This is a genomic window from Flavobacterium sp. ALD4, from assembly GCF_002836475.1.
GTDB lineage: Bacteria > Bacteroidota > Bacteroidia > Flavobacteriales > Flavobacteriaceae > Flavobacterium.
In genome coordinates, this window is sequence record NZ_PJBJ01000030.1 from 115,343 (window position 1) to 173,013 (window position 57,671).

Here is a 57,671-nt window from a genome sequence, read left to right on the forward strand (position 1 = left end):
AGACTCGACAGATACAAAAACCAACAGCGGCCATTTTATCAGTCTATTTGAAAAGAAGGACGGAAAATACATTTGCACCAGAGACATGGGAAGTTCAGATATGCCATTGGAAAAAAAATAAAGATTAATAAAGAAAGACACTCCAAACGAAGTGTCTTTCTTTATTTTACGCAACACCTTCGAATCTCTAATAAACAGCGTACTAACTCCAATCATTTGCTTACTTTTAGAGTACTAAAAAGAAAGCTATGTCAAAACTTCCAAATATTGGTACGAGCATTTTTACCGTAATGTCAAAAATGGCAGCAGAGCATGACGCCATTAATCTTTCGCAGGGATTCCCAAATTTTCCTGTTGATAGCGTCTTAACGGATATTGTCATTCGCTTGGCCAAAGAGAATGTGCACCAATACCTTCCTATGTCGGGCTACCCTCCTCTATTATCGAACATAGCGCTTCTGGTCAAGAGTTCATATAGGAGAATTATTTTACCAACAACCGAAATACTGGTAACCGCAGGTGCGACACAGGCAATTTTCACGACTATTCAAGCCTTGGTGCAGCGTGATGACGAGGTAATCATCCTGGATCCAAGTTACGACTGCTATGAAGCCCCTATCCTATTATGCAGTGCAAAGCCGGTACGTGTTTCGCTCAACGACGATTACACTCCCAATTGGAGTGCCATCAAAAAAGCTTGTACGGCCAATACTAAAATGATTATCATCAATAATCCGCATAATCCAACCGGGAAAATTCTAACCCAATCCGACTTTGAAGCCTTAGAATCCTTATTACAAAAATATCCAGAAATTATTGTACTCTCCGATGAAGTCTATGAGTACATCACTTTTGAAGAAAAACACATTTCGGCGCATACACGTATCAAACTGCTGAACCGCTGCGTGATGATTTCCTCGTTTGGAAAATCATTTCATGTCACCGGCTGGAAAGTAGGCTATCTCGTAGCTCCGGAACATTTAATGAAAGAAATCAAAAAAGTACATCAGTTTTTGGTTTTCAGCGTCAACAGCCTATGCCAAGTAGCTATAAGCGAGTACCTGGATGTAGTTTCGGTTGAAGGAATTGGAAGTTTATATCAGGAAAAAAGGGATTATTTTAGAAAACTGCTAAAAACAAGTCGGTTTGAACTCCTGCCTTCTGAAGGGACTTATTTTCAGGTGGCTTCCTACGCTGCAATTTCTTCTGAAAATGACGTAGCTTTTTGTGAAAGACTAATCACGGAACATGGCGTGGCTGCGATTCCCATTTCGACTTTCTATGAAAAAAGAAAAGACCTCCATTTAATCCGCTTTTGTTTTGCAAAAGACAATGCAACTCTAGAAGAAGCCGCAAAAAGGTTATGCAAAATCTAATCCCCATGAATTTTTGATTTTAATATGCATGCATACTATTTAATTTTTTTATATTTACAATACCAAAAAACAAAAACCACTATGAGTTATACAGATAAAATGTTACGCGACGATGCGTTAAAAGGAAAAGTAATCGTTGTTACCGGTGGCGGTAGCGGTTTAGGAAAAGCAATGACCCAGTATTTCCTGGAATTAGGAGCACAAGTTGCAATTACCTCCAGAGACTTAGAAAAACTAAAAAATACTGCTTCAGAACTCGAAACAGCAACCGGAGGAACGTGCTTGCCAATACAATGTGACGTACGCCATTACGAAGAGGTGGAAAATATGCTGCAAAGCGTATTAAAAGCTTTTGGAAAAGTGGATATTTTGTTGAATAATGCAGCGGGGAACTTCATTTCCCCAACAGAACGTTTGTCAGCTAATGCCTTTGACACTGTTATCGATATCGTTTTAAAAGGAACAAAAAACTGTACACTCGCTTTTGGTAAACATTGGATTGACAGCAAACAAACTTCTTCAACGGTTTTAAACATAGTAACCACTTATGCATGGACTGGTTCGGCTTATGTTGTACCAAGTGCTACTGCAAAAGCGGGCGTTCTTGCAATGACGCGAAGTCTTGCTGTAGAATGGGCAAAATACGGAATACGCACGAACGCCATTGCACCTGGACCTTTCCCTACCAAAGGAGCTTGGGACAGATTGATGCCCGGTGATCTTGCCGAAAAATTTGACATGGCAAAAAAAGTGCCGCTACAACGTGTGGGAGACCATCAGGAACTGGCCAATTTAGCCGCGTATATGGTTTCTGACTTCTCTGCTTATATAAACGGTGAAGTCGTGGTTATTGACGGTGGTGAATGGTTGAAAGGCGCCGGACAATTTAATATGTTAGAAGCAATTCCCGAAGAACTTTGGGATCAACTGGAAACACTGATTAAAGCAAAAAAGAGTAAGTAAGATCTGAATTCTTTTTAAAGAGGGAGAACTATTTGTTTGGTTCTCTCTCTTTGCTTTTAACTCTACCGCGTCTTCCCTATTAAAATTTAAATTTTGCCGATTTCCGCTGATTCCGCTGATTGCTCATTAGCCCGGATAGCAGTGAAAAGACTTGCAGCCAAAAACTGTGTTTTTACTGAGCTCAAAAAGCGACTAAAGGAAGCTCTTTTTAGCACATTGGGAGAACTTCTTCTGAGCAAAAAATTGCAACGGATAGCCGTAATAGCTCCCTAATTTAAAGCCTAATATTTTATACAAAAAACAAAAACCACTCCCGATTAAATTCCTATTTTTGCATCACAAATATATAACAAAACTATCTTATGCTCATTATAGGAATTGCAGGCGGAACAGGAAGCGGAAAGACTACCGTAGTTCATCAGATCATGAATGAATTGCCAGAAACAGAAGTAGGGATTATTTCACAGGATTCTTATTACAAAGAGAACCACAACTTGTCTTTTGACGAGCGTGCTTTACTTAATTTTGATCATCCTCGAGCCATAGATTTTGAATTATTAGTAGCCCATCTAAAAGAGCTTAGAGAAGAAAAAACAATACAGCAACCCGTCTATTCCTTTGTCACTCACAACAGAACGGAAGACACGATCACTACCCATCCCAGAAAAGTGATGATCGTTGAAGGCATTTTAATACTGGCAAATTCGGAGTTACGCGATTTGTTTGACGTGAAAATATATGTTCATGCCGACTCTGACGAAAGGCTGATTCGCCGTATGAAAAGGGATATTGCAGAACGGGGACGCGATATGGACGAAGTTCTGAGTCGATATCAAAACACTCTAAAGCCCATGCACCAGCAGTTCATAGAGCCTACAAAAGCATTTGCAGACATTATCATACCCAATGACAGATACAATACGGTTGCTATTGACGTAGTTCGTGCCGTAATAAATCAAAGAATTCTATAATTTTATTGTAATTTTATCATAAGACAATTTGAAGAAACAATCGCGATCGGGAATCGTTTTCTGTTTCAAACCAGGTCAATACTATTAAATTTTCACTGTACTCGGGGCTAAATAAATAAAACATGACAAATCCGCATAAAGACAAACCTTGGTTTAAATTTTTAAGCAATAAATATGTATGGGTGTTGTTGTTTTTTTCAACTTGGATGATTTTTCTTGATAACTATTCCTATTTTGACCATCGCGTTTTAGACAATCAGGTCGATGAACTGGAAGACAACAAAGAATACTACCAGCAAGAAATCAAAAAAGACGAAGACCAAATCAAGCAATTAAATAACCCGGAACAAATAGAAAAATATGCTCGTGAAAAGTACTACATGAAAAAGGACAGCGAGGATATTTACATCATAGAATTTGAAGGTGACAGCATAGAGAATAAATAATAAATCTTGAATTATTAAAAATCAAAATTAAAATGGCTACTAATCTATTCGACGATTTCGATCCTGTTTCTTCCAAGCAATGGAAACAAAAAATCCAGTTTGAACTCAAGGGAGCAGATTACAACGAAACCTTAATCTGGAATTCGCCAGAAGACATTAAGGTTAAACCTTTTTATCATAGAGATGAGTTTACAAAAGCAGCTCCCGTAAACACTAAAGCATCCGAATTTAAAATTTGTCAAAACATCTTTGTTTTCGACATTGAAAAATCAGTAGAAAGAGCCTTGGATACCTTAGAAAGAGGTGCAGACAGTCTTCGTTTTACCATAGAGAACGATACGATTGACGTCGCTAAGCTTTTGGAAAAACTGCCTTTAGAAAACGTTGCCCTTTACTTCAATTTTAAATTTTTCTCAATCGATTTCGTTAAAAAAATTGATGCAATCATCCACCAAAAAAAAGCCATTGCCTATTATAGCATAGATCCGATAGGACAGCTAGCCCGAGATGGAAATTGGTTTACAACTAAAGACAAAAACAATTTTGATTCGCTGAACTTACTTTCTACTGCGATTCCAAATAGTTCCATAATAAGCGTTGATACCGCTTTATATCAAAATGCGGGAGCAAACATGGTACAGCAACTTGCTTATAGCTTAGGGCACGTAAATGAATATTTCAATAGAATTCCGGTTATCGGTCAACAGATAGTTATCGAGGTTGCCGTGGGCACCAATTATTTTTTTGAAATTGCAAAACTACGGGCCCTGCGATTACTATTTAGTTTAGTCGCTAAAGAATACAACCATAACTTAGAATGCCATCTTTTGGTTTCTCCTACAAAACGGAATAAAACCCTTTACGATTATAACGTAAACATGTTGCGAACTACAACCGAATGTATGTCGGCAATCATAGGAGGAGCAGATGCAATCGCTAATCTACCTTACGATTCATTGTATCATAAAGACAATGAATTTGGGGATAGAATCGCCAGAAATCAATTGTTGGTTCTGAAAAACGAAAGCTATTTTGACAAAGTGAATAATCCCGCGGACGGAAGTTATTATATAGAAACATTGACCACCCAATTAGCAGAAAAAGCATTGGTTTTATTTAAAGATATCGAAGCCAACGGTGGTTTTCTAAAACAATTGAATGAAGGCGTGATCAAAAGAAAAATCCAGGAAAGTGCCGATAAAGAACAGGAACTTTTTGACTCAGGAAAAGAAGTCCTATTGGGAACCAATAAATACCCAAACAAAGACGACAGGATGAAACAGGATTTAGAATTATTTCCTTTTGTAAAAGTTAAGCCCAGAAAAACCTTGATTACTCCAATAATTGAAAAACGATTGGCAGAAAAAGTTGAACAAGAACGTCTGGATTTAGAATAATAGCATCGAACTGTAAACAGTCAATATAACGTGTAAATTAGTGTCACAAATGATAAGAAATGACCTCCAACATATTCAATTAGATAGTCAAAAGTCAAAAGAAGAACCGGCGTTGCACGAACAAGATGCATCGACTGCGGACTTTTTTACCGCTGAAGGCATTGAACTCAAGTCCACCTATTCTAAAAAAGACATTGAAAATCTCAAGCATCTTGATTTTGGTGCCGGTTTTGCTCCTTATTTAAGAGGACCCTATACCACTATGTATGTGCGTCGCCCCTGGACAATTCGCCAATATGCCGGATTTTCAACAGCAGAAGAAAGTAATGCTTTTTACAGACGAAATCTGGCCGCAGGACAAAAAGGACTATCCATCGCTTTCGATTTACCTACACACCGTGGTTATGATTCAGATCACGAACGCGTTGTGGGTGATGTAGGAAAAGCCGGGGTTGCCATTGACTCTGTAGAGGATATGAAAGTATTGTTCGATCAGATTCCCTTGTCAGAAATGTCAGTTTCGATGACGATGAACGGTGCTGTGTTGCCCATCATGGCTTTCTATATCGTCGCTGCCGAAGAGCAAGGGGTAAAGCCCGAGCAACTTTCAGGAACGATACAAAACGATATCCTAAAAGAGTTTATGGTGCGTAATACGTATATCTACCCCCCTGCACCATCTATGAAAATCATTGCCGATATTTTTGAATATACAAGCAAGAAAATGCCAAAATTCAATTCCATATCTATTTCTGGTTATCACATGCAAGAAGCAGGTGCAACCGCTGATATTGAATTAGCTTACACTCTGGCAGATGGGCTAGAATACATTAGAACAGGACTATCAACCGGAATGAAAATCGATGAGTTCGCTCCGCGCCTTTCTTTTTTCTGGGCTATTGGGATGAACCATTTTATGGAGATTGCCAAGATGCGTGCCGGAAGAATGATCTGGGCTAAACTTGTAAAACAGTTTAATCCTAAAGATGATAAATCATTAGCTTTAAGAACCCATTGCCAAACCAGCGGCTGGAGTTTAACAGAACAAGACCCCTTTAATAATGTAGCTCGTACTTGCATTGAAGCATCGGCGGCAGCTTTTGGAGGAACGCAATCGTTGCATACCAATGCATTGGACGAAGCCATCGCTTTACCAACTGACTTTTCAGCTCGAATTGCGAGAAACACACAGATTTATTTACAAGAAGAAACAAAAATCACTAAAACAGTCGACCCCTGGGCCGGAAGTTATTACGTAGAACGCCTGACTCATGAAATTGCCGAACATGCCTGGAAGCTCATTGAAGAAGTAGAAGAGCTTGGCGGGATGACTAAGGCTATCGAAGCAGGAATCCCAAAACTTAGAATTGAAGAAGCAGCTGCACGAAAGCAAGCGCGTATTGATAGCGGACAAGATATTATTGTAGGGGTAAATCAATACCGACTCGAAAAAGAAGATCCTTTAGTCATTCTCGATGTGGACAATCAAATGGTGCGCAAACAACAATTAGAACAATTAGATCGCATCAAAGCAAGCAGAGATACCGAAAAAGTACAGGAATTATTGCAGAAACTGATCGATTGCGCAAAGACCGGAAAGGGAAACTTACTAGAAATAGCCGTGGACGCTGCAAGAAACCGAACTACACTCGGCGAAATCAGCGACGCCTTAGAAACGGTTTTTGGAAGATATAAAGCCCAAATTAAATCCTTTAGTGGTGTATATAGTAAAGAAATAAAAGACGACAAAAGCTTTGAGAAGGCCAAACAAATAGCCGATGCCTTTGCAAAACAGGAAGGTCGTCGCCCTAGAATCATGATCGCAAAAATGGGGCAAGACGGCCATGATCGTGGAGCAAAAGTGGTTGCCACGGGATATGCAGATGTAGGCTTTGACGTGGATATTGGTCCTTTATTTCAAACTCCAGCCGAAGCAGCGAAACAGGCCATAGAAAATGATGTTCATATTCTTGGTGTTTCTTCGTTGGCCGCAGGACATAAAACCTTAGTACCTCAAGTGATTGAAGAACTAAAAAAATACGGTCGAGAGGACATTATGGTCGTTGTGGGAGGAGTAATTCCGTCACAGGATTATCAATTCTTGTTTGATGCCGGAGCGGTTGCCGTTTTTGGTCCTGGGACCAAAATTAGCGATGCCGCTATAAAGATATTAGAAATCCTTATCGGAGAGTAATCAATAATTCGAGTCCTTAAACAAATAGAAAAACACCAAACAAAAGTTGGTGTTTTTCTATTTAAACTCATTACGCAATGCGGAAATAACGATACAAAAAAACCATTATAGAAGAAAATAAACATTAGACCCACTATCCCATAAAAATGAATAATTAATTTAAGTGATGAATAAAGAAAAATAATAACAAATATTACAAGTATTACAAATAAATCGTTAATTAACAAAACATAAATACCTTATTTTCAGTTGATAACAGTTATAAAGTGTAGATTTATACTAATTACAATTTCATTTATAAAGCTGCAAAACGCAACTATTATTTTTTAAAAAAGAATTTAGACTAAATTAAAAAATGAAAAGGGGAAGTAAATTATAAGCCTTCAAATTTATTCTAACTTAAGTCATCACTAATTTAAAATCAACTATCATGAAAGCGTATATAAATGTATTAATATTATTTTTTGGATTAACAGCCCTGTCATACTCACAAGCAAAAAATGGCGGTAGCATGAATATGGAAAATTTGCCAGCTGTAGTAATCAAGAGTGCTGGCGATGACTTTTCGGTATATCTGCCCGACAGAAATGCAGATCCTAAAGTTAGAGCCTTAGAAGATAATTTCATCGCCTACGATTTAGGAAAAAACTATGAAGGTTACGAAACGTATCTAGTGTATATGGAAATAAAAGGGGGTTCTTTGTCCGCCACCTATAATGAAAACGGGAAATTAATTACTGTAGTCGAAAATTATAAGAATGTAGTTTTACCCAGTAAAGTAATCTATGAAATTTACAAAAAATTCCCTGGATGGAAAATCGTAAATGATAAGTATCTATATTCTCAAAAAGAAGGAGACATCTTAAAAAAACAGTATAATTTAAAAATTAAAAAAGGAAAGAAAAGCCAAAAATTAACAGTTCACCCTGATGGTGAAATTATAAATGAATGATAATAAAATAGAATTACTTTTAACTGCCCAATTAACACGGGGCAGTTTTTTTTTTGAAAAATCAGATTTCACCACATTGACACGATCACTACGTCACAAACCGTAGGCCTCCCTAAAAAATCCATTTTTTTAATTCTCACTTTTTTTCGTGTCAGTAATTTTTCTTAATAAAAAAAAAGCATGTTATTCTCATTTATTAACATGCCATAAAGAAACCATTAACACCTAGTATACAATAAAATGGCTAAATTTACTTTAAATTGCTAATATACAGACTATTAACTTTATATTAAAAAATAAAAGAAGTCCTTAAATTTTAACTATTTAACCGAAACTAGATATTAATTTAAAACTAACTATCATGAAAACATTTATTATTACTTTATTATTTTTAGGTATGACCGTTTCTTCTTATTCGCAAGAGAAGGTCATGAAAGAAGGAATTATGAAAGTGGAAGATTTACCTGCTGTCGTAATTAAAAGTGTCGGAGATGACTTTTCAGTGTATCTCCCCGACATGAATTCTGACCCAAAAGTCAGAAAACTAGAAGACAATTTCATCGCTTACGATCTTGGAAAAAACTATGAAGGCTATGAAACATACCTAGTCTATATGGAAATAAAAGGAGGGTCTTTGGCTGCCACTTATAATGAAAACGGAAAATTAATACGTGTTGTCGAAGAATATAAGGATGTTAAGTTACCCGCTCCTGTAATCTACTCTGTATATAAAGCTTATCCTGGATGGGAAATTGTAAAAGACAAGTATTTATATTCCCAAAAAGAAGGGGACATCGAAAAAAAACAATACAATTTAAAAATTAAAAATGGAAAAGATACCCATAAATTAACGGTTCACGCCGACGGTGAAATTCTTGCTGAAAGATAAGTACCACAAAAACGAGTTTACTCTTAGCTGCCCAATAATTTGGGCAGCTTTTTTTTGCGCATAAATAAAAGTCTTTTGAAATTACGACGAGAATCACTTATCATTATTGTTGGAAGTTCTTTAAAAGTGTGCCTATACATTTATTTTATAATTAACGAATAAACGAATCTTCGTATTAAAATAATATGGTTAAAACTTAATTAGATTAACAAAATATATAGATTACATTAACATAATAAAGACGCAAAAAGTACTAACTTTATATAAGAAGGATTTATCTTAAGTAAACTTACAGATACGAATAAATATTTAATTATTTGATTTTCAACACTTTAAATTTTAATTTAAAAATTATCATATTTTAATTACGAATATTAACTACACAATACCCATATTAATTTAAAACGAAATATTATGAAATCATTTATTATTACTTTGTTGTTTTTAGGCTTGGCCACTTCGTCTTATTCTCAGGACAAACAGACGAAACAGAATAGAGAAGAAGGCCTTATGAAGGTAGAAGAATTACCCGCTGTCGTAATTAAACGAATTGGCGCTGATTTTTCAGTCTATATCCCCGATAATAATCCTGACAAAGATGTCAGAAGATTAGAGGAAAAATTTATCGCTTACGATATTGGTACGGACTATGAAGGCGCCGAAAGTTATCTATTAATCATGCAAACCAAAAACGGTTCGCTCTCAGCAACATATAATGGAAAAGGGAAATTAATTCGCGTCGTGGAGAATTATAAAAATGTACGATTGCCTAACGAAGTGATTTTTTCCATTTACAGAACATATCCTGATTACACTATAGTTAACGACAAGTACTTATACACTCAAGAAGACGGTGATATCTTGAAAAAACAGTATAACCTTAAAATCAAAAAAGGAAAAGAAAAGCTCAGACTGACCGTTCGTCCAAACGGGGACATTTTAAAAGTCCGATAAAAACAAATCATAAAAAAGAGGCAGTCAAAAATTTTTTTTTTGCTGCCTCTTTTTTATATCGTCTTATAAGTTAATTCAAGCTCGCAACTGCATTTACATTTGCAACTATTAATGAAGTATCATATCCTCCAAATGCTTCCATATAACTTCGTATAGAAGTACCGTATGCATCCTTGATATATTTTTTTCCATTATTTTTGAAGTATCTCTTTACAGAACCTGCACCACCAAGATGCGCTGCTGCTAAAATTCCGGATTCTGTAACCAAAATTCCACTTACCACCTTACCATCGTATTTCTTGATGATATCCTGCAATATCCATTTATTTTTTGATAAAAGGGCCACAAAGGCTCTCTCTTGCATCTTAGGACTACGAAGGAATAAAGAAGTATCGTATATTCCGACAGATTTTAAAGTTGAGTTACCAAACTGGTATTTCCCTAAATAACCGAGGGAATTGATTTTTTTGTATTTGTTTTCAGATTCTCTATATCCTAGTGCCTCTTTGAAACCAATAAATAAATTTCCTGTGAAGGGAATATTCAAATTGGTGTAATCCTCCTGCTGTATTGATGGAAATAAGTATCTTATCCCATCTGTGTTTTTTATTAGAAACCATTGATTTGCTTCAATCTTAAGAGGTTTAAAACCTGAACTTAAAAAGGCTATAATAATAGCTAAACTTGTATAAAAATACCACTTCTTTACCATAAATTGTTTTTCTTCAAAACGCTGTCCCGTTAAGAAATTTCTGCCCGCAAAGGTACAACAAAATTCACAAAGCTGAAAATCAACCTGTTAAACTTACCTAAAAATAGGATAAGTGACCCCTAAACCCCTCGAGACGTGAGTATTCAATCGTTGGCGCTGGGATTTTTAAAGTGTTCAAAACAGAGAATATGGTCTTCAAAAAATGGGATTTTGTGTCGATTTTCGTCAGGTCAACGTCCAAACTCAAATAAAACCGTCTCGATCTCTCCGTTTTTGGCGTCAAAAACAGCCCGTTATTTTCCCTATTCCCGGTTATCATTCCGTCTGCTCCATAACCAATAGCCAAATTAAGCCATTTGGGTATTTTTGAGCCTTTGGAGAAGGAATGTAAATTGACGGAGAGCCAATAGGTTTGTCCATTGTAATCCTTTAGAATTTGTTCCGCAAGTGAGCTTCCTAAAACATTGGGTCTGTACTGGGCATATTGTGTGGTATGAAAAGAAAATTTCGGTGTGATGCGTTGCTCCTTCCACATCAATTCCTGCGAGACGTATAAAGCCGTCCCTGCAGCATTCGCAATTATATCTCCGGTTGAAGCACCCCATTCAGAAGAAAACCCATCTAAGGCCTCAACAGCGGTCAAAAACGCAAATCCTATACCTGCTCCATAGATCAATTGGTCTTTTTGGCTAGCTCCACTCCATTCCAGCATTTCTGCACTTAGTCTGCCTAAATGATAAGAGGAGTAGAAATGTCCGGCCTTATCCACTTGCAGCCACTCTGCATTATCATTGATAAAATGAAAATCAGACCTCGGATAATCGGCATACCAAAGTTGGTTTAAGCCTACCAACGCTCCGGTAGCTACTATTGCTTCCACAGCGATTACCCTATTTTTCCTGCTTTTATTTAACGTATCGGAAGGTTTCAGGAAACCTTCCATGCCGTTTTGTCCACAACTAAGTTGGAAACACAGCAATAAAAAAAGTAAAAAAAACGAATTGCTTTTACACTTCAAAATTATCTTTTTACGCCTTGGGCTGTAATCCAATCCGAATATTTTTTAGCATTTACATTGTGCTCTTTTAAAGTAGCCGCAAACTCATGGTAACCAAAACGGTTGACACTGGCACAGAAAAAGATAAAATCATTCTTTTCAGGATTGATTACGGCTTCCAAAGCTGTTATGTCCGGCATGGCAATCGGACCTGGAGGAAGTCCGGTATTCATATAGGTATTATAAGGCGATGCCATTGTCAAATCATTATAAAAGACTCTTTTGATGATTTGATCGAAGTCATTTGATTTCAATTTTAAGGCATATATCACCGTAGGATCTGCCTGAAGAGGCATTCCTAATCTCAATCGATTCAGATATACTCCAGCAATTCTTGGTCTTTCATCTTTTTTTACGGATTCTTTATGGACTATCGATGCCAAAATCGTTGCTTCAACTGGTGTTAATCCTTGCTGCTCTGCATTTGCAACACGTTTTTTATTCCAGAAATTACGGTATTCCTTGATCATCTTATCACGGAATTTATCGGCCGAAGTATTCCAATAGAATTCATAAGTATTAGGAATAAACATAACCAATATATTTTCTTCGGTAAAACCATTTTCCTTCAGAAAAACAGAATCTTTAAAAGAAGTCAGCAGCGACAAACTATCTGCTTCAATTTGAGAACCTACACGTCCGGCAAAATCTTCTACCCGTTCTTGATTGTTGAAAGCTAATTTTACGGGAACATTATATCGCATCGCTTTTACGAGATTATAGCTATTCATTCCTTTGGTGAATAAAAAACGTCCCGCTTTCACATTTTGAGGATAGCTCATTTTATTTGCCACCATTTCGAAACGATCCAAATCGTCCAGATAAGGAGTTATTATTTTCACGACCTCTCCATAATTGGCATCTGTCGGAACTTGAACGTATACTTCCTTTTCAGAAAATTTAGTGTTGCCTGCAAAAATTTGTTGTACCAGGATAAATCCGTAAATGATCAATCCAGAAATTACGACTACGGACAGAGTTGATATAATTTTTTTTAAGTTCAAAGCTAAAATTTTAAATTTGTTGATTAATTAATTGGAAAAACGCCTCGTCTTTATAACTGCCTTTAACTAGATTCCAATCTTTTTTTACACCGATACATTGAAAACCAAATTTAGTAAAAAGAGCTTTACTTGCTTCATTTTCGGTGCCAATATTTGCATACAATTGATGTAAATTAAGGTTGTGAAACGCATACTGTATTAACAGCCCTAAAGCTTCCGAACCAATATTTTGCTTTCGGTTCTCAAGTCCATGTATTACGATTCCTACTCCTGCCCTATTGTTTTTTGGATCAAAATCAAATAAATCAATTAATCCCACTGCAGGAAAGTCTTGATCCTGGCAAATCGCCAATCGCAATTGCTTGGCTTCATAAATATCCTGATGTGCATTCTCGAGATATTGTTTCACTAAAAACCGACTGTAAGGAGTATTAGTATTACTTACTTCCCACATGCTCTGTTCGTTTTCTATGGCGTAAATGAACTCCAAATCATTGGGCTCAAGAGCTCGTATGTATATGTTTTTTCCTTTTAAGGTTATCATTATTGAGGTTATAGGTTATAGGTTAGAAATTCGAGGTGGTTTAAACCTCGATTGTTCCTTCAAAAACAAATTCAGCGGGTCCTCTCAAGTATACATTCGTATATTTATCGTCTTTTTTATCAAAAGAAACGACGAGTTTTCCTCCCTCTACATTCAAATCTATGACAGTAGCGTCAGTTGTTCCGGTTGCATTCATCGCTATCGCAACAGCCGTCGCGCCCGTTCCACAAGCTAAAGTCTCATCTTCCACACCTCTTTCATAGGTACGCAACGAAAAAGTAGTGGCATCTATTTTCTTAACAAAATTGATATTGCTTCCTTGTTTTCCGTATAATTCACTGTATCGAATGGACGCACCTTTTTCCTTTACATTGTAATTTTCTAAATCATTCACTATTTGGACGTGATGCGGAGAGCCTGTATCCAGAAAGGTATAATACGATTCTTTTTTAATATTCAAAACATCAATCATTTGCAGTGATACGATGCCGTCTTCACTAACTGTGGCATGATGCAAGCCGTCCACAGCATTAAACGTAGTGCTATTTCCAATCACGTTTAATTTTTTGGCGAAAGCCACCAAACATCTCCCTCCATTACCACACATGGTACTCTGGCTTCCGTCTGAGTTGTAATACACCATTTTAAAATCAGATTCTGAATCGTTTTCCAATAAAATAAGGCCATCCCCTCCTATCCCAAAACGCCTGTTGCATAAATGGGCTACCAGAGCGGTATTTTCTTTTGGAAAAGTTACCAAGCGGTTGTCAATCATCACAAAATCGTTTCCGGTTCCTTGGTATTTATAAAATTCTACTTGCATTTTCTTTAAATTGTGTTTCACAAAAGTACGAACTATTAATGAAATGTTAATCCCTGTTAAAGAGCGTTAAACTGTTTATCATACAGCATATTTAACCCTATTTTTACCTTACAAATAACGTAAAACTAACTCTATTATGAATCGATTTTCGCAGCTATTTTTAGCATCTCTTTTAAGTGGCGCCGTAACATTAGGGGCTTACAAGTTATTATTTGACACTAATGGCTATTTTCCTTCAAACAAAAACCCCATAACAACCCAGTCCACCGATTCCTATGCTAAAAAAGTAGGGCTGTCTCCAGATGTAATTGACTTTACCGAAGCAGCCGAAAAAACAATCCATACGGTAGTCCACGTGAAAAACGTATCCTATAAAACAGTTTCTAACCCCATGCTGGAATACTACTACGGATACAAAGAGGGACAGACACAGGAGCAGGTTGGAACCGGTTCTGGAGTGATTATCTCTGCCGATGGGTACATCGTGACCAACAATCACGTGATAAAAGATGCCTCTGAAATTGAAATCACCTTAAACAATAAACAATCATACAAAGCAAAACTAATCGGTACCGATTCAAAAATGGATATCGCTTTACTAAAAATTGATGCCGACGAACCACTCCCATATACCACTTTTGGTAATTCTGATTCCGTGAAAATTGGCGAATGGGTTTTAGCGGTCGGGAATCCGTATAATTTAACCTCAACGGTAACGGCCGGTATTGTTTCGGCGAAAGCCAGAGACTTAGGGACCAACGGAATTCAATCTTTCATTCAAACAGATGCCGCGGTAAATCCGGGAAATAGCGGAGGCGCCTTAGTAAATACCCGTGGTGATTTAATAGGGATCAATACCATGATTTCCTCTATGACTGGTTCCTATGTGGGTTATTCTTTTGCCGTACCGTCCAATATTGCCCGAAAAATTATCGAAGATCTTATGGAGTACGGCAACGTGCAACGAGGAATATTGGGTGTCGAAGGCGGAGAATTGAATGCAAACGCTGCCAAGGCATTGGGAATTAACCAAACCGAAGGATTTTACGTCGGTGCCGTTACAAAAAATTCGGGTGCTGAAAGATCTGGACTTCAAAAAGGAGATATCATCATAAAAATGGACGGACAGAAAATTGCTACTTATGCAGACCTCTCCGGATACATCAACACCAAAAGACCCAATGATAAAATTCAGGTTACCTATACCAGAGACGGACAAAATCGCATCGTTCCTGTAGTACTGAGTAAAAACGAATTCTTTAGCACTGAATTCAAAGGAATCGAATTGGAAAATATTGATGCCGCAGACAAAAAGAGATTCAACATTAATTATGGAGTAAAAATAAAATCTATAACGAATGAGAATTTAATTCAATACAGCACTGAACTAAAAGGCAATATCATTCTGAGTATTGACAATGTAAAAGCGAAGGATATCGAAACGGTTTCCAAACTTTTAAATGCTAAAGAAGAAAGCCAAAGCGTTCGACTCGAAATGATCAATAAAAGTGGGGAAATTTTCAGAGTCATTATTTGATAATTCTCTCTTACATTAAAAATAAAGCCAGGCCGTAAAAATACGATGGCTTTTTTTGTTGGAAAAAAAAACATCAAAACAAGTTACGAAATCGATTGAAATAGGTATTTTTGCGGCAAATTTAATAAAACAACTTACTAAATTTTTTCAAATTTTCAATATGAGCAAGACACCTTTGTATCAAAAAGAAGTTTCATTTCAAGTCGACAGAAGACGTGCGGGAGTAGAATTAATTAAAATTGTCAGTGATTTATGGTATGATAAGTCCATAGAGCTGGTTTTGTTTAAAAATCAACTGCTGGATAAAAACGTAAGCGATATTATCAATTTACATATGTATGCCGGAGAATTTGTAGGTAAACCGATTACCATTTTTGATTCGGTAGAAATTGCCAAAGTTGTTTTATCATTGGATTTACCACCATCAAAATTAGATATTGGTAAACTGACTTACGAGTACGTATTAGAAAACGAAAAATATCCGGATGCAAGACATTTTGTATTGGACAAATTAAAAGAAGCCAAATCATCGAAAGAAATTAAGCCGAAAGATGTGGTTTTATACGGTTTCGGTAGAATTGGACGTTTATTGGCCAGAGAGCTGATGTCTAAAACCGGAAAAGGAACTCAATTACGATTGAAAGCCATAGTAACTAGAGATAAAAATGACGCTTCGACGCTTGAAAAAAGAGCTTCATTATTACGTTATGACTCAATCCATGGCGATTTTCAAGGTTCTGTAACGGCAGATGTTAAAAACAATGCGCTAATAATCAACGGTACTACTGTTCATGTTATTACAGCAAACGCTCCCGAAGAAATTGATTATACTTCTTATGGAATTGACCATGCCTTGGTTATTGATAACACCGGTGCTTTTACGAATAAAGAAGCTTTAAGCAGACATTTAGCTTCAAAAGGAGCGCATAAAGTACTATTGACTGCTCCTGGTAAAGGAGTTCCAAACATTGTTCATGGTGTAAACCAAAACGAATACAATCCAAACGATATCGATATTTTCTCTGCCGCTTCGTGTACAACAAATGCCATCACTCCGATACTGAAAGCAGTTGAAGACACTTTAGGCGTGGTAAAAGGACATTTAGAGACCATACACTCGTATACAAATGACCAAAACTTGGTAGACAACATGCACAAAAAATACCGTCGTGGTAGAGCTGCAGCCTTGAATATGGTAATTACTGAAACGGGAGCAGGTACTGCTGTCGCTAAAGCCTTACCGTCATTAGAAGGTAAATTGACCTCTAATGCGATTCGTGTTCCGGTTCCTAACGGATCATTGGTTGTTTTGAATCTTGAAGTATCAAAAGAAACTTCAATTGCAGAAATCAATGCCATCATGAAAAAATATGCATTGGAAGGCGAGTTAGTGGAACAAATCAAATATTCAACGAATAACGAATTGGTTTCTTCAGATATCGTTGGTACATCTGCGCCTTCGATTTATGATAGTAATGCCACAATTGTTTCTAATGACGGTAAAAATATCGTGTTATACATCTGGTATGATAATGAATATGGCTACAGTCACCAAGTAATCCGATTGGCAAAATATATCGCTAAAGTAAGACGATTCACTTACTACTAGCCTAAAGTTTACAGGTTTGGCAAAGCCGTTTCAATTTTTAGTTTTTAGTTCAAGTTTTAGATTAAAACTTATAGCAGCCCAACCTGGATTTAATATAAAATCCGTCCCGTCTCGTTCTTAAAAGCAAGACGAGACGGATTTTTTTAAACTTATTTTTATAGAAAACCACTGATTTTTTCTAAGTAGAAAAAGAAGCTTCACTTTAATCAAAGAGCAAACTATGTGAGAGATAATTTTCTTTGCGATTCCCAATTTACATAGTAAAGCTATGATTCGAAGTGGTTAGCATTTCTTTATCTCGAAGAATTAAAACACATAAGTCATCTCAGTTTTGAAAAAGCTTTCTACTGAATAAAACATCCGAATACACAAGTAGTACTTACATTAAATGAAAAATCCGTCCCGTTAGTAAAACGGGACGGATTTTTTTTTCTAGAAAACTATTATTTACTTATTATTCTCAAAGATCTAAAGTCTATTTTCTAAAATCTAGAAAAACAATAAATTACTCCTTAGTCTTCGTCAAATAATAAACGGGGATCCCAAGCAACATAATCACAACACCCCAGCCGCTGGTACTTGTTTTAGTGTAAAGCAAGGCAATACAAATTGCACTAGCGATAATAATGTATAATGCTGGTAAAAATGGATATCCAAAAGCTCTATATGGTCTTTCGGCATCTGGCATTTTTCTACGGAGTATAAATATCCCTAAAATCGTCAATATATAAAATATCAAAACGATAATCACCACAAAATCCAATAAGTCACCATACTTTCCGGTCAAGCATAAAGCCGAAGCCCAAAAACACTGTGCCCAGATCGACCATGCAGGAACACTCGCTTTATTCAGCTCAGCCGCCTTCTTGAAGAAAACACCATCTTGAGCCATTGTATAATACACTCTGGCACCGGCCATAATCAATCCATTGTTACAGGCAAAAGTCGAAATCATAATCATCACGGCAATAATCAAAGTCCCTATAGACCCAAAAATATATTGTGACGCCACCACTCCAATACGGTCTGATGGAGCAGTAGCAATTTCTTGTAACGGCACTACGGCCAAAAACATCAGATTTGCCAACACATAAATCACACATACAATTGAAGTTCCTAAAAACAAACTCAATCCCACATTACGTTTTGGATTTTTAATCTCCCCTGCGATAAACGTCACCCCTTCCCAAGCTACGCTCGAGAACATCGAACCCACCAAAGCAGCTGAAATGGCAGAAATCAATGTTATCCCGCTTATAGGCATCCAGGAACCGGTAGTCACATCAAGTGAGGACGAAACCCAGGCATTTGTCCAGTTGGCATCCCAAACCTCAGCCTTAGCAGCAAAAAAACCGAAAACGATTAAACCTGCCAACGACAAAATTTTAATCACCGTTAAAACCGTTTGTAGCGTTTTGGAGTTTTTAACACCGCGACTGTTTACATAACTCAGTAAAACAATGGTAAAGATGGAAACAATCTGGGCAGCATTCAAATTGAAATCGCCTATTTCATATAAGATATTCTTATCACTAACTACCGGAAACAAATACGCGGTAAACTTAGCGAACGCAACACCCACGGCAGCGATAGTTCCGGTTTGTATCACAGCAAAGAAACTCCATCCATAGAGAAAACCAATGAGCTTTCCGTAGGCTTCCTTAATGTATATATACTGTCCACCAGCTTTTGGAAACATTGAACTCAATTCCCCATAACTAACGGCGGCAATCACCGTAATAACCCCAGTAAGCACCCACATGGCGATGAGCCATCCGGCTGAACCCAATTGGCGCACCATATCTGAGCTCACTATAAATATACCCGAACCGATCATGGACCCGACCACTAGCATGGTCCCATCAAATAATCCGAGTTCTCTTTTAAAATTGTCTTGGTTTTCTTCTTGCATTATTTTTGTTTTTTGGTTGGCTAAAGATATACTTTTTTTAGAAACCTCCTAACCATTTCACCTGAATGAACGGAGTTGAAGCGTCAAGTCTCAAATCAAAAATCCTCATTCAATAAGCTAAAATCATCTGGTCATACCCCAGCTTCTATTGCGGTTACAGCCCGTTCAGGCTTCCCGATAGCTATCGAGACACTATATCTTTTATTCACCTCGTTAAAAAAAGCGAGGTACATAAAAGGATGCCGCAAGTACCCATCACACGATAAAACAGTACAGCCAATTATAAGCTGCGTTAAATTAAGATGATTCCGTTTGTGCTGAAATACAAACGTAACTATTACCGCCCTGCACTTCCTACTCATACTGCATAACAAACGGAGATTGCTCCTTTATCAATGTCAAGATGTAGAAGTAATAAGAACTCGTGCTTCAATGAATGCGCATTACTATTTTACTCTTTTTTAATAGGTCATTCGCTTTCTTGATCCAGATCAACGCGCTCACTACTAAATATTTGTAAATTTGAATAAAACGATTAAAGAAATAAATTACAACATTTATTTTTAAACAATCGAGTAAATATTAGAATTAACATAATAAAAAAATAAAGTTATGGTACAGAAAACAAAAGAAATTTCAGAAAACAACAAAACAGCACTGATAATTATAGACATACAGAACGATTACTTTCCTGGCGGAACGATGGAATTGGTATCGGCAGATGAAGCCGCGTCAAAAGCAGCCCATATGCTATCCTATTTTAGAAGGAAAGAAATGCCTGTTATCCACGTACAGCACATTGCCGTTCAAGAAGGAGCTACTTTCTTTTTGCCCACTACAAAAGGTGCTGAAATTCATAAAAGCGTAACACCTCTTAAAACGGAAAAAGTAATTACCAAGAACTTTCCCAATAGTTTTAGAGATACAGAATTATTGGATTATTTAAAGAAAAATAATATTTCTAAATTAATACTTTGTGGCATGATGACCGATGTTTGTATAGATTCCACAACCAGGGCTGCTATGGATTTTGGTTTTGAAAACACCATAATTATCGATGCCGTTACAACAAGAAACAGAGAGTTTAATGGAAAAGTAATCCCTGCGGAGCAAGTAACCGAATCTTATTTGTCAGGTCTTAACGCCTTAGGCGGTCTGTATGCTAAACTGGAATCGAGCGAAAAGTATATAAATTAAAAAGTCTCATGTGCGAACATTCTTCTTTCTAAAAAAACATTCTCAAACCTGATAATGCGGATTAGTGATCCGTGCCCGTAGCGAATAGCAAACAGCCATTCCTACTCTATCAAACTGACAAGATTAAGAAAACTAAAAAAGCTGCATTGATTAAAATGCAGCTTTTTTTATGGTGAAAATAGAAAACAGTATTCTTTATTTCGTTTTCATTGGTGGCAAATCAAATGCCTTAGATTCATGTTCAAAACTGCTGCGGTGTGAACCATCACAAAAAGGTTTGTTAGAAGACAATCCACAACGGCAAAGTCCCAAAGCTGTTCTTCCCTCCAGTCCATACACTATACCATCACAGTCGATTATTTCGAAATCACCCTCTATCTTAATAGATCCGTTGCTATTGATTATTAGTTTTGTTTTGCTCATAATGCTCTTTATTTTTTTGTGTTCAAAGATTGCAAAATATATTCTTACCATTTCACATTGCCGCGCCTTTTTTTGATATCAAAGCTCTAATTTATCCTAATTCTATTTTATGTCGTCGCTGTAATGCTGAGAAATTTTTTATTGATCACCACTAGTGAAGAAAGACAAATCGTCACAGGGGCCATTCATTAATTTTTTCGTAATTTTAGCTTATTCGCTAAAATGAAAGTTATCACTTGAAAAAAAACTACTTCGGTAGAACTAAAAAAGTTATTTAGGATTAAAAACGGTCAGCATACGAAAACCGAAATACGGATTCGACGTCAAAAATAACACCCTCATTTTTAGCGATGAGTTTGCAAACTACATTGGAGCATTAAAATGAATAGTTAATTAATAAATCGATATTATGGGAAATTTAAAAGACAAACCAAAAACTGATTTTAACTGGGAAGCACAGTGGCAACAATTATATCTATTGACGGAAGACCGTTACTCTGACTTACAATTCTACAAAGATGATTTGAAATTTTTATATCACCTTGTTGACAAATACTTTATGGGACTGACCCTTAATGCGAACTTGGATGAAATGCGGGAATTAGCAAAAGAGTTGTCTGACGAAAGCAAGGCTTGCGATACATTACTAGATAAAACCGTTATGCATTTGAAACATCTCGCCGACCTTATTGACGCTCCCTATAAATATGATTCCCATCAATTTAGAACCGAAAATGACAAATTAGAGAACGAGATCGACTCTTTTGTAAAAAAATTCAGAAAAAACAAAAAAGAAATATTTGCCATTACAGAAAAAGTGATGAAAAAAGAAATTCAAAAAAGGCTGATGCCATAGGGTAAGTTAATTCTGGAAATGTGCTCCGGAGACCATGTGGGGAAAGTTTGCAGTCCTTTTCGATCTTTATAGAGTTAGGAGAGAAGCATTAGATGAAAAAGAAAAAAAGTGTAATGGCGCTGTTCCTCCTCTCTTTTGACAATACAAAAATAAGTCACATTCCTATTCACGAAGCACAACCCCTTGTTACAATTGTACCGTGGAAAGAATTTCTTGACTAACCAAAAGGGACCTGATGTCCAGCAGCTCATCAGTATTACTTTCTCCACGCTTGCAGTAGTCCCAAATACTGAACACTAATTCTTGTGTCATAATAACTTACTATCCCGCCTCATTTTTTTTTGTCTGTACACAAAAAATAAACATTAATTTAGTGCCACCGCAAAGCAAGTCTGATAAAGCCTTAACACTATTTTTGAAAAGACTCCGCAACTACAAAAAAGAAACACAATAGTATCGTTATAAATTATGAAAACATTAAAATTAGGATGGATTGGCCTTGGAAACATGGGAAATCCGATGGCAAAGAACTTGTTAAAAGCAGGCTACGAAGTAGCCGTATTTAATCGCAGTAGAGACAAGGAAAAGGAATTAATCGACTTAGGCGCAACTTCGGCAGCCAGCATCCAAGACCTAATGCAAACCTGCGATGTGTTGATTACCATGTTATCCAATGATGAGGCCGTCAAAGAAGTTTTTGAAAGTGAGAATGGTTTGCTGACTCGAGACAATCCTGGAAAACTGATCATCAATATGAGTACCGTTTCTCCTGAGACTTCTCGCTATTTAACTAAAATCTGTACCGCTCGTCAGGTTCATTTCATGGATGCTCCAGTTTCCGGAAGTGTCAAGCCCGCTCAGGACGGCACCTTAGTCATTTTGATAGGCAGCACTGATGAAGATTATTTGCTTGCTAAACCTATTTTTGATGTTTTGGGAAAAGTTTCCATTCCTGTGGGCGAACCTGGTAAAGCGAGTTCCGCCAAATTAGCTATCAATTACTTGTTAGGGCTAAACCTGCAGGGATTAGCAGAGACGATTATGTTTGCAGAAAAAAACGGCGTTCGAAAAGAAGACATGCTCTCCATAATAAATGAAGGTGCTTGCGGAAATGGCATAACCAATATCAAAGCCAATTCCATTTTAAACAACTCATACCCTGCCGCTTTTGCACTCAAACACCTTGTTAAGGACTTGAGATTGGCCAAGGAAGCAGGATTAGATTCACCACTGATCAATCCTTTGTATGACAGTTATGCAGCTGCTCAAAAAGAAGGTTTGGGCGATGAAGACGTTATGGCGATCATAACGAGTCTGAGAAACAAATAAAAGTCCATTTCCTATCGTTAATCAAATCGAAGGACTGTAGGCAAGTATTAAAAATTCAATTAGTTACAGTAAATAAAAATAAAATACTATGGGAATATTCTCAGCACTTATTGGTAACGCAGGAACGGTATCTCTGGAACAATTAACAAAGCAGTACGGGCAACTTTTAATCGACGGAGAAGAGATTGAATTGGGTTTTAAACTGATTCGAGACACTTTTATATTTACCACCAAACGTTTAATTCTAGTAGACAAACAAGGCTTAACGGGAAGCAAAACAGAATACAAATCTATATCCTATAAAAGTATTTCCAGATTCAGCATTGAGACTGCGGGGACTTTTGACCTTGATGCTGAATTAAAAATTTGGGTATCCAGTGAATTACAACCCAGCATAAAAAAGCAATTTAATAAATCTATTAATGTATATGAGGTTCAAAAGGTGTTGGCACATCATGTATTAAAATAAATTCGGTCTAGCTCCATAAAAAAACTCCCAGGGAATCCTGGGAGTTTTTTTTTATGTGATTTTTAAAAAAATCTAACCTTGTCCTACTTACAGTACGCGATTAATTTGAGTTACTTTCTTTCTATAATACTTTTCTTTAACAGAAGAAATCATTACACCTCCACTTACCGAAGCATGAATAAATTTAATATCACCGTCGATTGCCTCGACCACCATACCCACATGGTTGATTTGTCTTCTACCGTTCGTTTTAAAGAAAATCAAATCTCCTTTTTGAGCATCTTCATTATCAATCTTCACTCCATATTGTGATTGTTCTATAGAAGTTCGCGGTAACTGAATATCAAAATTACTAAAAGTGGTACACATTAATCCGGAACAATCAAAACCATCCTTTGTGGTTCCTCCCATGCGATATCTTGTCCCGATATTTTCTGTAGCTGTAGAAACCAATTGGTCTAAGAAATCAGTACCGTGAAAAGATTTCATATTGTATTTTGAATCCGAATTCCCCATCTCATTAGTTGAACCAGAATTATTATTTACAGCGATCACCTCAACAGCTTTATTACTTCGAATGTTTAATTTATAACCTACTGGAAGACCCCTAACAATTTTCGGGTTTTGTCTTTCTAACTCTTTTACTGAAATTCCGTATTCTTTAGCGATTCCATATTTTGTTTCTTTTGCCAATACCTCACGTACCACTTCAGTTTCCAAAGCGCCAATATTAGCAACAGGTTCACCTATAGTTTGGATTTCAGTTTTCAACACTGCTTTATCTGCAACTACAACTTGTTCCGCTTTTATAATTATAGCTTCAGGGCGAGACTGCACAGCAGCTATAGATTCCTTTTTAATTTCTTTTTGAACAACTGCTACGGCCCCATTGCTCTCCTCTTTTGTTGGAATTATAATCTTCTGACCAATTTTTAAAGATTCTGTTTCAAGAATAGGATTAGCTTTATCTAAATCCGCTACCGTAATTCCGTATTCTCTTGAAATAGAGTACTTTGTTTCTTGTGCTACAATTTCACGTACAACTTCTTCAGATGGCATTTCTTTTGTCGCATTAGATTTTACAACAAAGTTCGCTTCTTCTTTTTGAGTTACTTTTCTTTCCGGAATAGTATTTTTTTGAATTTCTTTTATTGGTTCCGTAATACTTACGGCTGGACTTTGATTTAATTCTGTTCCTGGGACTCTAATTTTGTCTCCCTTTTTTAATCCTGATTTCTGAAGTGTAGGATTAATTTTGTTTAAATCTACAACGGTAACTCCGTATTGTTTCGCTATGCCGTAAAGTGTTTCTTTGGGAAGGACTGTATGCTTTTTTTCTGGATAGGTACTGGCAATATCTGATGCCGTATTCTTGCTTTTTGAAACTATCGTAGGAATTAATAAAACCGATTTAAATTTTATTCCTTTTTGGGCATCGGGATTGAGTTCGTAAATAGCGTTGGACTTAATATGGTAGTGTGCTGCAATCTGAGTAATAGTTTCACCCTTGGAAACAATGTGCTTTGTATAATTTTCTTGTGAAAAAGCACTTAAACCAGTAAAAAACACCATCCCTAAAATCCAACTATAACTCCTCATAAAGTCTATTTAAATATTAACTCCCATCACCTACTCAACTGAATTCCAAAACAATAATACGATTTTTTGTTCAAAAATTGAATGTTTGCTTTGATATAACGATGAAATAAATAAAAAAAGCATTTCGCTTTTGCGAATTTAGCCTAATAATATCTATATCATACAATTTTAACAACTCATTATATTTGTTTTAACATACCCCAAAACAAAAAAAAACGCTCTGTTTGCACAGAGCGTTTTTATATAATTTTAAACTTAAAATTATGCTTTTCCGGCAGCAATTAAATTTAATGCTGAACCAGCAACGAACCAACCAATTTGTCCTTCGTTATAGGTATGGTTTACCAAGATGATATCTTTGCTTCCATCCTCATGAACGAATTCTAATGTTAATGGTTTTCCCGGAGCAAAATCTACTAAATCAGTAAAGTTAATAGTATCGTTCTCTTGAATTTTATCATAATCAGCTTCAGTAGCAAATGTCAATCCTAACAATCCCTGTTTTTTAAGGTTTGTCTCGTGAATACGAGCAAATGATTTCACTAACACCGCTTTAACACCAAGGAAACGAGGCTCCATAGCAGCATGCTCACGTGAAGACCCTTCACCATAGTTATGATCACCTACCACAATTGAAGGTACACCGGCCGCTTTATAAGCACGAGCCACTGCAGGAACTGCATCGTACACCCCTGTCAATTGATTTTTAACTGAATTTGTTTTTTGGGTGAACGCATTGATAGCGCCAATTAACATATTATTTGAGATGTTATCTAAATGTCCACGGAAACGCAACCACGGTCCTGCCATAGAAATATGATCTGTAGTACATTTTCCAAATGCTTTGATAAGCAATTTCGCACCCACAATGTTTTTTCCATCCCATGGAGCAAACGGAGCCAATAATTGCAAACGCTCTGAAGTTTCACTTACGGTCACCTCAATATCTCTACCATCAACAGCTGGCGCTTGAAAACCTTTGTCTTCAGCATCAAATCCGTTTTTCGGCAATTCATCACCTGTTGGCGCCTCTAACATAACTTCTTCACCATCTTCGTTTATTAACGTATCAGTCAAAGGATTGAAACCTAAATCACCTGCAATGGCCATAGCGGTTACTAGTTCTGGTGAACCTACGAAAGCCATTGTATTTGGGTTTCCATCAGCACGTTTAGAAAAGTTACGGTTGAACGAGTGAACGATAGTGTTACGCTCTTCTTTTTCAGCCCCTTCTCTATCCCACATTCCGATACATGGTCCGCAGGCATTTGCAAATACCGTAGCACCAATTTTCTCGAAAGTGTCAATAAAACCGTCACGCTCGATTGTATATCGAACCACTTCAGAACCGGGAGTGATGGTAAATTCCGATTTTAATTTTAATTTTTTATCCGTCACTTGTTTGGCTATCGAAGCCGCACGCGCGATATCTTCATAAGAAGAGTTTGTACAAGAACCGATCAAACCTACTTCAATTTTCAATGGCCAGTTATTTTTGATCGCTTCTTCTTTCATTTTAGAAATTGGCGTAGCCAAATCTGGAGTGAAGGGACCATTTAAGTGTGGCTCCAATTCTGAAAGATTGATTTCGATGACCTGATCAAAATACAATTCAGGACTAGCATAAACTTCATCGTCACCTGTTAAATATGCAGCTACCTTATCAGCGGCATCGGCCACATCGGCTCTATCAGTAGAACGCAAGTAACGCCCCATAGAATCATCATACCCAAATGTAGAAGTGGTTGCGCCAATTTCAGCACCCATATTACAGATTGTTCCTTTTCCAGTACAAGACATGGAAGTGGCACCTTCACCGAAATATTCAACTATAGCTCCCGTTCCACCCTTAACGGTAAGAATCCCGGCAACTTTAAGGATAACATCTTTTGGAGATACCCAACCTGAAAGTTTACCCGTTAATTTGACTCCGATTAACTTGGGAAATTTTAGTTCCCACGCCATTCCTGACATTACATCCACCGCATCTGCTCCACCAACACCAATGGCGACCATACCCAAACCACCTGCATTTACAGTATGTGAATCGGTACCAATCATCATTCCTCCCGGGAAAGCATAGTTTTCAAGGACTACCTGATGAATAATTCCAGCTCCTGGTTTCCAAAAACCAATCCCGTATTTATTAGACACTGACGAAAGAAAATCAAAAACTTCATTACTTTGCGTTTTCGCTCTGGCCAAATCGGTTACAGCATCAACTTTAGCTTGAATCAAGTGATCACAATGTACCGTTGTAGGAACAGCTACCTGAGCTTTTCCAGCATGCATAAATTGCAACAAAGCCATTTGAGCGGTCGCATCTTGACAAGCAACTCTGTCTGGAGAAAAATCAACATAATCAGCTCCTCTTGCAAAAGCTATAGAGGGCTTACCATCCCAAAGGTGATTGTATAAAATCTTCTCTGTCAAAGTAAGCGGATGACCAACAATCTCGCGTGCAGCATCAACACGACTTGTCATGTTGTCATACACTTTTTTTATCATTTCAATATCAAATGCCATATATATAATTGTTTTTTATTATTGTGTTTTAGTCACGACAAGGTACAAAAAATAGAGTAGCTATAAAAATAAAAAAAGCCTGAATCATAGACTCAGGCTTTTTGATATAATTAACTAATCTTATTGATTATACAACTAACAACTTATGAGATGGAGCAAACTGAGTTAGATTAATACCCTTTACTGCAGCTTTATACTCATCCAGAGTAGGAGTTCTACCTAAGATTGTAGACAATACAACAACAGGTGTTGATGAAAGCAGCGATTCTCCTTTTTTCCCTTCAGAATCTTCCACAACTCTTCCTTGGAAAAGACGAGTAGAAGTTGCCATTACTGTATCCCCTTTTTCTGCTTTTTCTTGGTTACCCATACATAAGTTACATCCCGGACGCTCTAGATATAAGATGTTTTCATATCCAGTACGTGCCACACCTTTTGGAGCATTATCATCAAATTCAAAACCAGAATACTTTTGTAAAACCTCCCAATCTCCTTCTGCCTTAAGTTCATCTACAATATTATAAGTAGGAGGCGCCACTACAAGCGGTGCCTTAAACTCTACCTTACCATATTGTTCATCTATGTTCTTTAGCATTTGAGAAAGAATTTTCAAGTCTCCTTTGTGAACCATACAAGAACCGACAAAACCAAGATCTACTTTTTTCACTCCTCCGTAAAAAGAAAGAGGTCTAATTGTATCGTGTGTATATCTCTTAGAAACATCTGCATTATTAACATCTGGATCCGCAATCATTGGCTCCTCAACCATATCAAGATCAATAACAACTTCAGCAAAATAATTAGCATTTGCATCTGGAGTTAAAGCAGGTTTCTCACCTGATCTAATATCTGCGATTCTCTTATCAGCGATAGCGATCAATCCTTTAAGAACTTGCTTCTCATTATCCATTCCTTTGTCGATCATGATCTGAATTCTTCTCTTAGCTATCATTAATGATTCGATCAAAGTTTCATCCTCAGAAATACAGATAGAAGCTTTCGCTTTCATCTCTGCTGTCCAATCGGTAAACGTAAATGCCTGATCAGCGGTAAGAGTCCCTAAGTGAACCTCAATGATTCTTCCTTGGAACACATTCTCTCCACCAAATTGCTTTAGCATCTGAGATTGAGTCGCATGAACTACATCACGGAAATCCATATAAGTCTTCATATTCCCTTTGAAAGTAACTTTTACGGATTCTGGAATTGGCATTGAAGCTTCACCTGTTGCCAATGCAAGAGCAACTGTTCCTGAATCTGCACCAAAAGCGACCCCTTTTGACATTCTTGTATGAGAGTCTCCACCAATAATGATGGCCCACTCATCCACAGTAATATCATTAAGCACCTTATGGATTACATCAGTCATTGCAAGATATTTCCCTTTTGGGTCACGAGCAGTAATCAAACCGAAATCGTTCATGAATTTCATTAATCTAGGGATATTTGCCTTAGATTTATTATCCCATACTGAGGCAGTATGACAACCCGATTGGTAAGCACCGTCGACGATTGGTGAAATCACAGTAGCAGCCATCGACTCCAATTCCTGAGAAGTCATCAATCCAGTTGTATCTTGTGAACCAACAATGTTTACTTCTACACGTACATCCGACCCGGCGTGTAAAACTTTACCTGGAGTTGTTCCAACTGCATTTTTATTAAATATTTTTTCCACTGCTGTAAGTCCTTGTCCTTCAACGGAAACCTCTTTTGAAGGAGCAAATACAGGTACAATATCAATACCTAGCGTTTTCGATGCAAAAGTCTGAAGCTTTTTACCGAATACAATAGCGTACGAACCACCTGCTTTTATAAATTCCATTTTCTGAGGAGTGAATGCCTTTGAAATATCTATCAGCTCTTTATCCCCATTATAAAGTTTCTTTGTCTTCGTGTTGATTGTAAGAACAGTACCTGTAGCAACAGAATAAGCTTCTTCTAAAATAGGATCACCATTTTCATTACGAACAGGACTGCCATTTTCATCAAGTACTTTTACCCAGTTTTTAAGGTCTAAACCAATACCACCAGTAACATCTACAGTAGTAAGGAATATTGGCGAAATTCCGTTTGTTCCCGCTACGATTGGAGCGATATTAATGAATGGAACATAAGGACTTGCTTTTTTACCAGTCCATAAAGCCACGTTGTTTACACCTGACATTCTTGATGAACCTACACCCATGGTACCTTTTTCAGCAATCAACATCACACTTTTATCAGGATGCTGTGCTTGCAAGGCTTGAATTTCATCTTGAGCTTCTGGAGAAATCAAACATTTACCATGAAGCTCACGATCTGATCGTGAATGCGCTTGGTTCCCTGGAGAAAGTAAATCAGTTGAGATATCTCCTTCACCAGCTAGATAAGTAACTACCTTAATTTCTTCTACAACTTCTGGAAGTTTCGTAAAGAACTCAGCCTTCGCATAGCTCTCTAAAATTTCTTCAGCAATTTCAATACCGCTTTTGAACGCCGCTTCTAGACGAGCTGTATCAGCCTCGTAAAGGAAAAATTGAGTTTTAAGAACTTTTGCCGCTTCTTTTGCAATAGCAATATCTTCGCCTAAAGCTAAATCAAGTAAAACTTCAATCGAAGGCCCTCCTTTCATATGTGATAATAGCTCAAATGCAAAAGCGGGAGTGATTTCTTTTACTACAGATTCACTAAGAATAATATCCTTCAAAAACGTAGCTTTCACACCAGCAGCACTAGTAGTTCCTGGAACAGTGTTATAAATAAAGAACTGAAGAGAACCTTCGCGGTGTGCGTTATCTGAATCTTTAATTTGTGCAATGATTTCGCTTAGTAATTCAGCTCCATCAATTGGCTTTGGGCTAAGTCCCTGCCCTTTTCTTTCTTCGATTTCCTGTAGATAATCGTTATAAATATTCATAATACAAGTCTTTTCAATGTTACAGGCTGATTTTTTTTTCATCTCAAAATCAAAAGCCATACTATCTAGGTGTTTTTTTTTCGTAATGCAAATTAACGAATTTAAGACGAGAATTAAAAAAATTTAATAGAAGTGGCTTTTTCAAAAATTATTATTGCTGAATACTAATTTTTAATACGTATAATTGATAAAATGTTTAAATTTTAACATTTAAATGATTAATCCATAATTAATCATTTACATTCGTATTATTCCTAAAGTTCAAAAATCATGACAACGAAGAAAACGTTATAGTTCACATCAAAATTCAAGCTTAAAACAACCAAAAAAATATATTTAAAGCAATTTTGCAATAATCATTTCCTCAGTAATTCCCTCCGCATCCGCTTTATAGTTTTTAATAATTCGATGACGTAAAATTCCGGTTGCCACCGCTTTCACATCCTCAATATCAGGCGAAAATTTGCCGTTGAAGGCAGCATGCGCTTTGGCAGCTACTATTAAATTCTGTGAAGCTCTTGGTCCTGCTCCCCAATCCAAATAACTTTTGACAAACTCAGTGGACAATGGATTATCCGGGCGTGTTTTACTAACTAAAGTCACGGCATATTCAACAACGTTATCTGCTACGGGAATTCTACGAATCAATTGCTGAAAATCTATAATTTCCTGCGCTGTAAATAGCGGGTTAATGGTATTTATTTCATCTGAAGTGGTCCGCTTTACTACTTGAACTTCTTCTGCAAACGACGGGTATTCGAGCTTGATTGCAAACATAAAACGATCTAACTGCGCCTCAGGTAAAGGATAAGTCCCCTCCTGTTCGATTGGATTCTGAGTTGCCAAAACGAAGTAAGGCAAGTCCAACTTATAATTTTCACCGGCAATGGTAACAGACCGTTCCTGCATCGCTTCCAACAAAGCTGCCTGGGTTTTTGGTGGCGTTCTGTTGATTTCATCCGCTAGAATAATATTCGAAAAAACAGGCCCTTTTAAAAATTTAAATTGACGCTTCTCATCTAATATCTCACTTCCTAAAATATCTGAAGGCATTAAATCCGGAGTAAACTGGATTCTCTTAAAATTAAGTCCCAAGGCCTGAGCAAGGGTATTCACCATTAAGGTTTTGGCTAACCCCGGAACCCCTACAAGAAGAGCATGTCCGCCTGAAAAAATACAAAGTAAAACTTGATCGACTACCGCATCCTGACCTACTATAATTTTCGCGATTTCGCTTTTTAATTCATTTCGTTTCTGAACCAAATTATGTATTGCTGCTACGTCAGACATTTTCAAAAGGGATTTAAATTAAGAAAGAGTTAACTCTATGAACTCATAAAGCTAACTCTTTTTATTTATTCTAGAAAAATATAAAAATTATTTTTTTAACCAATTATTTGTAAAGTCACAATCTCTATATTCTACAAGGACTTTAACATAGGTATTTTTGATTGTCTCATCAAACCATTTTCCTATTGCTTTGATTTGCTTTTCTTTTAAGGCTAATTCCTTAATTTTGATATAATCTGTAGCATAATCAGCAATGTGCTCGTTGATTCTGTTTGTAACTGTAATCAACTTATAGCTTTTCTTTCCGTTTTCATCCGTATCTAATATCGGTTGGGAAATGGCATCATCTTTCAAGCTTGAAACTTGACTGTAGAGACTTGGATCCATTTTCGTTAATTCAAAACGGGTATCTTGTGTTTTTGGGTTGATTAAGGACCCCCCATTTGCTCTGGTTTCTTTTTGATCAGATTCTGTTCTGGCAGCTTCAGCAAAAGTGATTTTCTTATCGATAATTTTATTTCTAATTAAAGTGATTTTCTCTTTAGCTGCAGTTTGAGCTTCTTCAGATACAGAAGGTGTCAATAATATATGACGTAATTCAATTTCTTGCCCTTTGATTTTTTCAACATAAATAATATGAAAACCAAATTCAGTTTCGAACGGATCAGATATCTCACCCTGCTGAAGACTAAAAGCAACATCTTTAAATTCTTTTACAAAAGGTGTTTTTCTATTCATTTTATAATACCCTCCATTTGTAGCCGACCCTGGATCTTTGGAATATAAAACAGCTTTAGTTGCAAAACTAGATCCTTCTTCCACTTCTTTTTTAAATCCATTTAATCTGTCAATCACTTTTTGTTTCTCTGCATCTGAAACTTTAGGCGTAATCACGATTTGCGCTACTTCCATTTCCGCTCCAAAAAGAGGCAATTCATCTTTTGGTATTGATTTGAAAAAATTACGAACTTCTTCCGGTGTAATTTCCACTCCTTCAACAATTTTCTTTTGCATTTCTGAGGAAAGCTTGTTCTCTTTTAAAATATCAAAGAAATAACTTCTAAACTCTTCTTCAGAATTTTTCTTGTAATACTTTATCACTTTCTCCATAGAACCGATTTGACCTACCATGTAACTTAATCGCTCATCCATCATTCCTTTCACTTCAGCATCCGTTACTTTAACACTGTCCTGAATCGCCTGGTGCGCATATAGTTTATCCTCAAGCAGTTTCCCCAACATTTGACATCTGGTAATATCTTTTACGGAATTACCTTGACTTGACAATTCCAAATAAGACTTATCTATATCTGAATCCAAAATAATAAAATCCCCTACAGTGGCAATAATACCGTCGATTTTTTGTCTTTCATTGGTTTGGATTTTCTTAACAGGCGCTACTACACTATCCCTGATAATTTCTTGTGCTCTAGTAATGGTACTTGAAAACAGTAAAAGAAAAAACATAAGTGCAATTCTACTATTTATGGACTTCATTTCTATTTTTTTTAATGGCATTATATCAATTTTATGTTTTAGTAAAGTATTCTAATTTTCATTACTCCAAATCCCGTTTATAAAGATCTTTTGACTCGTCGCCAAATATACATTTTAACTATCAGGAAATAAAAATGTTCTTACAAAGAATTTCCAAAAGTAAAAACGAACAAAAATAACAATTCAATTACATAATACAAGTTTCCGCACTAGTATTAACAAAAAATTATAAGCCCGTTTAACCATTATAAAACTCCTTCAATCCCCCTTAAGACCAGGCTCAAATTAGAGGTTCTTTTTAATAATATGCTAATTTTTTAAAGAAGCACCTCACGCACATTCACATTATTTCTCCACTAATAAATCTACATTTTGATATAATTCATTAGTCTCAGGTACTATTTTAATTTGTGATCCATTTCTACTCAGAAAAAATAAAAAATAGAACTGAAATAACAAAAACTCAAACAGCTCATTTCTAATAAAATATAAATACTTATCAACACTACAACGTTTTCGCTAAGCTGTTAAAAAATCAAAAGGCTTATCATCCAAAAATTTACATACATTAGCCCGAGACCAATAGTTTTATTCGTAAAATAACTAAACGAATAAAATTAATATCATGAAATAATAAGGCCTAACATAAATAAACTTCTAATTTTCGGTTTATTATATCAATACCATTTAATGCCTAATTAAAAAAAACAATACCCACTATACTTATTAACCAACCTACAAAATTATGAAAAAACCAAATTTAAAAATTGCAGCATTAGCCGCATTGGCTATGTGCTTTTACTCCTGTAACTCAAATGATGAATTACAAGGACCAACAGCCGAAATCAAGGCGTTAAGCAAAGTAATTGATGTCACACCATGATGGTCATCCGTTTAGTACCGGAAAATCCATGACAACTTCAACAACAGGGAAATATGTAGCTAACCCTGGGGGTGGAGTAATGATGCAAGCTTTTTACTGGGATGTTCCTGCTGGTGGAAACTGGTGGAATACATTAGGTGCAAAAGTAACAGCATGGTCAAATGCCGGTATTGGTTCCATTTGGCTTCCTCCAGTATCCAAAGCACAAAACGGCCCATTTTCTATGGGGTATGACCCTACTGATTATTTTGATTTCGGAGATTACAATCAAAATGGAACTATAGAAACGCGTTTTGGTTCTAAAACAGAATTGGTAAGTTTAATTACAAAAGCCCATACTGAAAACATGCAAGTGTATGCTGACATAGTTCTTAATCATAATAGTGGCGGACAGTTAGAAAGCAATCCTTTTACAGGGACCCAAACGTACACTAATTTTACTGGTATTGCTTCTGGAAAATTCCCAAGAACAAGTGCTGACTTTTATAAAAACGCGTACGGTAATAATGATGAAGGCGCTTTTGGAGGATTTCCTGACTTAGCACATGTGACACCAAATGTGCAAAACTGGCTATGGCTGAGAACAGATGGTGTGGGTAAATATTACAAAAACACGATGAAATTTGACGGCTGGAGATTTGACTATGTGAAAGGTTTTGGACCTTGGGTAGTGAAAGACTGGAACGCTAATGTGGGCGGCTTTTCAATTGGCGAATACTGGGATTCAAACGTAAACACCTTAGAATGGTGGGCAAACAATGCCAACAGTTCTGTATTTGATTTTGCTTGTTACTACAAAATGAATGATGCATTCGATGGTAACAACCTTAATCTGCTGAATGACGACATGATGTGGAAAAGAAACCCCTATAAAGCAGTTACTTTTGTAACCAACCATGACACCGATGAAATATATAATAAGCAATTAGCTTATGCATCCATTTTAACTCATGAAGGTTATCCAACGATCTTTTACAAAGATTACGAAGAATGGCTGGACAAGGCAAAAATGAATAATTTGATTTGGATTCACAATCAAAAAGCGACAGGAACAACATCAATATTATATACCGATAACGATGAATACATCGCAAGAAGAAATGGCTATAACGGAAATCCAGGCTTAGTTGTTTACATCAACAATTCATCTTCATGGCAAGAAAGATGGGTTCCCACTAATTGGACCAACGCACAAATAAAAGACTTTACAGGTAATTCTACATGGATTCCTACAACGCAAGGTGATACATGGGTAAAAATCCAGTGTCCTCCAAACGGTTATTCTGTTTGGTCAATTAACATGTAAACCGTAAATATTTCCAATATAAATGAGGCTGTTCTAAAAGACAGCCTCATTTTTTTTATTCACATTTATAAATAGTACTTTTACAGACTATTTAAATCATACATGAGCTTTTTAAAAGAAATACAAAGAAGAAGAACTTTTGGGATTATATCGCATCCCGATGCAGGTAAAACAACGCTTACAGAAAAACTCCTCCTTTTTGGTGGTGCCATTCAAGAAGCGGGTGCTGTTAAGAACAATAAAATTAAAAAAGGTGCCACGAGTGACTTTATGGAAATTGAACGTCAGAGAGGAATTTCTGTTTCCACTTCAGTTTTGGCATTTAATTACAAAGAGAAAAAAATAAATATTCTTGATACCCCGGGGCACAAGGATTTTGCTGAAGATACCTTTAGAACTTTAACCGCTGTTGACAGTGTCATAGTAGTAATTGACGTTGCCAAAGGTGTTGAGGAACAAACGGAGAAATTAGTCGCCGTTTGTAGATTACGAAAAATCCCTATTATTGTTTTTATCAATAAAATGGACCGTGAAGGGAAAGATGCTTTTGACTTAATGGACGAAGTAGAACAAAAGCTTGGTCTAACGGTCACCCCTCTAAGTTTCCCTATAGGAATGGGGTATGACTTCCAAGGAATATACAACTTATGGGAGCAAAACATTAACTTGTTTAGTGGAGACAACCGTAAAAATATTGAAGAAACGATAGCTTTTTCAGATGTACAAAATCCGGAATTGGAAAAAATTATTGGGCAAAAACCTGCCGATACTCTCCGTGAAGAATTGGAGTTGATAGATGAAGTCTATCCAAAATTTGACCGCCAAGATTATCTAGACGGAAAATTGCAACCGGTCTTTTTTGGTTCCGCATTGAATAATTTTGGAGTTCGTGAACTTTTAGATTGTTTCGTAGAAATCGCACCATCACCAAGACCGAAAGAATCTGAAACGAGATTAGTTGACCCTAAAGAAGAAAAAATGTCTGGATTTGTTTTTAAAATCCATGCAAATATGGATCCGAAACATAGAGACAGATTAGCATTTATAAAAATTGTATCCGGTACTTTTGAAAGAAACAAACCGTATTACCACGTACGTCTAAAAAAGAACCTCAAATTCTCAAGCCCGAATGCCTTTTTTGCCGAAAAGAAAGAAATAGTTGATATCTCTTACCCCGGTGATATTGTAGGCTTGCATGATACAGGAAATTTTAAAATTGGAGATACTTTGACCGAAGGAGAAATCATGAGTTTTAAAGGTATTCCGAGTTTCTCTCCGGAACATTTTAGATACATCAATAATGCTGACCCAATGAAAGCCAAACAGCTTGACAAGGGGATTGACCAGTTGATGGATGAAGGTGTAGCCCAGTTGTTTACTCTTGAAATGAATAACAGAAAAATTATCGGAACGGTGGGTGCACTTCAGTATGAGGTGATCCAGTACCGTTTAGAACATGAATATGGAGCCAAATGTACCTATGAGAATTTCCCAGTGCATACAGCGTGTTGGGTAAAACCAGATGATGCAAAAAATGATGAATTTAGAGAGTTCAAACGAATTAAACAGAAGTTCTTGGCAAAAGACAAATACGGACAATTAGTTTTTCTTGCTGATTCCGACTTTACGATTCAGATGACGAAAAACAAATATCCAAGTGTAAAACTATATTTTACATCTGAATTTGAATAGTAATTTTAAAAATTCAACCAATAAAAAAACGCTAATGTAAAAATTAGCGTTTTTTTTGTGGTTATAAATATTTGATTTCAAATTATATATTAAGCTATTGCACTTTCAAAATTAACAGCTTTCTTTAAAAAAGCTTTAATTAACAAACGATTAGGCGCCAATCCAGAAGTCATAATTTGCTTCTTTGTATTGATTCCCTCATTTGAAATAGTACTATTGGGATCTTGCTTCGAACCCATGAACCACAGAACAAATTCTACGTTTGCGGCTCCCTTATTATCTTGCTCTACTTCGTTAACAGTTCTATCATTTGTAACAGATACGACCACGCTGCTGCTTTCTGCACTTTGACTAAAGGCCGAAATATTAGACATCAAAATAAAAATAAATAGTAAGAAAATATTTCCTCTTTTTCTAGAGTCATTATGTTTAGAAAATTTATTCATAAGAAGATTTGATTTGGAAAAAGACACTGCGCCTCTTTAATTCAATGCCAAAACTAATGTATCAATACCTTTCTTTAAAATATTTCCGACAAACGACAATTAAACTCGTTTAGATACAGAAATACCTCTTATAAAAAAGAGGCTTACCTCCTATCGCGATCAGCTTGAACACATAAAAACCAATTACTGTTCCTATCTGTATCAAAAAAACCACAGTATAGCAAAAAAAAAGGCCCCATTTCTGGAGCCTTTTTATATAAAATTATGCTTGTCCTGCCGGACCAAAATTTAGAGGTATCGGAGGTTGTTCGCTGTCCTTAATTTCGCCATGGGCTTGTTCAAAACGGTGAATATTTTCTCCAATTGCCTTCAATAATCTTTTGGCATGTTGCGGTGTCAAGACAATTCTTGATTTAACTTTGGCCTTAGGAATACCAGGCATGATACTTACAAAATCGAGAACAAATTCTGATGACGAATGATTTATAATAGCTAGGTTAGAATAAATTCCTTCCGCTATTTTTTCATCCAATTCAATGTTAATCTGCTCCTGTTGTTGTTTAGAATTACTCATATCTTAGTTTTAATATATATATTCCTCCTTATTCGCCATCATATCATTGTAATCTTCTTTTGAACCTACAATAGTATGATCATATTCTCTCATACCTGTTCCTGCAGGAATTCTATGTCCTACAATTACATTTTCTTTCAATCCTTCTAAGTAATCAATCTTACCTGCAACAGCAGCTTCGTTTAATACTTTAGTAGTCTCTTGGAAAGAAGCCGCAGAGATAAATGATTTTGTTTGTAGCGATGCTCTTGTGATACCTTGTAAAACAGGAGTACCAGTTGCAGTGATAACTTCACGAGCTACAACAATATTTTTATCGTTACGTTTCAATAATGAGTTTTCATCACGTAATTCACGAGGAGAAACAATCTGACCTTCTTTCAAGTTAGCTGAATCACCAGCATCCTCAATCACTTTCATACCATATAATTTATCGTTTTGAAAGATAAAGTCTTTAGTATGAATTAATTGATCTTCTAAGAATAATGTGTCTCCCGGATCTTGAACTCTAACTTTACGCATCATTTGACGTATTACTACCTCAAAGTGTTTGTCGTTAATTTTCACCCCTTGTAAACGATATACTTCTTGAATCTCATTTACCAAATACTGTTGAACAGCCGCTGGTCCTTTAATTCTCAAAATATCTTCTGGAGTAATTGCTCCATCAGATAGAGGTACACCAGCTCTAACGAAGTCATTCTCTTGAACAAGAATTTGACTTGAAAGTTTAACTAGGTACTTTCTAATATCCCCAAATTTAGATTCGATAATAATCTCACGGTTCCCTCTTTTAATTTTTCCAAAAGAAACAACACCATCGATTTCTGAAACTACAGCTGGATTTGAAGGGTTACGAGCTTCAAGCAATTCAGTAATTCTTGGCAGACCTCCTGTAATATCTCCTGATTTAGAAGAACGACGTGGAATTTTAACCAATACTTTACCTGCTTTAATTTTCTCACCGTTTTCAACCATCAAGTGGGCACCAACAGGTAAGTTATAAGAGCGTATCAATTCGCCATCTTTACCATAAACTAATAAAGTAGGAATTAATTTTTTAGCTCTTGACTCAGAAATTACTTTTTCTTGGAAACCAGTTTGCTCATCAATTTCAACCATGAAAGATTGACCTTGTTCTAAATCTTCATAAGCAATTTTACCCGTGAATTCCGAAACAATAACTCCATTATATGGATCCCATTTACAGATTACTTCACCTTTTTCAACTGACTGACCATCTTTCACAAAAATACTTGAACCGTAAGGAATATTGTGTGTGTTTAAAAGAATTCCAGTTTTCTCATCAATTAATTTTAACTCAGTAGAACGAGAAACAACGATATCAACAGCATTTCCTTCGCTGTCTTCACCTTTTACAGTTTTAATATCTTCAATTTCAAGTTTACCCTTGAATTTTGTAATGATACTTGATTCCTCAGAAATACCACCCGCTACCCCTCCAACGTGGAAAGTACGTAATGTTAATTGTGTTCCTGGCTCACCAATAGATTGTGCAGCAATAACTCCTACTGCTTCACCTCTTTGTGTCATCTTACCGGTAGCTAAATTTCTACCATAACATTTAGCACAAATACCTTTTAACGCTTCACAAACAAGAGGAGAACGAACTTCCACTTTCTCAATTGGAGAAGCGTCGATTGTTTTCATGATAGCCTCAGTGATTTGTTGTCCAGATTGAACTAACACTTCATTAGTTAAAGGATTTATTACGTCTTGCAATGCAACACGTCCTAAGATTCTTTCTCCTAACGATTCAACAATTTCTTCATTCTTTTTCAATGCTGAAACTTCAACACCTCTTAATGTTCCACAATCTTCAATGTTCACAATAACATCTTGAGAAACATCGTGCAGTCTTCTTGTCAAATATCCTGCATCCGCCGTTTTCAAGGCAGTATCCGCAAGACCCTTACGCGCACCGTGAGTAGAGATAAAGTACTCAAGAATAGAAAGACCTTCCTTAAAGTTAGAAAGAATTGGATTTTCAATAATTTCACCACCACCAGCAGTCGATTTTTTAGGCTTAGCCATCAAACCACGCATACCAGTTAACTGACGAATTTGTTCTTTGGAACCCCTTGCACCAGAATCAAGCATCATGTACACTGAGTTAAAACCTTGTTGGTCTTCTCTAATGTTTTTCATTGCTAATTCTGTCAATTGCGCATTGGCAGAAGTCCATACATCAATAACTTGATTGTAACGTTCGTTATTTGTAATAAGACCCATGTTATAATTTACAGAAATACCTTCAACTTGTGTTCTAGCATCTGCAATTAACTGTGGTTTTTGATCTGGAATTCTAATATCTCCCAATGAGAAGGACAATCCACCTTTAAAGGCAAATTTGTACCCCATATCTTTCATATTATCCAAGAAACCTGCCGTTTCAGGTACACTAGTCGCGTTTAACACGTGACCAATAATATCTCTAAGGTTTTTCTTAGTCAATACATCATTAATATATCCTGCTGCTTCCGGTACTACTTCATTAAAGATGACACGACCGGCAGTAGTTTGAATGATTTTATAAACCAACTCTCCAGCTTCATTAAAATCTTTTGCTCTAATCCTCACTCGAGCATTCAATTCTAATCTTCCTTCGTTTAATGCAATATTTACTTCTTCAGCTGAATAGAAAGTGATTCCTTCACCTAATATTTTGTGTTCTGGAGTTGATAAACGCTCTTTGGTCATATAATATAGACCCAAAACCATATCCTGAGAAGGTACAGTAATTGGCGCACCATTTGCAGGATTCAGAATATTATGAGAAGCCAACATTAACAATTGTGCTTCAAGGATAGCTTCTGGTCCTAATGGTAGATGTACCGCCATTTGATCCCCATCAAAATCCGCATTAAATGCAGTACAAACTAAAGGGTGCAATTGGATTGCTTTTCCTTCAATTAATTTTGGTTGGAATGCTTGTATACCTAATCTGTGCAAAGTAGGAGCACGATTCAGTAATATCGGGTGTCCTTTAATTACATTTTCAAGAATATCCCAAACTACAGGCTCTTTTTTGTCTATTATTTTCTTCGCTGATTTTACAGTTTTAACAATTCCTCTTTCTATCAATTTACGGATAACAAAAGGTTTGTATAATTCGGCTGCCATATCTTTAGGGATACCACATTCGAACAATTTCAATTCAGGTCCAACAACAATTACCGAACGAGCAGAATAATCCACACGTTTTCCAAGTAAGTTTTGACGGAAACGTCCTTGCTTACCTTTTAGGGAATCAGATAATGATTTTAATGGTCTATTTGATTCTGTTTTTACAGCAGAAGCTTTACGTGTATTGTCAAATAATGAATCTACTGACTCTTGCAACATACGCTTTTCGTTTCTTAAGATAACTTCTGGAGCTTTAATCTCCATTAATCTTTTCAAACGGTTATTACGGATAATTACACGACGGTATAAATCATTTAAATCTGAAGTTGCAAAACGACCTCCATCAAGTGGCACAAGTGGACGTAATTCTGGTGGAATAACAGGCACCACTTTCATAATCATCCACTCAGGGCGATTTTCACGGTTCAAGTTAGACTCACGGAAAGATTCAACAACTTGTAATCTTTTTAATGCTTCCGTTTTACGTTGTTTAGACGTTTCAGTGTTAGCATTATGTCTTAATTGATAAGATAATTCATCAAGATCAATTCTTGCCAATAAATCCATGATACACTCCGCTCCCATTTTGGCAACAAATTTATTTGGATCAAAATCGTCAAGATATTGATTATCTGCAGGAAGAGTATCTAAAATATTCAAATATTCTTCTTCTGTTAAGAAATCTAATCTTTTAACTGATTCACCTTCTCCATTTACTGCAATACCCGCTTGAATTACTACGTATCTCTCGTAGTAAATGATCATATCTAATTTCTTAGACGGAAGACCTAGTATGTATCCAATTTTATTAGGAAGTGAACGGAAATACCAGATATGAGCAATTGGCACAACAAGATTGATATGACCTACTCTGTCTCTACGTACTTTTTTCTCGGTAACTTCAACACCACAACGGTCACAAATGATTCCTTTATATCGGATTCTTTTGTATTTTCCACAAGCACATTCAAAATCTTTTACCGGTCCGAAAATACGTTCGCAGAAAAGACCGTCACGCTCAGGCTTGTGCGTACGGTAGTTAATAGTTTCTGGTTTCAAAACTTCACCTCTTGATTCTTTCAAGATAGATTCAGGAGAAGCTAAACCAATCGATATTTTATTGAACCTTTTTACAGGATTCTTATCTTTATTATTATTTCTATTATTCATCATAGTTTCTACTATTGATTTAATTGCAATTAAAAAATTGATTATAGTACGCAGCATGCTGCGTTTCTACCTGGATTACTTCTCTAAACTTTAAACTTCTATTAAAGCGCTAGTTATACAAAACTAATTTTATATAAAAAATCGGAACGGTTTACGAGGCTAAATCCTAAAAACTCTTATAAATGAGTAAACAGTTTTCAGGTATTGCTACCTAAAAACTGTATACTACAAACTTTTATTTATTCTTCTAATCTAATGTCTAATCCAAGACCTTTCAATTCATGCATCAATACATTGAATGATTCAGGTAATCCCGGTTCTGGCATAGATTCTCCTTTTACGATTGCTTCGTAAGTTTTAGCTCTACCAATTACATCATCAGACTTCACAGTCAAGATCTCTCTTAGCGTACTTGACGCTCCATAAGCCTCAAGTGCCCAAACTTCCATCTCTCCGAAACGTTGTCCACCAAATTGTGCTTTACCACCAAGAGGTTGTTGTGTAATTAATGAGTATGGCCCGATTGAACGTGCGTGCATCTTATCATCAACCATATGTCCTAATTTCAACATATAGATTACACCAACAGTTGCTGCTTGATGAAAACGCTCTCCAGTTCCACCATCATAAAGGTAGGTATGTCCAAAACGTGGTATTCCAGCTTCGTCAGTCAATTCATTGATTTGGTCTAGAGACGCACCATCAAAGATTGGCGTAGCATATTTCCTACCCAACTTTTGTCCAGCCCAACCTAAAACAGTTTCATAAATTTGACCAATGTTCATACGTGAAGGTACACCTAACGGGTTCAACACAATGTCAACTGGCGTTCCGTCTTCAAGGAAAGGCATGTCTTCATGACGAACAATACGAGCAACAATACCTTTGTTACCGTGACGTCCAGCCATTTTATCCCCAACTTTCAACTTACGTTTTTTGGCAATATAAACTTTAGCTAATTTCAATATTCCAGCTGGCAATTCATCACCCACAGAAATCGTAAACTTCTCTCTTCTTAATGCGCCTTGTAAATCATTCAACTTGATTTTATAGTTGTGAATTAATTCATTCACCATTTTGTTAGTTGAGTCATCCGCAACCCATTGACCTTTGCTTAAGTGGGCAAAATCTTCAACAGCATAAAGCATTTTTTGCGTGTATTTTTTACCTTTTGGTAAAACTTCTTCACCCAAATCATTCATTACACCCTGAGATGTTTTCCCATTAACAATCAAGAAAAGTTTTTCTACTAATTTGTCTTTTAATTCAACAAACTTCACTTCGTATTCCATTTCAAGCGCTCCTAAAGCATCCTTGTCCTGTGTACGTTTGCGTTTATCCTTTACCGCCCTTGCGAACAGTTTTTTGTCAAGAACTACACCATGTAAAGATGGAGACGCTTTTAATGAAGCATCTTTTACATCACCTGCTTTATCCCCAAAGATTGCACGAAGCAATTTCTCTTCCGGAGTAGGATCTGATTCCCCTTTTGGAGTAATTTTCCCGATAAGAATGTCACCAGGTTTAACCTCGGCTCCAATTCTGATCATACCATTTTCATCTAAATCTTTAGTAGCCTCTTCAGAAACGTTTGGTATATCATTCGTCAATTCTTCGTTACCTAATTTAGTATCTCTAACTTCTAATGAATAATCATCAACGTGAATAGAGGTGAAAATATCGTCACGAACCACCTTTTCAGAAATAACAATCGCATCCTCGAAGTTATACCCTTTCCATGGCATAAATGCTACCTTTAGGTTTCTACCTAAAGCTAATTCACCATTTTGAGTTGCATATCCTTCCGACAATACTTGACCAAGAACCACTCTATCCCCTCTTCTTACGATAGGTTTAAGGTTGATACTTGTCCCTTGATTGGTTTTTCTAAATTTAATTAGATTGTATGTTTTTTCATCAGAGTCAAAACTAACCATTCTTTCTTCTTCAGAACGATCGTATTTGATAGTGATGATGTTTGCATCTACATATTCTATCACTCCATCACCCTCTGCATTAATTAAAACTCTAGAATCTGAAGCTACTTGACGCTCTAATCCAGTTCCAACAATTGGTGCTTCAGGACGTATTAATGGTACGGCTTGACGCATCATGTTAGATCCCATCAACGCTCTATTCGCATCATCATGTTCCAAGAAAGGAATTAAAGATGCCGAAATTGAAGCAATTTGATTTGGAGCAACATCTGCATAATCAACATTTACAGGGTCAATTACAGGGAAATCACCTTCTTGACGTGCAATTACGTTTTCGGCAGTAATTTTTCCAGAATTGTCCATCTGAATATTTGCTTGAGAAATCAACATTCCTTCTTCCTCTTCAGCGCTTAAGTAAATTGGTGTTGAGACTAAATCCACAACTCCATTAGTTACTTTACGGTAAGGCGTTTCAATGAAACCCATTCCGTTCACTTTAGCATAAACTCCAAGAGATGAAATCAAACCAATGTTTGGTCCCTCTGGTGTTTCAATAGGACATAAACGTCCGTAGTGCGTATAGTGAACATCACGTACCTCAAATCCAGCTCTCTCTCTCGAAAGTCCACCTGGTCCTAGTGCAGATAATCTTCTTTTGTGCGTTATCTCGGCAAGTGGATTCGTTTGATCCATAAACTGAGACAATTGGTTTGTTCCAAAGAAAGAGTTGATAACAGACGATAATGTTTTAGCATTAATCAAATCTATTGGTGTAAACACCTCGTTATCTCTAACGTTCATACGCTCTCTAATGGTTCTAGCCATACGTGCTAAACCAACACCGAATTGTTGAGACAATTGTTCTCCAACTGTTCTTACACGACGATTCGATAAGTGATCAATATCATCAATATCTGCTTTCGCATTTATTAATTCGATCAAATATTTTACAATGGTAATAATATCTTCTTTGGTAAGCACTTGCTTTTCCATTGGGATATCTAGACCAAGTTTTTTATTCATTCTGTAACGACCTACCTCACCTAAGTTGTAACGTTGATCAGAGAAGAATAATTTATCTATAATACCACGAGCAGTTTCTTCATCAGGCGGTTCTGCATTACGCAATTGTCTGTAAATATGCTCAACGGCTTCTTTTTCAGAATTTGTTGGATCTTTTTGTAACGTATTATGGATGATGGCATAATCAGCTTGATTAGCATCTTCCTTATGTAACAAAATAGATTTAACGTTAGAATCAATAATTTCTTCCACATTATCTTTATCGATAATGGTATCTCTATCAAGGATTATTTCGTTACGTTCGATAGAAACCACTTCACCAGTATCTTCATCTACAAAATCTTCATGCCATGTATTTAATACACGAGCAGCCAATTTTCTACCGATATATTTTTTAAGACCTGTTTTAGATACTTTAATTTCCTCAGCAAGGTCAAAAATCTCAAGGATATCTTTATCTCTTTCAAATCCAATTGCACGGAATAATGTAGTAACAGGTAATTTTTTCTTTCTGTCGATATAGGCGTACATTACGCTATTGATATCTGTAGAAAATTCTATCCAAGAACCTTTAAAAGGAATTACTCTGGCAGAATATAATTTTGTTCCATTAGCATGAAAAGACTGTCCAAAGAAAACCCCTGGAGATCTATGCAGCTGAGAAACAACAACACGTTCAGCACCATTGATAACAAAAGTACCACTTGGTGTCATGTAAGGAATTGTACCAAGATAAACATCTTGAACAATAGTTTCAAAATCTTCGTGCTCTGGATCTGTACAATATAGCTTTAACCTTGCTTTTAAAGGCACACTATGTGTCAAACCTCTTTCAATACATTCTTGAATTGTATAACGTGGTGGATCCACGAAGTAGTCAAGGAATTCCAATACAAAGTTATTTCTTGTATCTGTAATTGGAAAATTTTCCATGAAGGTATTATAAAGTCCTTCATTGCCTCTTTCATCAGATTTAGTTTCTAATTGAAAAAAATCTTGAAAAGATTTAACCTGAACATCAAGAAAATCTGGATATGCAGGAATATTTTTTGTAGAGGCAAAATTCAATCTTTCGGTCTGATTTGTTATCATCAATGGACAAAATTTTGATTATAAAAGTAATTTTTATTGGTATAAATATTTCTAATTATACTTTAATTTTAAAACCACTACATCTTTAAAAATCAATTTAAGATAACTACTTTCTTATTATCTGTCAATTTTTTTTCCTCGTAATGGGATAAAATGGATTTGCTATCACAACTTATTATTCAATAAATAAGACAGACTTTTGTTATACGAAAAATGGTTTAGGTCTTTGGATGTGTACCCAAGACCTAAACCTAATTCCTAAACTGTGTTTAACTATTTAAGCTCAACAACAGCTCCAGCTTCTTCTAAAGATTTTTTCAAAGCTTCTGCCTCATCTTTAGTTACACCTTCTTTAACGTTACTTGGAGCGCTATCAACTACATCTTTAGCTTCTTTCAAACCTAAACCTGTAAGTTCTTTTACCATTTTCACAACTGCTAATTTAGAAGCACCTGCTTCTTTTAATACCACTGTAAATTCTGTTTGAACCTCTTCAGCAGCACCGTCACCACCACCTGATACTACTACAGTTGCAGCAGCTGGTTCGATTCCGTACTCGTCTTTCAATATTGTTGCTAATTCGTTAACTTCTTTTACAGTTAAATTAACTAATTGTTCCGCGAATTGTTTCAAATCTGCCATTTTTTCTATCGTTTTAAAATGATTTGTAAAATTATATTTTGTTTATTGTGCGCATTGTAAATAATATAAATCGAGTTTTACTCTATTTGTATTATGCTTCTGTTTCAGCAACCTCTTCTTTAGCGAATTGGTTTTGAAGTGCAGAAATAACTCTTTGTGCCGGTGCTTGAAGTAATCCAATAAGCTCACCGATAAGTTCTTCTTTAGATTTAATAGTTGCTAACGCATCTAATTGATCATCTCCAATATAAACCTCAGCATTGATATAAGCTCCTTTCAAAACTGGCTTAGCCGACTTTTTACGGAAATCTTTAATTATCTTACCCGGTCCATTTGCTACATCTGAAATGAATATAGCGCTATTACCAGTCAATACTGATGGCAACTCACCATAATCGTTAGCAGAAGCTTCCATTGCCTTTACAAGCAAAGTGTTTTTTATAACTTCTAATTTAATACCTGCTTTAAAACAAGCTCTTCTTAATTTTGAAGTCGTATCTGCATTTAACCCAGAAATATCTGCTACGTAAACAATATTTGTACCAGCTAACTGTGCAGTTAAATCTTCAATCGCGATTGATTTTTCTTCTCTAGTCATACTAAAAATTATTAACTACCAATTATACTGCTTTAGGGTCTAGTGCAATAGCAGGACTCATAGTGCTTGTTAGATAGATACTTTTGATATATATCCCTTTAGCAGCAGTTGGCTTAAGTTTGATTAATGTTTGAATAATTTCGTGTGCATTGTCAACAATTTGCTCAGCTCCAAAAGAAACTTTACCAATTCCTGCATGTACAATACCAGTTTTATCAACTTTGAAATCGATTTTACCAGCTTTAACCTCTGCAACAGCTTTTGCAACATCCATTGTTACAGTACCTGTCTTAGGGTTTGGCATTAAACCTCTAGGTCCTAAAATACGACCTAATGGACCTAACTTACCCATAACGCTTGGCATAGTGATGATTACATCAACATCTGTCCAACCATCTTTAATTTTTTGTAAATACTCGTCAAGACCTACATAGTCTGCCCCAGCCGCTTTAGCTTCCGCTTCTTTATCCGGAGTAACCAATGCTAATACTTTAACATCTTTACCAGTTCCATGAGGCAATGTTACCACACCTCTTACCATTTGATTCGCTTTTCTTGGATCTACACCCAAACGTACCGCGATATCAACAGACTCATCAAATTTTGCAGATGCAACATCTTTTAATAATGCCGCAGCATCTTTCAAAGAATACATTCTGTTTTTATCAATTTTTGAAGCAGCCTCTTTTTGCTTTTTTGTCAATTTTGCCATGTCTTTCTTTTAATTAAAAAGGAGCGTCTCCTGATACAGTTATACCCATAGATTTAGCTGTTCCTACAACCATACTCATTGCAGACTCCATAGTGAATGCATTTAAGTCTGGCATCTTGTCTTCAGCAATAGCTCTAATTTGTTCCCAAGTAACACTAGCTACTTTTTTACGATTAGGCTCACCAGAACCAGATTTTAGCTTCGCAGCTTCCAATAACTGAACAGCTGCAGGCGGAGTTTTAACAACAAATTCAAATGATTTGTCTTTATACACAGTAATTTGTACTGGGCATATTTTGCCGGCTTTATCTTGAGTTCTCGCATTGAATTGCTTACAGAACTCCATGATGTTTACACCAGCAGCTCCTAAAGCAGGTCCAACCGGTGGCGATGGATTCGCAGCACCTCCCTTAACTTGTAGTTTAACTACTTTACTAATTTCTTTAGCCATTTTTTAAAAAATTTAACACTACAATCATTAGGAAGCGATTGTAATGGATATTATGTGTAACAAATATTATACTTTTTCAACTTGCATAAACCCTAATTCTAACGGTGTTTTTCTTCCGAAAATCTTCACCATTACTTCTAGTTTACGCTTCTCTTCATTAATTTTTTCAACTGTACCGTTGAAACCATTAAAAGGCCCATCAATAACCTTAATCGTCTCACCTAAGTTAAACGGTATAGAACGAGTATCCGCATTTACCGCTAACTCATCCACTTTACCTAACATTCTATTAACTTCTGAAAGCCTTAATGGTACCGGCTCTCCACCTTTAATTTCACCTAAAAAACCAATAACACTTGTAATACCTTTAATAATATGAGGTATTTCACCAATCAGATTTGCTTCAATCATGACATAACCAGGAAAATATACCTTATCCTTGATTAACTTCTTCCCATCTTTTACAGTTACTACTTTTTCCGTCGGAACTAGTACTTGAGAAACATAGTCACCCATCTCTAATCTAGAGATTTCGTTTTCTATGTAAGCTTTCACTTTATTCTCTTGCCCACTTACCGCACGAACAACATACCACTTTTTTAGATTATTATCTGTCATAACAAAGTTTAAGCTTTTATCCAATTAAAAAATCCAGCTAATGCTGATGCAAAAAACTCATCTACTCCCCATGTTGCCAAAGCGAATAATACGGAAAAAATAGCAACAACAATCGTTAGACGCTGCACTTCAGGCCACTCTGGCCAAGTCATGTTCGACTTTAATTCCTCAAATGATTCTGATATGTAATCAACTATTTTTGCCATTATGATATATTTTTTTGCACGGGCGGAGGGATTCGAACCCCCATCAACGGTTTTGGAGACCGCTATTCTACCCTTGAACTACGCCCGTTTGTTAAAAACCAGCGTCATCTAAAAGAAAACGACACTGGCTTTAAAATTATTTATAGGATTATGCTACAATCTCAGTCACCTGACCTGCACCTACTGTTCTACCACCTTCACGGATAGCAAAACGCAAACCAACACTTAATGCAATTGCACTAAGCAATACTACATCAATAGTTAAGTTATCCCCAGGCATAACCATCTCTACACCTTCTGGCAAAGTAATGATACCTGTTACGTCAGTTGTACGTACGTAAAACTGTGGACGGTAATTATTGTGAAATGGTGTGTGACGACCACCTTCTTCTTTTTTCAAAATATAAACCTCAGCTTTAAATGTAGCGTGTGGCTTAACTGAACCTGGCTTACAAATAACCATTCCTCTTTTGATGTCTTCTTTTTGAATACCTCTTAAAAGAATACCTACGTTATCTCCAGCTTCTCCTCTATCAAGGATTTTACGGAACATCTCAACTCCTGTAATAGTTGAAGTTAACTTTTCAGCTCCCATACCAATGATTTCAACTGGATCTCCTGTATTAGCAACTCCTGTTTCGATACGACCTGTAGCAACAGTTCCACGACCAGTGATTGAGAATACATCTTCAACAGGCATCAAGAAAGGTTTTGCAACATCTCTGATTGGCTCTTCGATCCAAGCGTCAACAGCTTCCATCAATTCAAGAATTTTTGGTACCCATGCTGGATCATTATTCAATCCACCTAAAGCAGATCCTTGAATAACCGGTCCATTATCTCCATCATATTCGTAGAAAGATAACAAGTCTCTGATTTCCATCTCAACTAGTTCAAGTAACTCCTCATCATCAACCATATCCACTTTATTCATGAATACAACCATTCTAGGAATACCAACCTGGCGACCTAATAGGATGTGCTCACGTGTTTGCGGCATTGGTCCATCTGTAGCAGCTACAACAAGAATAGCACCATCCATTTGAGCAGCACCTGTAACCATGTTCTTTACGTAATCCGCGTGACCTGGACAGTCAACGTGAGCGTAATGACGATTAGCAGTTTCATACTCAACGTGTGATGTATTAATTGTAATACCTCTTTCTTTTTCTTCTGGAGCATTATCAATTTGATCAAATGATTTTGCTTGACAGTAACCTGCATCAGATAACACTTTAGTTATCGCTGCAGTTAATGTAGTTTTTCCGTGATCCACGTGCCCAATTGTACCAATGTTTAAGTGGGGCTTGTTACGGTTAAAGGTTTCTTTTGCCATTTTACTTAATTTTTAATCTATTTATATATTTAATTTCAATCTCCTACTTACTTGAGCCAATGTCGGGAATTGAACCCGAGACCTCTTCCTTACCAAGGAAGCACTCTACCCCTGAGCTACATCGGCAGAGTTTTTAGCTTTAGATTTTCAAACCTAAAATTGTGGGGAGAGCAGGATTCGAACCTGCGAAGTTTACACAGCAGATTTACAGTCTGCCCTCGTTGGCCGCTTGAGTATCTCCCCTTAACCATTATTCTGTTACATTATTTCAAAAAGAGCCGGTGGAGGGACTCGAACCCACGACCTGCTGATTACAAATCAGCTGCTCTAGCCAACTGAGCTACACTGGCATTATTAATAAAAAAAGTCCGCTATTTCTAACGGACTGCAAATGTAGAGATTTTATCTCTCAATCAAAACATTTTTTAAAAAAAGTTTTCGATTAAATATGTGTTCTCAATTTTTCTTTTCTTTTTACCAACAATCTCTCCAAAGATACAGCCGATAACTCAATCGCCTCTTCAAATGTTTTACATTGTTTCTTAACCATAAAATCATCACCAGGGACATTCATCTTTACCTCAACGACCTTGTTTTCCTTATCACTTGTCTTTTCAACTTTTAAATAGACATCTGAAGAAACCACCTTGTCGTAATACTTCTCTAATTTATCCATTCTCTCTTGAACATAACCTACTAATTTTCCGTCAACAGCAAAGTTAACTGCGTGAACATTTACCTTCATAATCAAATTTTTTAATGGTTAAACATTTTTCGAACCGCTACTTATTCCTTGGGTGCGCCTCTTCATAAACTTTCTTAAGCTCTGACAAGCTACTGTGTGTATAAATTTGCGTTGAGGCCAAACTGGAATGTCCTAACAATTCTTTCACCGAATTTAAATCAGCTCCGTTATTTAATAAATGAGTCGCAAACGTATGACGTAAAATATGCGGACTTTTTTTTACCTTTCCGGAGACAGCACTAAAGTAAGTATTTATTAACCGATATACAAAAGAATCATTTAATTTTAACCCTTTTTTTGTAATAAAGAAACAATCAAAATCCCGAATGTTTTCTACCAGAGACCTCTCGTTAACATACGAAGAAAACTGCGCTGCTATAATTGGCAAAACAGGAAGGACTCTTTCTTTATTCCTCTTACCAAGAACCTTTATTGTATTGCTTGACGAATCAATATCGTTAACTTTCAAATGAATTAGCTCCGTTCGTCGTATTCCGGTTGTATAAAACAAGTCTATTATCAATTTATTTCTGACTTCTTCAAAACCAACTGGGCTTTCTATCCCTCCTAACACTTCCGCCACTTCTTTCTCAGAAAACGGAATTTGAATTGTCTTAGCCGTTTTTAACGACTTGTGCTTCAACAGCGGATTGACTTGTGTTTGTTTTGTTTTCAAGAGAAACTTATAAAGCGCTTTTAAGGAAGCTACCTTTCTATTAACTGAAACGTTAGACATCCCCTTATCCACAAGTGACACAATCCAACTTCTAATTTGACTGTAGTTTACCTCTTCTATGCCCTCTTGATCAAAATGAATTGTAATAAACGACTGAAAGTTCGTTATGTCATTCAAATAAGCGCTTACGGTATGTGGCGAATACTTTTTCTCCTTTTGAAGATAATCCCGAAACGCCTCTATAGTAGTAACCATATAAAATAAAAAAAACCGTTAGCATCAAAGTTATAAAACTTTAATGACTAACGGCATCTAATGTAAAAAAGAAATTGCTTAGTTCTCTAAGTTATCTCTCATGTTTTGAATATAAGCTGCTTTCTGAACTTTAATTCTATTTTTCACAGAAGGTTTAATAAAAGCAGTACGTGCTCTTAACTGACGAACAGTTTTTGTTTTATCAAACTTTCTTTTATAGCGCTTTAATGCTCTATCGATATTTTCTCCTTCTTTAATTGGTATAATTAACATAATATTGACACCTCCTTTCGTTAAGTGTGCAAAAGTAGAAAACATTTTGAATTAAAAGGCATGAATTGTCTAAAAATAATAATCCAAAACGTTTAATTCTAAAAAAAAAGTCACCAATCCTCTTAAAAGACTTAAAACTAACGAGCGCTATACTATTATTACAGAATTAAACACCCTATTAGATTCTGTCAAATGATTCAATAATTAAAGTGTTATTCAAAAAGGAGTTTTTTTTTCAAATAACCTCACAATACCACCACCGAGATAACTTCATAAAAAAAAACTCTAAAATTAAAAAAAAGAGACTTCACTCCCTAACGCCATTTATTGTGAAAAATAGTAGAAAGCTTTTTATCAAACTTTTACAAAAGCTTATTTATGAACTTTAATTCTATTTTTCATAGAAGGCTTAATAAAAACAGCAATTTATTGACGAATATTCCCTGATTCATTAAATCTTCACTTATTACACCGTGATGCTACATGTATATTTCTCCGTCTTTAGTTGGCTTCATTGATATAAGATAAACACCAACTTTCGTCAAACACGCTAAACGATATTACGATTGAATCCTTTTTGAATGATTCACTTACCTTGGTGTGCGGCAATACACAATGCTATTCCACAAGTACATCTCTCTTGCCACCTGGCTAATCTCTGCAATCTTTTACTCCGAAAACCCTCGTAAAAGAATTTCCGTTGCTATCCTTCACACAAAAAAAAGAGTCAATAGCTATATTGACTCTTTTATTATGTTTAAATAAGCTTTGAAAATTTACTTTTCCAGCGAATACAAGATCATCACTAATTTTAGCTTCTGCACATTCTATTTTTAAATTCACTTTCAAACGAAACAGAATTAATAATATCATTAAAAAGCGATTTTTTTATTTTAGATAAACTACTATTTCACAGCTGGCTTATAATCCTTATTATCAATTATCATTTTTGATAATATCTCCTTAAGTATTTCCGATGTTCCACCACCTATTGGCCCCAAACGACTGTCTCTTAATAAACGAGCCAAAGGATATTCTTCCATATATCCATAACCTCCTAGCATTTGCAAACAGCTATAAATTGCTTCGTCAGCCACTTTTGTAGATTTCAACTTAGCCATAGTCGCTTCTTTAACTACGTACTCACCTTTATCTAATCTGGCTACGGCAGCATAGTTAAACACTTTACAATGCTCCACCTCCGTTGCATGCTCTACTATCGTATGTCTCAATGCTTGGAATTTATCTATTGTTTTCCCAAAAGCCTCTCGTTGTGACATATAATCTATAGTATATTCCATTGCATACTCAGCCCTTGCATGACCATTTATAGCCATAATCAACCTTTCCAAGGCAAAGTGCTGCATGATATAAGGAAAACCTTTTTCTTCCTCTCCCATTAAATTCTCTGCTGGAATTTCAACGTTATCAAATGCAATTTCTGCTGTATCTGACGCTCTCCATCCCAATTTATCTAATTTCGTTGCAGAAACTCCGGTGGTTTTTGTGTCTACTAAGAAGATACTAATCCCCTTATTACCAATATCTGGTTTTGTTTTGGCGGCAACAATATAATAGTCCGCATAAACACCATTCGTTATAAATGTTTTTGATCCATTAATAACATATTTATCTCCTTTTCTTACAGCTGTGGTGCGCATTCCCGCAACATCACTCCCTCCATAAGGCTCTGTTATACATAAGGCACCTATTTTATCACCAGAAATACTTGGAGCTAAATACTCTTGTTTGATTCTTTCGTCACCTTCTGCATTTAAATGTGTCATGGCTAAATACGAATGTGCCCACATAGCAGCCGCAAAACCGGACGATTTAATCTTTTGAAGTTCTTCTAGAAAAATCACGGTGTAAAACAAATCTAAATTTAACCCACCATATACCTCCGGATAATTTATACCAAAAAAGCCCATTTCGCCAAACTTTTTCCATATAAAGCGTTCAATTGTTCCCGTTTTTTCCCATTTTTCGATGTGCGGTACAACTTCCTTTTGTAAAAAATCTTTTAAACTCTCTCTAAATAATTGATGTTCTTCTGTGAAATAACTTGAATTCATATTACTAATATTATTTTTAACTAATTGACGTGATTGAAACTCTAAACGATAGCGTTATTCTTAAGCTCTAAGTTTTTTTGGACTTGAGATTTTAAAGAAGAAATATACGACAAAACAACAATTTTGCAGTAAATTAAAAAAGATTGAACCCTCTTATTGTAAACTTCTAATCAAAGTCCAAATATAAGGCAATTATATTTGCTTTTTCAACAGGAAACCCCTTAATTTTTGTTAAATCCTCAACATTCTTAATATCGCCGTTCATACTCCTGTAGGTTACAATTTCTTTTGCGAGAGCGTATCTAAAATAGGAGAACTGAGAAATCTCTTTTAAAGAGGCGTTATTTATGTCGATTTTATGTACCATCGGTAACGCGTACACTTTGAAATGGGAATTAAGAGCTCCTATCACTTCAGGAGACAAACCCCAGACATCATTCATCTGCTCCATCGACACAAACCCCCCAAGGTTTTCTTTTAGTTTTAAAATCCGCAGTGAAATCACTTCCCCTATTCCATATATTTTAATCAGCTCTTCTTGCGTTGCCACATTAATATCTATTAAAACTGTTTTTTCGTTTTTGGCGAAAGCCTTATTTTCATATTTGACATAGCCCTTATTTTGTGTCGTGTTTTTTACCCAATCCGGAAATTTAAAATAAGGCGCTATCGCATTTAGTAAAGAATCAGAAATTTGTGTAACCGCTTGAAACTCTTTTGGAGAGTTTACATACTTGTTTTCTTTTCTATAATCCAACAGCCGATCGATTTCTCGAACAGACATACCGAGTTTGTACCCTTTATAATCGGTAATAAAATTGGGATTGAACGGATATACTTTTACAATGTATTTTGGATTTGATGCCTTGATGCTATCTATTTTAGATTGCATTGCAAGCCATTCCTGTTTATCGGGAGAGATTGTTTGGGTTATATTGAAGTCTGTAAAAAAATATACGAATTGCAACGCAACTATAAAAAATAATAAAACAAAAATCCCTTTTCGCTGATCACTAGTGAACATAAAAAGGGATTTTAACTTATTCATATCTAAAAATTTATTTATTTTCAGCATCTTGCCTAACTTCTTCCTCATCATTTTCACTAAAGGAGTCTGGCTCCTGTCTTGGCGGCATAGTCAATACTTTATAGAAAAAATAGACTGCAAAAGAAGTTACGATTCCCTGGGTCAACACCATTGTTATTAATGCTCCTGTATTCATTTGAATTGTGTTTTAAAATTTTTATACTGTAGCTCTACCCTCTCTGCGTCTTTTTAGAAAAGCAAAGTAAACCAACGAACTGATAAACATAAATAAACAAACTAACATCAATCTAGCAAAGTTTAAATACAAAATTTTATCTTGTAATTGTTCAATTATAGCTGGATCAGTAGCTAATGCTATTTGATCTCTAATTCCAGCATGTGTAAGCATTTTAATTATCGAACCATTATCTAATGGCCATCCGTTACCACTAAAAAAGCTAGATATATTTCCAGACCAATTATTCCCTAAAGGTTTAAATAAAGAACCTAAGAAAATGATTATCAGCAATACTGGTGTTACAAATTTAATGATAAATTTATAAATATTTGGCACTTTGATATCAGCACCACTTGTGATTTCACGCCATCCTTTGTTCATCCCAAAAATCCACGAAAACAATATCGTTTCAAACATCGCAAAAACAACTAAACTTACTGTTCCCGCCCAATAATCATATTCATCAAACACTCCTTCCTTGAAAAAAATAACTGTTGGTAAACCTAAAACTAAAATCATTGCTCCAAAAGACCAAGCTCCTTTATTTTTAGACCAACCAAATTCATCTCTCATGAATCCCATCCAAGGTGTCCCCATAGCTAATGAGGAAGTAATACCTGCAAAAAATAATAATCCAAACCAGCAAACACCCGCAACAACAGCTAAAGTAGAACCCCATTGTTCAAACAAATACGGCATTGTTTGAAAAGCCATTCCAAAACCTGCATTTTCAATCACCCAGTCCAAACCTAAATATCCTGCAGCAATAGGGATAACAATTAAACTTCCTAAGACTACTTCCACAAACTCATTCATAAAACCAGTCGAAACCGCATTTAGTGCTATATCATCTTTTTCATCAATATAAGCCGCATAACAATGAATTGTTCCCATACCCACAGACAAAGTAAAGAAGATTTGACCAGCAGCTGCCATCCAAACCTTCAAATCTAATATTGAATCATATTGCGGTGTCCAAAGGAAATTTAAACCATCCCAGGCATTTGCATCAGGAAAAATTTCTGAAGCTCCAGAAGTACCAAGAGTCAATCCTCTTACTGCCAGTACAACTCCAAAAAGAATTAATAAAGGCATCCCTACTTTTGCAACTTTTTCAATTCCTT

General features: G+C 36.1%; 48 protein-coding genes, 4 tRNA genes and 1 pseudogene (2 of these 53 running past the window's edge). 19 read left to right on the plus strand and 34 right to left on the minus strand.

The features are described 5' to 3' along the window. The 10 genes from CXF59_RS09175 to CXF59_RS09220 form a co-directional block, all read left to right on the plus strand. Positions 1 to 121, plus strand: partial view of a DUF4440 domain-containing protein gene (locus tag CXF59_RS09175; RefSeq protein WP_101137520.1) — the final stretch only. Its footprint begins 374 nt before the window's first position; 121 of the gene's 495 nt are visible here — the last part of the coding sequence; its start codon lies beyond the left edge, outside the window; its stop codon occupies positions 119 to 121. A gap of 127 nt (positions 122 to 248) precedes the next feature. Then, a complete protein-coding gene (locus CXF59_RS09180) occupies positions 249 to 1,376 on the plus strand; it encodes a methionine aminotransferase (RefSeq protein WP_101137521.1) in 1,128 nt (375 codons plus the stop codon). 81 nt (positions 1,377 to 1,457) lie between these two features. Further along, complete coding sequence (locus CXF59_RS09185; RefSeq protein WP_198554668.1) at positions 1,458 to 2,339, plus strand: SDR family oxidoreductase; 882 nt, start codon at positions 1,458 to 1,460, stop codon at positions 2,337 to 2,339. Positions 2,340 to 2,701: 362 nt separating this feature from the next. Next, a complete protein-coding gene (gene udk, locus CXF59_RS09190; RefSeq protein WP_101137522.1) occupies positions 2,702 to 3,310 on the plus strand; it encodes a uridine kinase in 609 nt (202 codons plus the stop codon). A gap of 122 nt (positions 3,311 to 3,432) precedes the next feature. Further along, complete coding sequence (locus tag CXF59_RS09195) at positions 3,433 to 3,756, plus strand: septum formation initiator family protein (protein WP_101137523.1); 324 nt, start codon at positions 3,433 to 3,435, stop codon at positions 3,754 to 3,756. A gap of 32 nt (positions 3,757 to 3,788) precedes the next feature. Beyond that, on the plus strand, positions 3,789 to 5,153 hold the full coding sequence (locus tag CXF59_RS09200; RefSeq protein ID WP_101137524.1) for a methylmalonyl-CoA mutase subunit beta: 1,365 nt from the start codon (positions 3,789 to 3,791) through the stop codon (positions 5,151 to 5,153). A 49-nt stretch (positions 5,154 to 5,202) separates the two neighbouring features. After that, on the plus strand, positions 5,203 to 7,347 hold the full coding sequence (gene scpA / locus CXF59_RS09205) for a methylmalonyl-CoA mutase (RefSeq protein ID WP_198554669.1): 2,145 nt from the start codon (positions 5,203 to 5,205) through the stop codon (positions 7,345 to 7,347). Positions 7,348 to 7,777: 430 nt separating this feature from the next. Further along, positions 7,778 to 8,299 (plus strand): hypothetical protein, encoded by a 522-nt coding sequence (locus tag CXF59_RS09210; protein WP_101137525.1) that lies wholly within the window; start codon positions 7,778 to 7,780, stop codon positions 8,297 to 8,299. A gap of 361 nt (positions 8,300 to 8,660) precedes the next feature. Next, positions 8,661 to 9,188 carry a hypothetical protein gene (locus CXF59_RS09215; protein WP_101137526.1) on the plus strand — a complete coding sequence of 176 codons (528 nt, stop codon included), beginning with the start codon at positions 8,661 to 8,663 and terminating at the stop codon, positions 9,186 to 9,188. Positions 9,189 to 9,602: 414 nt separating this feature from the next. Then, positions 9,603 to 10,142, plus strand: a complete 540-nt coding sequence (locus CXF59_RS09220) for a hypothetical protein (RefSeq protein WP_101137527.1) — start codon at positions 9,603 to 9,605, stop codon at positions 10,140 to 10,142. A gap of 70 nt (positions 10,143 to 10,212) precedes the next feature. Here the strand turns inward: CXF59_RS09220 and CXF59_RS09225 are convergent, their stop codons facing one another. The 5 genes from CXF59_RS09225 to dapF all read right to left on the minus strand — a co-directional run bounded on the left by CXF59_RS09225 (position 10,213) and on the right by dapF (position 14,282). After that, positions 10,213 to 10,854: a peptidoglycan-binding protein LysM gene (locus CXF59_RS09225; protein WP_101137528.1), complete on the minus strand. Its 642-nt coding sequence runs from the start codon at positions 10,852 to 10,854 to the stop codon at positions 10,213 to 10,215. A gap of 97 nt (positions 10,855 to 10,951) precedes the next feature. Then, positions 10,952 to 11,797, minus strand: coding sequence for a DUF2279 domain-containing protein (locus tag CXF59_RS09230; protein WP_101137529.1), 846 nt, complete (start codon positions 11,795 to 11,797; stop codon positions 10,952 to 10,954). Between the two features lie 77 nt (positions 11,798 to 11,874). Beyond that, a complete protein-coding gene (gene mltG, locus CXF59_RS09235; protein ID WP_101137530.1) occupies positions 11,875 to 12,915 on the minus strand; it encodes an endolytic transglycosylase MltG in 1,041 nt (346 codons plus the stop codon). Positions 12,916 to 12,925: 10 nt separating this feature from the next. Then, positions 12,926 to 13,459, minus strand: coding sequence for a GNAT family N-acetyltransferase (locus CXF59_RS09240; RefSeq protein WP_101137531.1), 534 nt, complete (start codon positions 13,457 to 13,459; stop codon positions 12,926 to 12,928). 40 nt (positions 13,460 to 13,499) lie between these two features. Continuing rightward, a complete protein-coding gene (dapF, locus tag CXF59_RS09245) occupies positions 13,500 to 14,282 on the minus strand; it encodes a diaminopimelate epimerase (RefSeq protein ID WP_101137532.1) in 783 nt (260 codons plus the stop codon). Positions 14,283 to 14,418: 136 nt separating this feature from the next. Between dapF and CXF59_RS09250 the strand changes: the two genes are divergently transcribed. Both CXF59_RS09250 and CXF59_RS09255 read left to right on the plus strand, forming a co-directional pair. Continuing rightward, a complete protein-coding gene (locus tag CXF59_RS09250; protein WP_101137533.1) occupies positions 14,419 to 15,819 on the plus strand; it encodes a trypsin-like peptidase domain-containing protein in 1,401 nt (466 codons plus the stop codon). A 160-nt stretch (positions 15,820 to 15,979) separates the two neighbouring features. Then, entirely contained in the window at positions 15,980 to 17,428 is a 1,449-nt protein-coding gene (locus tag CXF59_RS09255) for a glyceraldehyde-3-phosphate dehydrogenase (RefSeq protein ID WP_101138501.1), read from the plus strand. Positions 17,429 to 17,933: 505 nt separating this feature from the next. Here the strand turns inward: CXF59_RS09255 and CXF59_RS09260 are convergent. Further along, complete coding sequence (locus tag CXF59_RS09260; protein ID WP_101137534.1) at positions 17,934 to 19,340, minus strand: APC family permease; 1,407 nt, start codon at positions 19,338 to 19,340, stop codon at positions 17,934 to 17,936. Positions 19,341 to 19,952: 612 nt separating this feature from the next. Here CXF59_RS09260 and CXF59_RS09265 point away from each other — a divergent pair. Beyond that, positions 19,953 to 20,537: a cysteine hydrolase family protein gene (locus CXF59_RS09265; protein ID WP_101137535.1), complete on the plus strand. Its 585-nt coding sequence runs from the start codon at positions 19,953 to 19,955 to the stop codon at positions 20,535 to 20,537. A gap of 195 nt (positions 20,538 to 20,732) precedes the next feature. On the opposite strand, the gene CXF59_RS09270 is transcribed toward CXF59_RS09265, so the two are convergent. Further along, entirely contained in the window at positions 20,733 to 20,960 is a 228-nt protein-coding gene (locus tag CXF59_RS09270; RefSeq protein WP_101137536.1) for a CDGSH iron-sulfur domain-containing protein, read from the minus strand. 409 nt (positions 20,961 to 21,369) lie between these two features. On the opposite strand from CXF59_RS09270, the gene CXF59_RS09275 reads away from it, so the two are divergent. The 4 genes from CXF59_RS09275 to CXF59_RS09285 all read left to right on the plus strand — a co-directional run bounded on the left by CXF59_RS09275 (position 21,370) and on the right by CXF59_RS09285 (position 23,614). Continuing rightward, on the plus strand, positions 21,370 to 21,816 hold the full coding sequence (locus tag CXF59_RS09275; RefSeq protein ID WP_101137537.1) for a hypothetical protein: 447 nt from the start codon (positions 21,370 to 21,372) through the stop codon (positions 21,814 to 21,816). A 92-nt stretch (positions 21,817 to 21,908) separates the two neighbouring features. Further along, positions 21,909 to 22,037 carry a hypothetical protein gene (locus CXF59_RS15570; protein ID WP_255416307.1) on the plus strand — a complete coding sequence of 43 codons (129 nt, stop codon included), beginning with the start codon at positions 21,909 to 21,911 and terminating at the stop codon, positions 22,035 to 22,037. A gap of 247 nt (positions 22,038 to 22,284) precedes the next feature. Then, positions 22,285 to 23,145 (plus strand): NAD(P)-dependent oxidoreductase, encoded by an 861-nt coding sequence (locus CXF59_RS09280; protein ID WP_101137538.1) that lies wholly within the window; start codon positions 22,285 to 22,287, stop codon positions 23,143 to 23,145. Between the two features lie 88 nt (positions 23,146 to 23,233). Next, on the plus strand, positions 23,234 to 23,614 hold the full coding sequence (locus CXF59_RS09285) for a PH domain-containing protein (RefSeq protein ID WP_101137539.1): 381 nt from the start codon (positions 23,234 to 23,236) through the stop codon (positions 23,612 to 23,614). A gap of 87 nt (positions 23,615 to 23,701) precedes the next feature. Here the strand turns inward: CXF59_RS09285 and CXF59_RS09290 are convergent, their stop codons facing one another. The 5 genes from CXF59_RS09290 to CXF59_RS09310 form a co-directional block, all read right to left on the minus strand. Further along, the gene (locus tag CXF59_RS09290) at positions 23,702 to 25,213 is read right to left on the minus strand and encodes a peptidoglycan endopeptidase (protein ID WP_101137540.1); all 1,512 of its coding nucleotides are present in this window, start codon (positions 25,211 to 25,213) and stop codon (positions 23,702 to 23,704) included. 261 nt (positions 25,214 to 25,474) lie between these two features. Next, the gene (locus tag CXF59_RS09295; RefSeq protein ID WP_101137541.1) at positions 25,475 to 27,739 is read right to left on the minus strand and encodes an aconitate hydratase; all 2,265 of its coding nucleotides are present in this window, start codon (positions 27,737 to 27,739) and stop codon (positions 25,475 to 25,477) included. A 127-nt stretch (positions 27,740 to 27,866) separates the two neighbouring features. Continuing rightward, positions 27,867 to 30,638 carry a bifunctional aconitate hydratase 2/2-methylisocitrate dehydratase gene (locus CXF59_RS09300; RefSeq protein ID WP_101138502.1) on the minus strand — a complete coding sequence of 924 codons (2,772 nt, stop codon included), beginning with the start codon at positions 30,636 to 30,638 and terminating at the stop codon, positions 27,867 to 27,869. 336 nt (positions 30,639 to 30,974) lie between these two features. Next, on the minus strand, positions 30,975 to 31,928 hold the full coding sequence (locus tag CXF59_RS09305) for a MoxR family ATPase (RefSeq protein ID WP_101137542.1): 954 nt from the start codon (positions 31,926 to 31,928) through the stop codon (positions 30,975 to 30,977). 87 nt (positions 31,929 to 32,015) lie between these two features. After that, positions 32,016 to 33,446, minus strand: a complete 1,431-nt coding sequence (locus tag CXF59_RS09310; protein ID WP_101137543.1) for a peptidylprolyl isomerase — start codon at positions 33,444 to 33,446, stop codon at positions 32,016 to 32,018. A gap of 724 nt (positions 33,447 to 34,170) precedes the next feature. Between CXF59_RS09310 and CXF59_RS09315 the strand changes: the two are divergent. Together CXF59_RS09315 and CXF59_RS09320 are read left to right on the plus strand one after the other, a co-directional pair. Continuing rightward, a pseudogene (locus CXF59_RS09315) lies at positions 34,171 to 35,614 on the plus strand (alpha-amylase). A 102-nt stretch (positions 35,615 to 35,716) separates the two neighbouring features. Beyond that, the gene (locus CXF59_RS09320) at positions 35,717 to 37,306 is read left to right on the plus strand and encodes a peptide chain release factor 3 (protein ID WP_101137544.1); all 1,590 of its coding nucleotides are present in this window, start codon (positions 35,717 to 35,719) and stop codon (positions 37,304 to 37,306) included. Positions 37,307 to 37,395: 89 nt separating this feature from the next. Here CXF59_RS09320 and CXF59_RS09325 read toward each other — a convergent pair whose 3' ends face one another. The 22 genes from CXF59_RS09325 to CXF59_RS09430 all read right to left on the minus strand — a co-directional run. After that, complete coding sequence (locus CXF59_RS09325) at positions 37,396 to 37,752, minus strand: hypothetical protein (RefSeq protein WP_101137545.1); 357 nt, start codon at positions 37,750 to 37,752, stop codon at positions 37,396 to 37,398. 262 nt (positions 37,753 to 38,014) lie between these two features. Beyond that, positions 38,015 to 38,326 carry a DUF3467 domain-containing protein gene (locus CXF59_RS09330; RefSeq protein WP_101137546.1) on the minus strand — a complete coding sequence of 104 codons (312 nt, stop codon included), beginning with the start codon at positions 38,324 to 38,326 and terminating at the stop codon, positions 38,015 to 38,017. Between the two features lie 9 nt (positions 38,327 to 38,335). Beyond that, the gene (gene rpoC / locus CXF59_RS09335; RefSeq protein ID WP_101138503.1) at positions 38,336 to 42,646 is read right to left on the minus strand and encodes a DNA-directed RNA polymerase subunit beta'; all 4,311 of its coding nucleotides are present in this window, start codon (positions 42,644 to 42,646) and stop codon (positions 38,336 to 38,338) included. A gap of 236 nt (positions 42,647 to 42,882) precedes the next feature. Continuing rightward, the gene (rpoB, locus tag CXF59_RS09340; protein ID WP_101137547.1) at positions 42,883 to 46,695 is read right to left on the minus strand and encodes a DNA-directed RNA polymerase subunit beta; all 3,813 of its coding nucleotides are present in this window, start codon (positions 46,693 to 46,695) and stop codon (positions 42,883 to 42,885) included. A 273-nt stretch (positions 46,696 to 46,968) separates the two neighbouring features. Continuing rightward, positions 46,969 to 47,337: a 50S ribosomal protein L7/L12 gene (gene rplL, locus CXF59_RS09345; protein ID WP_016990583.1), complete on the minus strand. Its 369-nt coding sequence runs from the start codon at positions 47,335 to 47,337 to the stop codon at positions 46,969 to 46,971. Between the two features lie 91 nt (positions 47,338 to 47,428). Beyond that, on the minus strand, positions 47,429 to 47,935 hold the full coding sequence (rplJ, locus tag CXF59_RS09350; protein WP_101137548.1) for a 50S ribosomal protein L10: 507 nt from the start codon (positions 47,933 to 47,935) through the stop codon (positions 47,429 to 47,431). A 22-nt stretch (positions 47,936 to 47,957) separates the two neighbouring features. After that, positions 47,958 to 48,647 carry a 50S ribosomal protein L1 gene (rplA, locus tag CXF59_RS09355; RefSeq protein WP_101137549.1) on the minus strand — a complete coding sequence of 230 codons (690 nt, stop codon included), beginning with the start codon at positions 48,645 to 48,647 and terminating at the stop codon, positions 47,958 to 47,960. A gap of 13 nt (positions 48,648 to 48,660) precedes the next feature. Then, positions 48,661 to 49,098 (minus strand): 50S ribosomal protein L11, encoded by a 438-nt coding sequence (gene rplK, locus CXF59_RS09360; RefSeq protein ID WP_101137550.1) that lies wholly within the window; start codon positions 49,096 to 49,098, stop codon positions 48,661 to 48,663. A 66-nt stretch (positions 49,099 to 49,164) separates the two neighbouring features. Then, on the minus strand, positions 49,165 to 49,716 hold the full coding sequence (gene nusG, locus CXF59_RS09365) for a transcription termination/antitermination protein NusG (protein WP_101138504.1): 552 nt from the start codon (positions 49,714 to 49,716) through the stop codon (positions 49,165 to 49,167). An 8-nt stretch (positions 49,717 to 49,724) separates the two neighbouring features. Then, positions 49,725 to 49,922, minus strand: a complete 198-nt coding sequence (locus CXF59_RS09370) for a preprotein translocase subunit SecE (RefSeq protein WP_101137551.1) — start codon at positions 49,920 to 49,922, stop codon at positions 49,725 to 49,727. A 17-nt stretch (positions 49,923 to 49,939) separates the two neighbouring features. Continuing rightward, positions 49,940 to 50,010: transfer RNA gene (locus CXF59_RS09375), tRNA-Trp, on the minus strand. A gap of 60 nt (positions 50,011 to 50,070) precedes the next feature. Next, the gene (gene tuf / locus CXF59_RS09380; RefSeq protein ID WP_101137552.1) at positions 50,071 to 51,258 is read right to left on the minus strand and encodes an elongation factor Tu; all 1,188 of its coding nucleotides are present in this window, start codon (positions 51,256 to 51,258) and stop codon (positions 50,071 to 50,073) included. Between the two features lie 54 nt (positions 51,259 to 51,312). Next, positions 51,313 to 51,384 (minus strand) — tRNA-Thr (locus CXF59_RS09385). 36 nt (positions 51,385 to 51,420) lie between these two features. Continuing rightward, positions 51,421 to 51,501 (minus strand) — tRNA-Tyr (locus tag CXF59_RS09390). 33 nt (positions 51,502 to 51,534) lie between these two features. Next, positions 51,535 to 51,608, minus strand: a tRNA-Thr gene (locus CXF59_RS09395). A gap of 92 nt (positions 51,609 to 51,700) precedes the next feature. Beyond that, a complete protein-coding gene (gene hpf / locus CXF59_RS09400) occupies positions 51,701 to 52,003 on the minus strand; it encodes a ribosome hibernation-promoting factor, HPF/YfiA family (RefSeq protein ID WP_101137553.1) in 303 nt (100 codons plus the stop codon). 37 nt (positions 52,004 to 52,040) lie between these two features. Continuing rightward, entirely contained in the window at positions 52,041 to 52,934 is an 894-nt protein-coding gene (locus tag CXF59_RS09405; RefSeq protein WP_101137554.1) for a tyrosine-type recombinase/integrase, read from the minus strand. Positions 52,935 to 53,012: 78 nt separating this feature from the next. Next, positions 53,013 to 53,207, minus strand: coding sequence for a 30S ribosomal protein S21 (rpsU, locus tag CXF59_RS09410; protein ID WP_029596819.1), 195 nt, complete (start codon positions 53,205 to 53,207; stop codon positions 53,013 to 53,015). A 905-nt stretch (positions 53,208 to 54,112) separates the two neighbouring features. Next, a complete protein-coding gene (locus CXF59_RS09420; protein WP_101137556.1) occupies positions 54,113 to 55,282 on the minus strand; it encodes an acyl-CoA dehydrogenase family protein in 1,170 nt (389 codons plus the stop codon). A 166-nt stretch (positions 55,283 to 55,448) separates the two neighbouring features. After that, positions 55,449 to 56,330, minus strand: a complete 882-nt coding sequence (locus tag CXF59_RS09425; protein ID WP_232758807.1) for a helix-hairpin-helix domain-containing protein — start codon at positions 56,328 to 56,330, stop codon at positions 55,449 to 55,451. 10 nt (positions 56,331 to 56,340) lie between these two features. Next, positions 56,341 to 56,505 (minus strand): hypothetical protein, encoded by a 165-nt coding sequence (locus CXF59_RS15115; protein ID WP_198554670.1) that lies wholly within the window; start codon positions 56,503 to 56,505, stop codon positions 56,341 to 56,343. Between the two features lie 21 nt (positions 56,506 to 56,526). Further along, positions 56,527 to 57,671 carry the 3' portion of a sodium-dependent transporter gene (locus CXF59_RS09430; protein ID WP_101137557.1) on the minus strand. It continues 526 nt past the right edge of the window, so 1,145 of the gene's 1,671 nt are visible here — the last part of the coding sequence; the start codon falls outside the window, past its right edge; its stop codon occupies positions 56,527 to 56,529.

Bases quoted from the DNA above. Each gene is read 5' to 3' on its own strand.
- CXF59_RS09180 (WP_101137521.1), top strand. From the start codon at position 249: ATGTCAAAACTTCCAAATATTGGTACGAGCATTTTTACCGTAATGTCA.
- CXF59_RS09185 (WP_198554668.1), top strand. From the start codon at position 1,458: ATGAGTTATACAGATAAAATGTTACGCGACGATGCGTTAAAAGGAAAA.
- udk (WP_101137522.1), top strand. From the start codon at position 2,702: ATGCTCATTATAGGAATTGCAGGCGGAACAGGAAGCGGAAAGACTACC.
- CXF59_RS09195 (WP_101137523.1), top strand. From the start codon at position 3,433: ATGACAAATCCGCATAAAGACAAACCTTGGTTTAAATTTTTAAGCAAT.
- CXF59_RS09200 (WP_101137524.1), top strand. From the start codon at position 3,789: ATGGCTACTAATCTATTCGACGATTTCGATCCTGTTTCTTCCAAGCAA.
- scpA (WP_198554669.1), top strand. From the start codon at position 5,203: ATGATAAGAAATGACCTCCAACATATTCAATTAGATAGTCAAAAGTCA.
- CXF59_RS09210 (WP_101137525.1), top strand. From the start codon at position 7,778: ATGAAAGCGTATATAAATGTATTAATATTATTTTTTGGATTAACAGCC.
- CXF59_RS09215 (WP_101137526.1), top strand. From the start codon at position 8,661: ATGAAAACATTTATTATTACTTTATTATTTTTAGGTATGACCGTTTCT.
- CXF59_RS09220 (WP_101137527.1), top strand. From the start codon at position 9,603: ATGAAATCATTTATTATTACTTTGTTGTTTTTAGGCTTGGCCACTTCG.
- CXF59_RS09225 (WP_101137528.1), bottom strand. From the start codon at position 10,854: ATGGTAAAGAAGTGGTATTTTTATACAAGTTTAGCTATTATTATAGCC.
- CXF59_RS09230 (WP_101137529.1), bottom strand. From the start codon at position 11,797: ATGGAAGGTTTCCTGAAACCTTCCGATACGTTAAATAAAAGCAGGAAA.
- CXF59_RS09240 (WP_101137531.1), bottom strand. From the start codon at position 13,459: ATGATAACCTTAAAAGGAAAAAACATATACATACGAGCTCTTGAGCCC.
- dapF (WP_101137532.1), bottom strand. From the start codon at position 14,282: ATGCAAGTAGAATTTTATAAATACCAAGGAACCGGAAACGATTTTGTG.
- CXF59_RS09250 (WP_101137533.1), top strand. From the start codon at position 14,419: ATGAATCGATTTTCGCAGCTATTTTTAGCATCTCTTTTAAGTGGCGCC.
- CXF59_RS09255 (WP_101138501.1), top strand. From the start codon at position 15,980: ATGAGCAAGACACCTTTGTATCAAAAAGAAGTTTCATTTCAAGTCGAC.
- CXF59_RS09260 (WP_101137534.1), bottom strand. From the start codon at position 19,340: ATGCAAGAAGAAAACCAAGACAATTTTAAAAGAGAACTCGGATTATTT.
- CXF59_RS09265 (WP_101137535.1), top strand. From the start codon at position 19,953: ATGGTACAGAAAACAAAAGAAATTTCAGAAAACAACAAAACAGCACTG.
- CXF59_RS09270 (WP_101137536.1), bottom strand. From the start codon at position 20,960: ATGAGCAAAACAAAACTAATAATCAATAGCAACGGATCTATTAAGATA.
- CXF59_RS09275 (WP_101137537.1), top strand. From the start codon at position 21,370: ATGGGAAATTTAAAAGACAAACCAAAAACTGATTTTAACTGGGAAGCA.
- CXF59_RS15570 (WP_255416307.1), top strand. From the start codon at position 21,909: ATGAAAAAGAAAAAAAGTGTAATGGCGCTGTTCCTCCTCTCTTTTGAC.
- CXF59_RS09280 (WP_101137538.1), top strand. From the start codon at position 22,285: ATGAAAACATTAAAATTAGGATGGATTGGCCTTGGAAACATGGGAAAT.
- CXF59_RS09285 (WP_101137539.1), top strand. From the start codon at position 23,234: ATGGGAATATTCTCAGCACTTATTGGTAACGCAGGAACGGTATCTCTG.
- CXF59_RS09290 (WP_101137540.1), bottom strand. From the start codon at position 25,213: ATGAGGAGTTATAGTTGGATTTTAGGGATGGTGTTTTTTACTGGTTTA.
- CXF59_RS09295 (WP_101137541.1), bottom strand. From the start codon at position 27,739: ATGGCATTTGATATTGAAATGATAAAAAAAGTGTATGACAACATGACA.
- CXF59_RS09300 (WP_101138502.1), bottom strand. From the start codon at position 30,638: ATGAATATTTATAACGATTATCTACAGGAAATCGAAGAAAGAAAAGGG.
- CXF59_RS09305 (WP_101137542.1), bottom strand. From the start codon at position 31,928: ATGTCTGACGTAGCAGCAATACATAATTTGGTTCAGAAACGAAATGAA.
- CXF59_RS09310 (WP_101137543.1), bottom strand. From the start codon at position 33,446: ATGCCATTAAAAAAAATAGAAATGAAGTCCATAAATAGTAGAATTGCA.
- CXF59_RS09320 (WP_101137544.1), top strand. From the start codon at position 35,717: ATGAGCTTTTTAAAAGAAATACAAAGAAGAAGAACTTTTGGGATTATA.
- CXF59_RS09325 (WP_101137545.1), bottom strand. From the start codon at position 37,752: ATGAATAAATTTTCTAAACATAATGACTCTAGAAAAAGAGGAAATATT.
- CXF59_RS09330 (WP_101137546.1), bottom strand. From the start codon at position 38,326: ATGAGTAATTCTAAACAACAACAGGAGCAGATTAACATTGAATTGGAT.
- rpoC (WP_101138503.1), bottom strand. From the start codon at position 42,646: ATGATGAATAATAGAAATAATAATAAAGATAAGAATCCTGTAAAAAGG.
- rpoB (WP_101137547.1), bottom strand. From the start codon at position 46,695: ATGATAACAAATCAGACCGAAAGATTGAATTTTGCCTCTACAAAAAAT.
- rplL (WP_016990583.1), bottom strand. From the start codon at position 47,337: ATGGCAGATTTGAAACAATTCGCGGAACAATTAGTTAATTTAACTGTA.
- rplJ (WP_101137548.1), bottom strand. From the start codon at position 47,935: ATGACTAGAGAAGAAAAATCAATCGCGATTGAAGATTTAACTGCACAG.
- rplA (WP_101137549.1), bottom strand. From the start codon at position 48,647: ATGGCAAAATTGACAAAAAAGCAAAAAGAGGCTGCTTCAAAAATTGAT.
- rplK (WP_101137550.1), bottom strand. From the start codon at position 49,098: ATGGCTAAAGAAATTAGTAAAGTAGTTAAACTACAAGTTAAGGGAGGT.
- nusG (WP_101138504.1), bottom strand. From the start codon at position 49,716: ATGACAGATAATAATCTAAAAAAGTGGTATGTTGTTCGTGCGGTAAGT.
- CXF59_RS09370 (WP_101137551.1), bottom strand. From the start codon at position 49,922: ATGGCAAAAATAGTTGATTACATATCAGAATCATTTGAGGAATTAAAG.
- tuf (WP_101137552.1), bottom strand. From the start codon at position 51,258: ATGGCAAAAGAAACCTTTAACCGTAACAAGCCCCACTTAAACATTGGT.
- hpf (WP_101137553.1), bottom strand. From the start codon at position 52,003: ATGAAGGTAAATGTTCACGCAGTTAACTTTGCTGTTGACGGAAAATTA.
- CXF59_RS09405 (WP_101137554.1), bottom strand. From the start codon at position 52,934: ATGGTTACTACTATAGAGGCGTTTCGGGATTATCTTCAAAAGGAGAAA.
- rpsU (WP_029596819.1), bottom strand. From the start codon at position 53,207: ATGTTAATTATACCAATTAAAGAAGGAGAAAATATCGATAGAGCATTA.
- CXF59_RS09420 (WP_101137556.1), bottom strand. From the start codon at position 55,282: ATGAATTCAAGTTATTTCACAGAAGAACATCAATTATTTAGAGAGAGT.
- CXF59_RS09425 (WP_232758807.1), bottom strand. From the start codon at position 56,330: ATGAATAAGTTAAAATCCCTTTTTATGTTCACTAGTGATCAGCGAAAA.
- CXF59_RS15115 (WP_198554670.1), bottom strand. From the start codon at position 56,505: ATGAATACAGGAGCATTAATAACAATGGTGTTGACCCAGGGAATCGTA.